Annotated in this window: 39 protein-coding genes; 22 read left to right on the top strand and 17 right to left on the bottom strand. The window is 72.0% G+C overall.

Annotation, left to right across the window (positions count from 1 at the left end):
- Nucleotides 1-401: 401 nt before the first annotated feature.
- Both AB0M62_RS30410 and ptsP read left to right on the top strand, forming a co-directional pair.
- A complete protein-coding gene (locus AB0M62_RS30410) occupies nt 402-851 on the top strand; it encodes a PTS glucose transporter subunit IIA (RefSeq protein ID WP_366077547.1) in 450 nt (149 codons plus the stop codon).
- Nucleotides 852-925: 74 nt separating this feature from the next.
- Entirely contained in the window at nt 926-2596 is a 1671-nt protein-coding gene (gene ptsP / locus AB0M62_RS30405) for a phosphoenolpyruvate--protein phosphotransferase (protein WP_366077546.1), read from the top strand.
- 90 nt (nt 2597-2686) lie between these two features.
- On the opposite strand, the gene AB0M62_RS30400 is transcribed toward ptsP, so the two are convergent.
- Together AB0M62_RS30400 and AB0M62_RS30395 are read right to left on the bottom strand one after the other, a co-directional pair.
- Entirely contained in the window at nt 2687-3571 is an 885-nt protein-coding gene (locus AB0M62_RS30400; protein WP_366077545.1) for a hypothetical protein, read from the bottom strand.
- Between the two features lie 71 nt (nt 3572-3642).
- A complete protein-coding gene (locus tag AB0M62_RS30395) occupies nt 3643-5688 on the bottom strand; it encodes an acetoacetate--CoA ligase (protein WP_366077544.1) in 2046 nt (681 codons plus the stop codon).
- Between the two features lie 222 nt (nt 5689-5910).
- On the opposite strand from AB0M62_RS30395, the gene AB0M62_RS30390 reads away from it, so the two are divergent.
- Complete coding sequence (locus AB0M62_RS30390; RefSeq protein ID WP_366077542.1) at nt 5911-8250, top strand: glycoside hydrolase family 31 protein; 2340 nt, start codon at nt 5911-5913, stop codon at nt 8248-8250.
- A gap of 66 nt (nt 8251-8316) precedes the next feature.
- Here the strand turns inward: AB0M62_RS30390 and AB0M62_RS30385 are convergent, their stop codons facing one another.
- Nucleotides 8317-8850, bottom strand: coding sequence for an NUDIX domain-containing protein (locus AB0M62_RS30385; RefSeq protein WP_366077541.1), 534 nt, complete (start codon nt 8848-8850; stop codon nt 8317-8319).
- 59 nt (nt 8851-8909) lie between these two features.
- Here AB0M62_RS30385 and AB0M62_RS30380 point away from each other — a divergent pair, with 59 nt between their 5' ends.
- The 6 genes from AB0M62_RS30380 to glpK all read left to right on the top strand — a co-directional run bounded on the left by AB0M62_RS30380 (nt 8910) and on the right by glpK (nt 14625).
- Nucleotides 8910-9716 carry a M15 family metallopeptidase gene (locus AB0M62_RS30380; protein WP_366077540.1) on the top strand — a complete coding sequence of 269 codons (807 nt, stop codon included), beginning with the start codon at nt 8910-8912 and terminating at the stop codon, nt 9714-9716.
- Between the two features lie 122 nt (nt 9717-9838).
- Complete coding sequence (locus tag AB0M62_RS30375; RefSeq protein ID WP_366077539.1) at nt 9839-10234, top strand: DUF962 domain-containing protein; 396 nt, start codon at nt 9839-9841, stop codon at nt 10232-10234.
- Between the two features lie 100 nt (nt 10235-10334).
- Nucleotides 10335-10772 (top strand): zinc ribbon domain-containing protein, encoded by a 438-nt coding sequence (locus tag AB0M62_RS30370; RefSeq protein WP_366077551.1) that lies wholly within the window; start codon nt 10335-10337, stop codon nt 10770-10772.
- Complete coding sequence (locus tag AB0M62_RS30365; RefSeq protein ID WP_366077538.1) at nt 10769-11959, top strand: lipid-transfer protein; 1191 nt, start codon at nt 10769-10771, stop codon at nt 11957-11959. The genes AB0M62_RS30370 and AB0M62_RS30365 overlap by 4 nt, the downstream gene beginning before the upstream one ends.
- 415 nt (nt 11960-12374) lie before the next feature.
- Entirely contained in the window at nt 12375-13100 is a 726-nt protein-coding gene (locus AB0M62_RS30360; protein ID WP_366077537.1) for an MIP/aquaporin family protein, read from the top strand.
- A 13-nt stretch (nt 13101-13113) separates the two neighbouring features.
- Nucleotides 13114-14625 (top strand): glycerol kinase GlpK, encoded by a 1512-nt coding sequence (gene glpK / locus AB0M62_RS30355; protein WP_366077536.1) that lies wholly within the window; start codon nt 13114-13116, stop codon nt 14623-14625.
- A 106-nt stretch (nt 14626-14731) separates the two neighbouring features.
- Here the strand turns inward: glpK and AB0M62_RS30350 are convergent, their stop codons facing one another.
- Genes AB0M62_RS30350 through AB0M62_RS30335 form a run of 4 tightly spaced genes read right to left on the bottom strand, consistent with a single transcriptional unit; the run spans nt 14732 to nt 19010 of the window.
- The gene (locus AB0M62_RS30350; RefSeq protein ID WP_366077535.1) at nt 14732-15337 is read right to left on the bottom strand and encodes an ATP/GTP-binding protein; all 606 of its coding nucleotides are present in this window, start codon (nt 15335-15337) and stop codon (nt 14732-14734) included.
- Entirely contained in the window at nt 15318-15713 is a 396-nt protein-coding gene (locus AB0M62_RS30345; protein ID WP_366077534.1) for a DUF742 domain-containing protein, read from the bottom strand. The genes AB0M62_RS30350 and AB0M62_RS30345 overlap by 20 nt, the downstream gene beginning before the upstream one ends.
- Nucleotides 15714-15723: 10 nt before the next feature.
- The gene (locus AB0M62_RS30340) at nt 15724-16164 is read right to left on the bottom strand and encodes a roadblock/LC7 domain-containing protein (protein ID WP_366077533.1); all 441 of its coding nucleotides are present in this window, start codon (nt 16162-16164) and stop codon (nt 15724-15726) included.
- Nucleotides 16161-19010: a nitrate- and nitrite sensing domain-containing protein gene (locus tag AB0M62_RS30335; RefSeq protein WP_366077532.1), complete on the bottom strand. Its 2850-nt coding sequence runs from the start codon at nt 19008-19010 to the stop codon at nt 16161-16163. The genes AB0M62_RS30340 and AB0M62_RS30335 overlap by 4 nt, the downstream gene beginning before the upstream one ends.
- 466 nt (nt 19011-19476) lie before the next feature.
- Between AB0M62_RS30335 and AB0M62_RS30330 the strand changes: the two genes are divergently transcribed.
- The gene (locus AB0M62_RS30330) at nt 19477-19875 is read left to right on the top strand and encodes a hypothetical protein (protein WP_366077531.1); all 399 of its coding nucleotides are present in this window, start codon (nt 19477-19479) and stop codon (nt 19873-19875) included.
- Between the two features lie 111 nt (nt 19876-19986).
- On the opposite strand, the gene AB0M62_RS30325 is transcribed toward AB0M62_RS30330, so the two are convergent.
- A complete protein-coding gene (locus AB0M62_RS30325) occupies nt 19987-20307 on the bottom strand; it encodes a bifunctional 3-phenylpropionate/cinnamic acid dioxygenase ferredoxin subunit (RefSeq protein ID WP_366077550.1) in 321 nt (106 codons plus the stop codon).
- A gap of 235 nt (nt 20308-20542) precedes the next feature.
- Between AB0M62_RS30325 and AB0M62_RS30320 the strand changes: the two genes are divergently transcribed.
- From AB0M62_RS30320 to AB0M62_RS30310, 3 genes are all read left to right on the top strand, one after another.
- A complete protein-coding gene (locus tag AB0M62_RS30320) occupies nt 20543-22981 on the top strand; it encodes an FAD-dependent oxidoreductase (protein WP_366077529.1) in 2439 nt (812 codons plus the stop codon).
- A 92-nt stretch (nt 22982-23073) separates the two neighbouring features.
- A complete protein-coding gene (solA, locus tag AB0M62_RS30315) occupies nt 23074-24234 on the top strand; it encodes an N-methyl-L-tryptophan oxidase (RefSeq protein ID WP_366077528.1) in 1161 nt (386 codons plus the stop codon).
- A gap of 10 nt (nt 24235-24244) precedes the next feature.
- Complete coding sequence (locus tag AB0M62_RS30310) at nt 24245-25399, top strand: aromatic ring-hydroxylating dioxygenase subunit alpha (protein ID WP_366077527.1); 1155 nt, start codon at nt 24245-24247, stop codon at nt 25397-25399.
- Here AB0M62_RS30310 and AB0M62_RS30305 read toward each other — a convergent pair.
- The 3 genes from AB0M62_RS30305 to AB0M62_RS30295 form a co-directional block, all read right to left on the bottom strand.
- Nucleotides 25368-30323, bottom strand: a complete 4956-nt coding sequence (locus AB0M62_RS30305; RefSeq protein ID WP_366077526.1) for a hypothetical protein — start codon at nt 30321-30323, stop codon at nt 25368-25370. The genes AB0M62_RS30310 and AB0M62_RS30305 overlap by 32 nt on opposite strands.
- Nucleotides 30324-30372: 49 nt before the next feature.
- Nucleotides 30373-31272 carry a hypothetical protein gene (locus tag AB0M62_RS30300; protein WP_366077525.1) on the bottom strand — a complete coding sequence of 300 codons (900 nt, stop codon included), beginning with the start codon at nt 31270-31272 and terminating at the stop codon, nt 30373-30375.
- A 133-nt stretch (nt 31273-31405) separates the two neighbouring features.
- Entirely contained in the window at nt 31406-32929 is a 1524-nt protein-coding gene (locus AB0M62_RS30295) for a hypothetical protein (protein WP_366077524.1), read from the bottom strand.
- A gap of 135 nt (nt 32930-33064) precedes the next feature.
- Here AB0M62_RS30295 and AB0M62_RS30290 point away from each other — a divergent pair, with 135 nt between their 5' ends.
- From AB0M62_RS30290 to AB0M62_RS30280, 3 genes are read left to right on the top strand one after another with little or no spacing between them, the layout of a single operon-like run.
- On the top strand, nt 33065-33826 hold the full coding sequence (locus tag AB0M62_RS30290; protein WP_366077523.1) for a 5-oxoprolinase subunit PxpA: 762 nt from the start codon (nt 33065-33067) through the stop codon (nt 33824-33826).
- Nucleotides 33827-33834: 8 nt separating this feature from the next.
- Nucleotides 33835-34467, top strand: a complete 633-nt coding sequence (locus AB0M62_RS30285) for an allophanate hydrolase subunit 1 (protein WP_366077549.1) — start codon at nt 33835-33837, stop codon at nt 34465-34467.
- Nucleotides 34468-34469: 2 nt separating this feature from the next.
- A complete protein-coding gene (locus AB0M62_RS30280; protein ID WP_366077548.1) occupies nt 34470-35339 on the top strand; it encodes a biotin-dependent carboxyltransferase family protein in 870 nt (289 codons plus the stop codon).
- Nucleotides 35340-35433: 94 nt separating this feature from the next.
- Here the strand turns inward: AB0M62_RS30280 and AB0M62_RS30275 are convergent, their stop codons facing one another.
- From AB0M62_RS30275 to AB0M62_RS30255, 5 genes are all read right to left on the bottom strand, one after another.
- Entirely contained in the window at nt 35434-36342 is a 909-nt protein-coding gene (locus AB0M62_RS30275) for an SGNH/GDSL hydrolase family protein (protein WP_366077522.1), read from the bottom strand.
- Nucleotides 36339-37511 carry a glycosyltransferase gene (locus AB0M62_RS30270; protein ID WP_366077521.1) on the bottom strand — a complete coding sequence of 391 codons (1173 nt, stop codon included), beginning with the start codon at nt 37509-37511 and terminating at the stop codon, nt 36339-36341. Before AB0M62_RS30270 ends, AB0M62_RS30275 begins: the two co-directional genes overlap by 4 nt.
- Nucleotides 37508-38632, bottom strand: a complete 1125-nt coding sequence (locus tag AB0M62_RS30265; protein ID WP_366077520.1) for a glycosyltransferase family 1 protein — start codon at nt 38630-38632, stop codon at nt 37508-37510. The genes AB0M62_RS30270 and AB0M62_RS30265 overlap by 4 nt, the downstream gene beginning before the upstream one ends.
- Nucleotides 38633-38752: 120 nt before the next feature.
- Complete coding sequence (locus AB0M62_RS30260; RefSeq protein WP_366077519.1) at nt 38753-40180, bottom strand: HEAT repeat domain-containing protein; 1428 nt, start codon at nt 40178-40180, stop codon at nt 38753-38755.
- Nucleotides 40181-40447: 267 nt separating this feature from the next.
- Nucleotides 40448-40840: an ankyrin repeat domain-containing protein gene (locus tag AB0M62_RS30255; protein ID WP_366077518.1), complete on the bottom strand. Its 393-nt coding sequence runs from the start codon at nt 40838-40840 to the stop codon at nt 40448-40450.
- 273 nt (nt 40841-41113) lie between these two features.
- On the opposite strand from AB0M62_RS30255, the gene AB0M62_RS30250 reads away from it, so the two are divergent.
- Both AB0M62_RS30250 and AB0M62_RS30245 read left to right on the top strand, forming a co-directional pair.
- The gene (locus AB0M62_RS30250; protein ID WP_366077517.1) at nt 41114-41308 is read left to right on the top strand and encodes a hypothetical protein; all 195 of its coding nucleotides are present in this window, start codon (nt 41114-41116) and stop codon (nt 41306-41308) included.
- Between the two features lie 40 nt (nt 41309-41348).
- Complete coding sequence (locus AB0M62_RS30245; RefSeq protein WP_366077516.1) at nt 41349-43037, top strand: hypothetical protein; 1689 nt, start codon at nt 41349-41351, stop codon at nt 43035-43037.
- An 80-nt stretch (nt 43038-43117) separates the two neighbouring features.
- Here AB0M62_RS30245 and AB0M62_RS30240 read toward each other — a convergent pair whose 3' ends face one another.
- Nucleotides 43118-44617, bottom strand: coding sequence for a PLP-dependent aminotransferase family protein (locus AB0M62_RS30240; protein ID WP_366077515.1), 1500 nt, complete (start codon nt 44615-44617; stop codon nt 43118-43120).
- Nucleotides 44618-44646: 29 nt separating this feature from the next.
- Between AB0M62_RS30240 and AB0M62_RS30235 the strand changes: the two genes are divergently transcribed.
- From AB0M62_RS30235 to AB0M62_RS30220, 4 genes are all read left to right on the top strand, one after another.
- Entirely contained in the window at nt 44647-45351 is a 705-nt protein-coding gene (locus AB0M62_RS30235) for a hypothetical protein (protein WP_366077514.1), read from the top strand.
- A complete protein-coding gene (locus tag AB0M62_RS30230; protein WP_366077513.1) occupies nt 45348-46112 on the top strand; it encodes a glycerophosphodiester phosphodiesterase in 765 nt (254 codons plus the stop codon). The genes AB0M62_RS30235 and AB0M62_RS30230 overlap by 4 nt, the downstream gene beginning before the upstream one ends.
- A gap of 51 nt (nt 46113-46163) precedes the next feature.
- Complete coding sequence (locus AB0M62_RS30225) at nt 46164-47522, top strand: MFS transporter (RefSeq protein ID WP_366077512.1); 1359 nt, start codon at nt 46164-46166, stop codon at nt 47520-47522.
- 266 nt (nt 47523-47788) lie between these two features.
- The gene (locus AB0M62_RS30220; RefSeq protein ID WP_003959706.1) at nt 47789-48163 is read left to right on the top strand and encodes an RNA polymerase-binding protein RbpA; all 375 of its coding nucleotides are present in this window, start codon (nt 47789-47791) and stop codon (nt 48161-48163) included.
- Nucleotides 48164-48267 lie beyond the last annotated feature (104 nt).

Raw genomic sequence — 48267 nt, 5'->3', positions numbered from 1 at the left:
TGACTTTTGGCACGCTGTTGAGTTCTCAAGGAACGGACGCTTCCTTCGGTCCCTTTTCACGGGGCCCTCCGGGCGCTTCCCTTCGGTGTTTCCAAACTCTATCAGGGTTTTACGCCCCTCCTGACCACCACCCGGCGGGCATGCAGAGGTGTAGACCAGTTAGAGTCTCGGCCTGACAGGTGCTGCCGACCCCCGACTCAACGTCGCGTTGGGGCCAGGCAGGGGTACGACGGTACTCGGCGTCAACAGCTGAGGCAAATCGTTTCCGGTGCACCCCTAGGTCCGCTAACCAGCAGTTTCGTGCGGAACTGGGACTTCTTATGACTTACCCTTCGAACCAGTACGCCGTCCGGGACAGGCAGTGACGGCGACACTTGAAGCACCACCCCCTGGGAGGCCCCATGACCACCGTGACGTCCCCTCTTGCCGGGCGCGTAATCGGACTCGCGGCTGTGCCCGATCCGGTCTTCTCCGGCGCGATGGTGGGACCGGGCACCGCCATCGATCCCGTGCGTGAGTCCTCCGAAGCGGTGGCCCCCGTCGACGGCGTCATTGTCTCCCTCCACCCGCACGCGTTCGTCGTCGTCGACGAGCAGGGCCACGGTGTCTTGACGCACCTGGGCATTGACACCGTGCAGCTCAACGGCGAAGGCTTCGAGCTCCTCGTCAACAAGGGCGACACCGTGCAGCGCGGCGACGCAGTGGTGCGCTGGGACCCCTCGGCCGTCGAGGCCGCGGGCAAGTCCGCGATCTGCCCCGTCGTCGCGCTCGAGGCCACGGCGGAGTCCCTCGGCGATCTCCGCGAGGACGGCGATGTGAAGGCCGGAGACGTTCTCTTCAGCTGGCAGTGACTTCAGCACCGAAGTAACGGCTGGTCGGAATCCATCGCGGCGGCTGGGCCCGCCGCTCTAACGGAGACGGTGAAATGGAGACAACGCTGCGAGGCGTCGGCGTGAGCCACGGTGTGGCGATCGGCGAAGTCCGGCACATGGGTACGGCGGTCCTCGAGCCGCCGGCCAAGCAGATTCCGGCGGACGAGGCGGGGCGCGAACAGGGGCGCGCCCGCCAAGCCGTCGATGCCGTGGCGGCCGACCTGATTGCCCGCGGCAATCTGGCTGGTGGTGAGGCGCAGCACGTGCTCGAGGCGCAGGCCATGATGGCGCAGGACCCCGAGCTGATGGCGGACGTGGAACGGCGCATCGCCGTGGGCAGCACCGCCGAGCGGGCTGTCTATGACGCGTTGGCCGCCTACCGGGCGCTGCTGGCGGGAGCAGGTGAGTACCTCGCGGGGCGTGTGGCGGACCTGGATGACGTCCGGAACCGCATCGTCGCCCGACTGCTGGGCGTGCCGATGCCGGGCGTTCCGGACAGTGACGAGCCGTATGTCCTGATCGCGCGGGACCTCGCGCCCGCAGACACCGCTCTGCTCGATCCCACGCTGGTGCTCGGCTTCGTCACCGAGGAGGGCGGGCCCACCAGTCACAGCGCGATTCTTGCGCGGGCGCTCGGGGTGCCTGCCGTGGTGGCGCTGCCCGGGGCCTGCGAGCTGGCCGAGGGCACGGTCATCGCCGTGGACGGCAGCACCGGCGACGTCTTCGTCGACCCGAGCCCCGAGAAGAGGGCCGAGCTGGAGTCGGCGGCTGCGGCCCGTAAGGCCGCGCTCGCCGCGTCCTCCGGTCCGGGGGCGACCTCGGACGGCCACAAGGTGCCGCTGCTCGCCAACATCGGTGGGCCCGGTGACGTACCGGCGGCTGTCGAGGCGGGTGCCGAGGGTGTCGGTCTGTTCCGTACGGAGTTCCTCTTCCTGGACAACAGCAAGCAGGCTCCGTCCGAGGAGAAGCAGGTCGAGGCCTACCGCAAGGTCCTCGAGGCGTTCCCCGAGGGACGGGTCGTCGTGCGGGTCCTCGACGCGGGTGCGGACAAGCCGCTGGACTTTCTGACTCCCGCGGACGAGCCGAACCCGGCATTGGGCGTGCGGGGTCTGCGGGCGCTGCTCGACCACCCGGAGGTGCTGCGTACGCAGCTGACCGCGCTGGCCAAGGCGTCCGAGGGCCTGCCCGTCTATCTCGAGGTCATGGCTCCGATGGTGGCCGACCGGACCGACGCCAAGGCGTTCGCGGACGCGTGCCGTGCGGCGGGGTTGCGGGCGAAGTTCGGCGCGATGGTGGAGATTCCGTCCGCCGCACTGCGTGCGCGTTCGATCCTGCAGGAAGTGGAGTTCCTGTCGCTGGGCACCAATGACCTCGCGCAGTACACCTTCGCGGCCGACCGGCAGGTCGGTGCCGTCTCGCGACTGCAGGATCCCTGGCAGCCGGCGCTGCTCGACCTGGTCGCGGCTTCGGCCGAGGCAGCCAAGGCCGAGGGGAAGAGCTGTGGAGTCTGCGGCGAGGCCGCGTCGGACCCGCTGCTGGCATGTGTGCTGACGGGTCTGGGTGTTACCAGCCTTTCCATGGGTGCGGCCTCGATTCCTTACGTGCGTGCGACGCTGGCCAAGCACACGCTGGCCCAGTGCGAGCGTGCCGCCGCCGCGGCTCGCGCGACGGACAGTGCCGAGGAGGCGCGGCTGGCCGCGCAGGCGGTGCTGTCCGGCGAGTGACCGGGTGATTGCTTGTTCGCCGAGGGGCCTTCCACCGGACAGACCGGTGGAGGGCCCTTCGGGCGTTGTGACGGTCAGTCGTGGTGGCGGTCAGTGATGGCGGCCCGGCTCGTCGATGGTGAATCCCGCGCAGTACTCGACGCCCGGCTCGGGTGAGACGGGCTCGCCGGTGTTCGCGTCGGTGCAGTAGGCACTGAACACCTCACCGGCGGTGAGGGGCCGGAGCCGGCCGCGGTCGAGCTTCCAGCCGCGCACGCGATCCGCGGCGTCGGGGCCGCTGGTGCGCAGCACCACTCCCCCAGGGCTCCCGACGGCGATCCCGGCGGCGAGAACCGTCACGAAGTCCTGGCCGTCGGCCTCATCAAGGCGCACCGGACCGTCCCCGGGCCGATCGGCGTGGAGCACGGCGAGGAGTTGGCCGCCTTCGGCGGGGACGCTGCAGACGAGGTGGTGGGTGCCCGGTCCGGCTGCTTCGAGTAGGCGCATGAGGAGCCGGGAGGCCTGTTCGAAAGCGGACTTCCCGATGTCCTCTCCGCAGTCGGCGCAGTTTCCCGGGCGGGCCAGCAGCATCGTCGCGTACTCCCAGGTGGCCAGCCGGACCGCCTCCTTGATGAGGAGGGGGACGAGGCGGTCGATGGGCTGGCCGGCGTAGGGGAGGGCTGCCCCGCCGGCCGCGATCTCGGCGGTGAAGCGGGTGCGGCTGGCGGCGGTGTCGGGGTCGAGACCCGAATCCGCGCAGAACTCCTCGAACTCCTCCGGGTCGAAGAGTGCGACGGTGGTGTGCACTCCTTGGGCTGCGAGTGACCGCAGCAGGCCGTCCACCTGGTCGAGGTAGGCCGCGTGATCGTCGAAGGTGAATGTGTGGTAGCGCGTCATGGCCGCGAAGTCCTGCTCGTCGGCCAGGAGGCCTACGGTGCTGGGCACTTCACGGCGCAGAGTGCGCCGCATGCTGGTGGCTTGCTTGTCGTGCGCCATGACTCCCCCTGAGCACGGTTGATCAATGCTCACTCAGCGTAATCAGGGGGACTGACAGTGCGGGTCCCGGGCTACTTCCGGGTGCGGGCGAGCTCCTCGTAGAAGCGCAGGAGTTCGAGGTTGTCGACCGAGCCGGGATTGACAGCCTTGGTGAGGGCCGTGCCCTGGAGGAGGCGCTTGACGGGGACCTCGATGCGCTTGCCGGTGAGGGTGTGGGGGACGCCCGGAACCTCGATGATCTCGTCGGGCACGTGACGCGGGGAAAGCTGTTCACGGATCGTCTGCTTGATCCGCGAGCGGAGGCCGTCGTCCAGGGTGGCACCTTCGGCGAGGTGGACGAAGAGCGGCATCCAGTAGCCGCCGTCCGGCTCTTCGAGTCCGATGACCAGGGATTCCCTGATCTCTGGGAGGCGCTCGACGGCTTCGTAGATGTCGGCGGAGCCCATACGGACTCCCTGGCGGTTCAGGGTGGAGTCGGAGCGGCCGTGGATGACGACCGAGCCGTGGTCGGTGATCGTGATCCAGTCACCGTGGCGCCAGACGCCGGGGAACATCTCGAAGTAGCTGTCCCGGTAGCGGCTGCCGTCGGGGTCGTTCCAGAAACGGATCGGCATGGAGGGCATCGGGTTCGTGACGACCAGTTCGCCGACCTCACCGACGACGGGCTTGCCTTGCGGGTCCCATGCCTGCAAGTCGGTGCCGAGGCAGGGGGCCTGCAGTTCGCCGATGTGGACCGGGAGGGTGGGGACGGCCCCGGCGAAGCAGCTGCACACATCGGTGCCGCCGCTGACGGACGCGATCCAGAGGTCGTCGGCGACCTCGTCGTGGAGCCAGCGGAATCCGTCGGGCGGGAGCGGCGAGCCGGTGGTCGCGACGCACTTGACCCGGGAGAGGTCGAAGTCGCGGGACGGGTGGACGTCCGCCTTGCGGCAGGCCATGACATACGCGGCCGAGGTGCCGTAAAGGGTGGCGCCGGTGCGTTCGGCGATGCGCCACTGGGCGGCGGTGTCGGGGTGGCCGGGACTGCCGTCGTAGAGGACGACCGTCGTACCGGTGAGCAGGCCGGAGACGAGGAAGTTCCACATCATCCAGCCGGTCGAGGTGTACCAGAAGAAGCGGTCCTCGGGACCGAGGTCGCAGTGCAGGCCGAGCTGTTTGAGGTGCTCGAGGAGGATGCCGCCCTGGGACTGGACGATGGCCTTGGGCAGGCCGGTCGTGCCGGAGGAGTACAGAACCCAGAGGGGGTGGTCGAACGGGACCTGTTCGAAGACCGGCCCGCTGTCGCCCGATGCCGCGGCGGTGCCTGCGCCGGAGGTGACCGCGGACCATTCGAGGGCGCCCTCGGGAGCCGGCGTGCCGAGGAGGGGGATGTGGACCACGGCACGCAGGGTCGGCAGCTCGCTGCGCAGTTCAGCGACGGTCTCGGTGCGGTCGTGTTCCTTGCCGCCGTATCGGTAGCCGTCGACGGTGAACAGGACGACGGGTTCGACCTGCTGGAAGCGGTCGAGCACGCTACGGGCGCCGAAGTCCGGGGCGCAGGAGGTCCACACCGCGCCGACCGCGGCGGTGGCGAGCAGAGCGGTGACGGCCTGCGGGATGTTGGGGAGGTAGCCGCTGACCCGGTCGCCGGGGCGTACGCCGAGGGCACGCAGTTCGGCGGCGAGTGCGCCGACCTGGCGGCGCAGCTCGGACCAGGTGACCGGCTGCGGGTCATGCGTCTCGTCCACGTGCAGGAGAGCCACGTCGTTCGCCCGGGCCGGGTCCTCGGCGGCGCGCAGGGCGTGCTCCGCGTAGTTGAGGGTGGCACCGGGGAACCATCGGGCGCCCGGCATGGAGCGGTCGGCGAGGACGCTCTCGTACGGAGTGGAGAACCGTACGTCGAACCAGTCGGCTACCGCTTTCCAGAACGTGTCCAGTTCGTCGACCGACCAGCGATGGAGTGCCGCGTAGCCGCCCTCGGCCGGTGCTCCGTACTGTTCGGCGGCCCAGCGCTGGAAGTGGGTGATCTTGGCATCGGCGATGCGGTCGGAGCCCGGCCGCCAGAGGGGTTCGGGCAGCGGCGCGCCCTCGTTCCCGCCCCTGGTGTTCGGAGGGGTCGTCGGTGTCACTGAGGTCATGGGTCGGCTCCCGGGCTCTACGGCTCTACGCGTCGTGTGCGTGTGTCCCGCGCACGCGATGGGTGTGCGCGTGACGCGGCTGACACGGACGATGCCATGTGATCGACTCACGCACCAGGGCGGCCCACCCATAGTCGGCGGATCGAAGATGTGCTGCCACCACGGGTGAACGCCAGTTGAACGAACCCCGGGCGGCCGGGGACGGATGGCAGGGTGAGCGGCATGGACGGTCGTGAGCTGGTGCGTTCGGTGCGAGAGGTCGGCTCGGTACGAGGGCTGCGGGCGGTACGGGCGGCCTGGCGGCACCACCGCACGGACGCGGCCGAGCTGCCGCGCCGCGGCGCCGAGCGGGCCCGGGTCCCTGGGCCGTTGACAGGTGCCGAGCCCCGGCCGGGGGGCGGCGTGCTGCGCTTCGCCCGGTCCGAGCTCGAGGTGCTCGTCGCGGCGGGCGGACCGGTGTTCTGGGGCTGGGACGGGGCCGGGCCGACGCCCTCGTACGGGCTCGCGGGCGACCGCCCGGAGCCGGATCCGCGGGCCGTTCTGGAGCCGGACAAGGACGGCGGCTGGCAGGTCGTGTCGGAGCGGCTGACCGTCGCCGTCTCGCGGCACGGGGCCGTCGAGGTACGCACGCCGGGCGGGGTGGTGCTGAGGCGTGAGCTGCCGCCGCGGTGGTGGGAGCCGGTCGCCGGGGGGTCGGCTCGCTGGGTCCAGCGCTCCGAGGTGCCCGCCGACGCCCGTTTCTTCGGGCTGGGCGGACGGGCGGCCGGCCCCCGGCTGCGGGACGGCACGTACCGGCTGTGGAACACCGATCCGCGGGGCGGGTTCGAGCCGGGGGACGACCCGCTCTACATCACCATGCCGGTGGAGCTGGTGGTCGCCGACGCGGGGACGCACCTCATGTTCTACGACAACACGTGGGACGGCCGGGTGTCGCTGCGCGAAGGCGAGGAGGGTGCCGGCTCCGGCCCCGACCGCCCCGGCACCAGCGAGCTGCGGATGGACGGGGGCCCACTGCGCTGCTGGGTGGTGGCCGGAACCCCGGCCCGCGTTCTGCGGGGCTGGGCGGCCCTCACCGGGGCGCCGGCTCTGCCTCCGTCCTGGGCGCTCGGACACCACCATGCCCGGTGGGGTTTCGGGAGCGAGCGGGAGGTGCGCCGGATAGTGGACGGCTACCGGGGCCGGGGGCTGCCGCTGTCGGCCGTGCATCTGGACATCGACCACTACGACGAGCATCAGGTGTTCACCGTCGACCGCGAGCGATTTCCGGATCTGCCCGGGCTGGCCGGCGAACTCCGTGAGCAGGGGGTGCGGCTGGTGTCGATCGTGGACCCGGCGGTGAAGGCGGAGCCGGGCAGCCGGGTGTACGAGAGCGGGGCGGCGGCCGGGGCGTTCGTCCGGGACGCCCGGGGGCGGGAGGTGAGGGGCGTCGTCTGGCCCGGCGAGTGCGTCTATCCGGACTTCACCGATCCGGAGGTGCGGCGGTGGTGGGGCCGGCTCTACGAGGAGCGGTTGGCCCAGGGGTTCTCGGGGATCTGGCACGACATGAACGAGCCGGTGTCGTTCTCGCCGTTCGGCGACATGACGCTGCCGCGCTCGGCGCGCCATGCCCTGGACGGCGCCGCAGGAGATCACCGGGAGGCGCACAACGTTTACGGGCTGGCCATGTCCCGGGCGGGGTACGAGAGTTTGTGCCGGCTGCGTCCGCGAGAACGGCCCTTCCTCTTCTCGCGTTCCGGGTGGGCGGGCATGCAACGGTACGGCGGCACCTGGTCCGGTGATGTCACGACCGGGTGGCCGGGGCTCCGGGCGTCGCTGTCGCTGGTGCTGGGGCTGGGCCTGTGCGGTGTGCCCTATTCGGGACCGGACGTGGGCGGGTTCAACGGGAGTCCGTCGCCCGAGCTGTACCTGCGCTGGTTCCAACTGGGCGCGTATCTGCCGCTGTTCCGTACCCATGCGGCGATCTGGGCGGGGCGTCGGGAGCCGTGGGAGTTCGGTCCGCAGGTGCTGGACCATGCGCGGGCGGCGCTGACCGAGCGGGAGCGGCTGCATCCGTACTTCGTGACGCTGTCCCATCTGGCCCGGCGTACGGGCGCCCCCTATGTGCGCCCGGTGTGGTGGGACGCGCCGGAGGACCGGGCGCTGCGCGACTGCGAGGACGCGTTTCTGCTGGGGGACGCGCTGCTGGTGGCGCCGGTACTTGAGGCCGGTGCCGACCGGCGGGCGGTGCGCCTGCCGCGCGGGCGGTGGTACGACACGGCGACCGGCGAGGCGCACCAGGGCCCCGGGCAGGTGCTGCTCGACGCTCCGCTGTCGCGCATTCCGGTGCTGGCGCGGGCAGGAGCGGTTCTGCCGGTGCGCGGGACGGACGGCGGCATCGAGCTGGAGGTGTGGGCGCCCGCGCCGGGGCGCAGGAGCGGCGGGCTGCTGGTCAGGGACACCGGGGACCGGTGGGAGCAGCCGGAGATCGAGCGGTTCACGACCCGGCGGACGCCGTCCGGGGTCACGGTGGAACGGGAGGGCGGTGGGAAGCCCGGCCTTCCGGTGCGGGTTCGGGGCGTTTAGCGACGGGCGCGGGTGCGGTCGGTGCGGGTGCGGTCGGCGGGGGCCCGCGTGCATGCCTGCCGGTGGTCAGTGCGGGTGCGGTGCCGGGTCGTACTGGCCGCGGAACCACTTGCGTACCGCCTCCGTGTGCAGCGGAAAGGCCAGTTCGGCCGGCTCGTGCAGGAGGTGCCAGCCGGTGGTCTCGTCGGTGGGAGCGGTGGGCGGCAGGCCGGCTGCCGCTCGTTCGGGCAGCAGGCCGAAAACGAGGAGGTGGCCGGCCGGGGAGCTCATGGCGTCGGCGAGCCGGACGGGCTCTCCCCCGAGGTCGATGCCCGTTTCTTCCTTGAGTTCGCGCACGACGGCGTGCCGCCAGTCCTCGCCGTGGTCGATGAAGCCGCCCGGCAGCGCGATTCCACCGCGCTGCGGCTCGATGTCGCGGGTGATGACCACGAGCGCGGCACCTTGATCGTCGCTTACGGGCAGGAGGGCGACCGCGACCGGTAGGGGGTTGCGGTACAGCGTGTCGCCGCAGGCGGAACAGATGCGCGGCCAGCCGCTGTCGGCCGGGTACGGTGCTCCGCAACTGGAGCAGTGGGAATTCTTTTCCGGAATCACTGGCACGCGCGGACTGTATCCGATGCCCCTTCCGCTGCGGGCAGTCCGACTGGTACACGGAGACCATGACACGACTCGCCGCTGTACTGCGCACCCTCGCCATGGGCGCCGCCACCCTGCTTGCCGCGACGGCCCTGACGCCGTCGGCCGAGGCGAAGCCCGAACCCAAGGCGCCGAAGGAGTTCGTGGCGCTGCGCTCCGTGGACCGCACGATCATGCAGGAGATCCGGTACACCACCGCACACAATTTCGTCGGTGAGCGTGTGGACGGCTACCGGCAGCCGGTCTGCATCATCACCCGGCCCGCGGCGCAGGCGTTGCACCGGGCCCAGACGAAGCTGCTGCGCCAGGGCTACTCCCTCAAGGTGTACGACTGTTACCGGCCGCAGCGGGCCGTCGACCACTTCGTGCGCTGGGCGAAGGACCTGGACGACGAGGCCATGAAAGCGGAGTTCTATCCCCATGTCGACAAGTCGCGCCTGTTCGCGGACGGTTACATCGCCGAGCAGTCCGGGCACAGCCGGGGCAGCACGGTCGATCTCACGCTGGTGAAACTGCCGGCGGCGCCGACCCGGCCCTACATTCCGGGCGAACCGCTGGTTCCGTGCTATGCCCCGCAGGCAGAGCGCTTCGCCGACAACTCCGTTGACATGGGGACCGGTTTCGACTGTTTCGACACGCTCTCACATACCGAGGACCCCCGCGTCCAGGGCGAACAGCGCGCCAATCGCGTGCTTCTCAAGACCACCTTGGCGGAGCTGGGCTTCGTGAACCTGGCCGAGGAGTGGTGGCACTTCACATACAAGCCGGAGCCGTTCCCCGGCACTTACTTCGACTTCCCTGTGTCCCACCGCTCGGTCGCCGGCCACTGAGGGCCGGACTGACGCAGGATACGGGCGGCCGGGACCACCCCCGTAGATCCCGGCCGCCCGTTCTTCCTTTCGGACGCGGCCCAGTCGTATCCGGTTCTCGTGTCAGCGATTACGGTGCCCGTATGGCGCAACAGACCTTTGACTCGTACGAGGAATTCTGGCCCTACTACGTGGCGATGCACTCCCGGGCCGCAACCCGCTGGGTCCATCTGACCGGCACGCTGACGGGACTCGCGGTGACGGCGTACGGCCTGGCCCGCGGCCGGAAGCGGTCCGTGGTGGCACTGCCGCTGATCGGCTACGGCACCGCCTGGCCCGCACACTTCTTCATCGAGAAGAACAACCCGGCCACCTTCGGGCATCCCGCCTGGTCGCTGCGGGGTGACATGCAGATGATCCGGATGATGCTGGCGGGCCGGGACGCGGAGCTGGCCGAGACCGCCGCGAAGTGGCTCGCCGAGAACTCGGCGGAATCACTGACAGGACCGATGGCAGGCCCCGCTGACTCGAACCGCTGACACGCGAACCGCTGACTTGGACCGCCGGGCCGTGGCACACTTCTGACGTTTCGTCAGATGTTGCTGCCGGGGAGGGATCTTGACACGCACGCGCACGCCCGTGGTCGCCGGATGGTTCACGCAGGACACGCGTGAGGAGGTTTTCCGGCTGCTCGGCACGCGCTGCTCGTCCTGCGCGTCGGTGTTCTTCCCGCGCGAGGACTCCTTCTGCCGCAACCCGGTCTGTGCCGGCGGTGAGCTGACCGAGGTGCCGCTCTCCAAGCGCGGCCGCGTGTGGTCGTACACCGACGGCCGGTACCGCCCGCCCTCGCCGTACGTCTCGGATCCGGCGGCGGAATGGGAGCCGTACACGCTGGTCGCGGTCGAGCTGGAGGCCGAGCGGATGGTGGTCCTCGGGCAGGCCGCACCCGGTGTCGGCGTCGCGGATCTGACCGTCGGCATGGAGGTCGAGGTGGTGCCGGGCGTGCTCAACGAGGACGCGGAGACCACCTGGACCACCTGGCACTGGCGGCCCGTCCGTGGCGGGGCCCGGTCATGACCGGAGATGTGGCGGTACTCGGGGCCGGGATGCACCCCTGGGGGAAGTGGGGGCGCAGCTTCGTCGAGTACGGCACGGCGGCGGCCCGTGCCGCGCTCACCGACGCCGGGATGCAGTGGCAGGACGTGCAGTCGGTGGTGGGCGCCGACACCGTGCGCTGCGGCTACCCGGGATACGTGGCGGGCGCGACGTTCGCGCAGGCGCTCGGCTGGCAGGGGGCGCGCGTCACGAGCGTGTACGCCGCCTGCGCGTCCGGTGCCCAGGCGGTCGGCGCCGCGCGGGCGCAGATCCTGGCCGGTCTGGTGGACGTGGCGCTGGTGGTGGGCGCGGACTCGGCGCCCAAAGGCTTCTTCGCCCCGGCGGGCGGCGACCGGCCCGACGACCCCGACTGGCTGCGCTATCGAGTTCTGGGGGCGACCAACCCCGCGTACTTCGCGCTCTACGCTCGCCGCCGGATGGCTCTGTACGGGGATACGCTCGAGGACTTCGCCCGGGTCAAGGTGAAGAACGCGGCGGCCGGTGCACTCAACCCCCATGCCCGATACCGCAAGGTCGTGAGCCCGGAGGACGTCGCCTCCTCGCCCGTCGTCGCGGATCCGCTGCGGCTGCTCGACATCTGCGCGACCTCCGACGGGGCCGCCGCCCTCATCCTCACGAGCATGGACTTCGCCCGGCGGCACGGGGTGGCGGACCCGGTCCGTATCCGGGCCGTCTCCACGGTCACGCCGGTCTACCCGAAGGCCGTGCTCGACCTGCCGGACATCGCCACCGACTCGGCCGTCTCCGAAAGCCCCCCGCCCGGGTCGTTCCGCGCCTCGATCGCCCGGGCGGCATACGAAGAGGCCGGGCTCGGTCCCGAGGACCTGTCGCTCGCCGAGGTGTACGACCTGTCCACCGCCCTGGAGCTGCAGTGGTACGAGGACATAGGGCTGTGCGGCGCCGGCGAGGGCGCGAAGCTGGTCCGGGAGGGTGCGACCGCGCTCGGCGGCCGCATCCCGGTCAACGCCAGCGGCGGCCTCGCCTCGTTCGGCGAGGCTGTACCCGCCCAGGCCATCGCCCAGATCTGCGAGCTGATCTGGCAGTTGCGCGGCACGGCCGGTGAGCGGCAGGTGCCCGGCGCGAGGGCGGGTATCACGGCGAACCAGGGGCTTTTCGGTCATGGTTCCGCAGTGGTGGCCGTCCGCTGAGGCCCAGCCCCCCGGCAGTCGGCCGTACGTTCCGCACGCGTGCGTCGAACACGTGCCAGCGTGTGAAGCGTGGGCCTACGGGTGGAGCACGACCCACGCGTGTCGAGCGAGTACTCACGGATGTCGAGCGAGTCCCCGCGCACGCGTCGTCCCGGTGCCTTGAACAGCACCTGCCGTCACTTGACTTGACGGTCTGTCACAACCGGAGAACACTGCCTAGCCTGGCCTCGTCCGCGTCACCGGGAGACCGGCGAGGCGGCCGGCACGCTCGTCACGGACACCGGGCACGGCACCGGACTCACGGGACTCCGCTGCCTGCCTCCGGTCTCCGTAGCCATGGGAAAGCACCCCGCACGGAACGCACCCTGCACGGAGGACCGGGGCCAGGGCCCCGGGCCAGGGCCTAGGAGCCGCCATGAGCAGTGGAGACATATTCGTCGGTGAGGTCATCGGCACCGCGATACTCATCCTCTTCGGCGCCGGTGTGTGCGCCGCCGTCACGCTCAACCACTCCAAGGCGAAAGGCGCCGGCTGGGTCGTCATCGCGTTCGGATGGGGATTCGGCGTACTGGCCGGAGCGTACACGGCGGCCCCACTGTCCGGAGGACAGCTCAACCCCGCCGTGACCGTCGGTATCGCGGTCGACACCGGTGCATGGGACAAGGTCCCGCTGTACATCCTGGGACAGATGGTCGGCGCGTTCCTCGGCGCGGTGCTGGCGTGGCTTCTGTACTACGCGCAGTTCCGGGCCAACGCGGACCAGGAGACGGCACAGCCCACGCTCGGCATCTTCTCCACCGCCCCCGAGATCCGGAATCCGGTGGCCAACCTGATGACGGAGATCATCGCGACGATGGCCCTCGTCCTGCCGGTGCTGGCCTTCGGTCTCACCAAGGGCCTGGGTGAATCCGGAACCGCTGTACTGATCGTGGCGTTCTTGGTTGCCGGCATCGGCCTCTCACTGGGAGGCCCCACCGGATACGCCATCAACCCGGCCCGTGACCTCGGCCCCCGCATCGCCCACGCCGTGCTGCCGATACCCAACAAGGGCGGCTCGGACTGGGGGTACTCCTGGATCCCGGTGGCCGGGCCGCTGATCGGAGCGGTGCTGGCCGGACTCATCTTCAACGCAGCCTTCTGACGAAGGGGACCCCATGACGGACAAGTTCGTCGCCGCAATCGATCAGGGCACCACGTCCAGCCGCTGCATCATCTTCAGCCAGGACGGCGCGACAGTCGCCGTCGACCAGCGCGAGCACCGGCAGATCTTCCCCAAGCCCGGCTGGGTGGAGCACGACGCCACCGAGATCTGGTCCAAGGTGCAGGCCGTGGTCGCCGGCGCGCTCGCCAAGGCGGGGCTGCGGGCGGATGAGCTCAGCGCGCTCGGCATCACCAACCAGCGCGAGACGACGGTGTTGTGGGACCGGGCGACCGGCAAGCCCGTCCACAACGCGATCGTCTGGCAGGACACACGTACCGCCGCGCTGTGCAACGAACTCGGCGGCACGGACGGGCAGGACCGGTTCCGCGACGCGACCGGTCTGCCGCTCGCCAGCTACTTCTCCGGGCCCAAGGCCGCCTGGCTGCTCGACAACGTCCCCGGCCTGCGCAGCCGTGCCGAGCGCGGCGAGATCGCGTTCGGCACCATCGACTCGTGGCTGATCTGGAACCTCACCGGCGGCACTCAAGGTGGTGTTCATGTCACGGACGTGACGAACGCCGGCCGCACCATGCTGATGAACCTCGAGACCTTGCAGTGGGACCCCTCCATCCTCTCGGCGATGAACCTCCCAGAGGCGATCCTTCCGGAGATCAGGTCTTCCGCCGAGGTGTACGGCACAGCGGTCGGGCAGCTCGGTGGGGTGCCGGTCGCGTCCGCCCTCGGCGACCAGCAGGCGGCGATCTTCGGCCAGGCCTGCTACGAGACGGGAACGGCCAAGAACACCTACGGCACCGGCAGCTTCCTGCTCCTCAACACCGGCAGCCGGCCGGTTCCGTCGAAGAGCGGCCTGCTGACGACCATGGGCTACCAGCTCGGCGGCGAGGCACCCGTCTACTGCCTGGAAGGGTCGATCGCGATCACCGGAGCACTGGTCCAGTGGTTCCGGGACCAGCTCGGCATCATCCGCAGCGCCGACGAGATCGAGACGCTCGCCGCGAGCGTCGACGACAACGGGGGCGCGTACATCGTGCCCGCGTTCTCGGGGCTGTTCGCCCCGTACTGGCGCTCCGACGCCCGCGGGGTGATCACCGGCCTCACCCGGTACGTGACCAAGGCCCACCTCGCGCGTGCGGTGCTGGAGGCGACGAGCTGGCAGACGCGGGAGGTCGTGGACGCGATGTACCAGGACTCCGGCGTCCCGATCACCGTCCTCAAGGTGGACGGCGGCATGACCGGCAACAATCTGCTGATGCAGCATCAGGCGGATGTGCTCGGTGTGCCGGTGGTCCGGCCCAGGGTGTCGGAGACCACCTGCCTGGGCGCCGCTTATGCCGCCGGCCTGGCCACCGGCGTCTGGTCGGACCTCGACGAGCTGAAGGCGCACTGGCAGAAGGACGCCGAGTGGTCTCCGCGCATGGAGGCGCAGGAACGCGACCGCGAATACCACAACTGGCGCAAGGCGGTGGAGCGGAGCTTCGGCTGGCAGGAGGACGGCGTCGGGTAGCCCGGCCGCGCGGAAGCCGCGCACCTCGGAGCCGCGGCCCGTACCCCTGTCGGTGGGGGTACGGGCCGTGTGTACCTGTACTGGCCCGGGCCGCGGCCGGCCGGGCTCAGGTGGCGGCGGGCTGGCGGCGCGCGGTCGCAAGGGCCATGGCGTGCTGCACGACCGCCACCAGGACCTCCTTGACGGACTCGCGGTCGCGGGCGTCGCACATCAGCACCGGGACCTCGGGGTCCAGGTCGAGCGCCGATCGTACGGTGTCACCGGGGTAACGGTTCGCCCCGTCGAAGCAGTTGACGGCGACAGTGAAGGGGATGGATCGCCGCTCGAAGTAGTCGACGGCGGCGAAGCAGTCCTCCAGTCGACGGGTGTCGGCCAGTACGACCGCGCCCAGCGCACCCTGCGCCAGCTCGTCCCAGAGGAACCAGAATCGGTCCTGCCCGGGGGTGCCGAAGAGGTAGAGCACCAGGTCCTCGCGGAGCGTGATGCGGCCGAAGTCCATGGCGACGGTGGTGGTCGTCTTGCTCTCGACTCCGTCGATGTCGTCCACGGGACGCCCGACCTCGGTGAGCAACTCCTCCGTACGCAGCGGCTTGATCTCGCTGACCGCGCCCACCAGGGTCGTCTTGCCCACGCCGAAGCCACCCGCGACCAGGATCTTCAGGGTCACCGGCTCCACAGGCGGCTTGCTGCGGCTAAAGCGCCCGAAGCCCATTGATCACCTCACGCAGGATCGATTCGTCCGGCAGCTCGGCCGGCGGTACAGGACGGGTTACATGGACCAACTGGTCCTCGACCAGGTCACCGATGAGGACCCGGACCACTCCGACGGGGACGTCGAGTTCCGCGGCAAGCTCCGCCACCGACTGCGGCGACTGTCTGCAGAGGCCGACGATGTCGACGTGTTCCGGGGACAGGGTCTGGTCCCGGCCGGGATCGTCGGCCGCCGGTTCGGCGACAACGACCGCGATCAGGTCGAGGCGGTGCTGGCCAGCGCTGCTGGTACGGCCCCGCGTCATGGCGTACGGACGGACGACGGGGCCGGCATCGTCGTCGAACCAGTGGGACGGCTGCTGAACCGATTCGCTCATACGCTCCCACTCACCCTCCGGCGGACAGCCCGGTGCGTGGAACGGTTGCCAGGTGGGCGCCCACCCGCTTGACCATCAGCGTCATCTCGTACGCGACCTGGCCGACGTCGGAGTCCGCGTCCGACAGCACGGCGAGGCAACTGCCGTCTCCGGCCGCGGTGACGAACAGGAACGCGTCGTCCAGCTCCACGACGGTCTGGCGGACCTTCCCAGCCTCGAAATGCCGGCCGACGCCCTTGGCGAGGCTGTGGAACCCGGAGGCCACGGCGGCCAGATGCTCGCCGTCTTCGCGCGTCAGCTCCTTGGAGGTGCCGATGGGGAGCCCGTCGCCGGAAAGCACCACCGCCTTACGGATGCTGCCGACGCGGTCGACCAACTCGTCGAGCAGCCAGTTGAGGTCGCCGGAACCCCTGGTCGTGGAGTCCTGCGCTGCGGTCTGCGGTGCGGTCATCGACCGTCCCCCTCCGATGTGATTCGTTGTGCGGTCTCGCCCCGGCTGTTCTCGCCTTCGGCGTTCTGCTGCCTGCCGCGCTGCCAGCCTCGCTGGAGCGAGGCCATCCGGCTGCGTACTTCGTCGGCGTCCCGGTCGGCGTCGGATGCGGCATCGTCGCCGTCCGGCTCGGTCCGGGGTGGCGGTCCTGCCTTGAGCTGGGGTGCCAGGCTGGCCTGGCGGACGCGGCGGGGCAGTCCGCCGGCTGCGCGCAACGGGGCGGCGGACCGGCCGGAGTCGCGTTCCGGTGTGCCGGCTGCTGGTTCGGGCGCGGCCGGTTCCGGGATGCTGTGGACCGGGACACCATGGTGCTCGGCCCCATGGTGCTCGGCCTCATGAGCCTCGGTCCCCTGGTCCTGGGCCCCATGAGCCTCGGCCCCATGAGCCTGGGGGTCGTGTTCCTGAGCCACACGAGGGCGTTCCATACGTTCCTGAGTGCTGCGGTCCGGGGCGGCTGCGGCGACCGGGCGACGCGCCACACGGCGGCCGTGCTCGGCGACCAGCGTGGGCGGCCTGCGCCGGGGCAGCGGGATGGCCGCGCCGGCCCGCCCGGACTCCACGCCGCCGCGGCCGCCGCTCGTACCGGAGTCGGAGGCCTGCTGGTGCTGCTCACCGGCCGGGCCTGGGCCGCGCCCGCGGGCGCGGAAGATCCCGCCGCGCTCGCTCTCGGTGTCCTCGACGTCGCCCAGGTCCGCGGCGTCGCCGAGGGCGGTTGCGTCCTCCGGGCCCAGCGCGCCGAGAGGGGCTTCGAGTTCGACCGGCCCGTCCAGCACAGCGGCGGGGCCGGTGATCCCACCTGCCGGCACCTCGGCGAGACCGGAGAGCCGGGGGGCGAAACCGTTCCGGCGTCCGCCGGCCGCGGCCGGGCCGGACGAGGTGCGGTCCAGCCGGAAACCGAACCCTTCGGTGTCGGGGGCGTCGGTCAGCAGGGCCGCCGGGATGAACACCACCGCGGTGGTGCCTCCGTACGGCGAGGGCTGCAGGGAGACGCGGACGTTCTGACGCTGGGCCAGCCGGCTGACCACGAACAGACCGAGCCGGTCTGTGTCGGACAGCTCGAACTCGGGGGTCTCGGCGAGCCGGAGGTTCGCGTCGAGGAGAGCGTCGGCGGCCATACCGAGGCCTCGGTCGTGGATCTCCAGCGTGAAACCGTTGGCCACCCGCTCGCCGTGCACCTGCACCGCGGTGTGCGGGGGCGAGAACACCGTCGCGTTCTCCAGCAGTTCGGCGATCAGGTGGGTGAGGTCGGCGACGGCGGGACCGCCGACGCCCAGCCGCGGCAGCCTCCGTACCTCGATGCGCTCGTAGTCCTCGACCTCGGCGACCGCGGCCCGGACGACGTCCATCAGCTGGACCGGCTTGCGCCACTGCCGGGACGGGGCGGCGCCGGAGAGGATGACCAGGCCCTCGGCGTGCCGGCGCATGCGGGTGGTGAGGTGGTCGAGGCGGAACAGATCGGCGAGTTCGTCCGTGTCCTCGGTACGGCGTTCCATCGTGTCGAGGAGTGTGAGCTGGCGGTGCAGCAGCACCTGGTTGCGCCGGGCGAGGTTGACGAAAACCTCGGAGACTCCGCGCCGCATGTCGGCCTGCTTGACGGCGGCTTCGACGGCGGCGCGCTGCAGTGTGTTGAGGGCCTGGCCGACCTGGCCGACCTCGTCCTTCTCGAACTCCAGGCGGGGTGCCTCCGTCTCGACGTCGACCTGCTCACCCGCCGCGAGCCGGCGCATCACGCTGGGCAGCCGGACGCCGGACACCTCGTGCGCGTCCTTGCGGAGCCGTGACAGGTCGCGGATCAGGTCACGGCCGATGCGGACGGAGAGGATCAAGGACCCGACGAGGGCGACGAAACCGAGAACGCCTGCGATGCCCGCCTTGACAAGGACATTGACGGCGATGGGCTCAACGCGCTGCTGGTATCGGTCTGCCGCCGCGGTGCCCATCTCGGCCAGGTCGTCGAGTACGGGATCGGCGGCCGCCTCCCAGCGCTCGATGCCCACGGCACGGGGCTTCTTGGTGGCCCCGGCGGCGATCACGCTCTCCTCGGCCTCGCGCAGCGGCCTGGTCTCCGGGCTGCGCCAGTACTGCTCGAAGACGTCGCGTTCGTCGGCCGGGAGGACGGCCAGGTTGAACTCGTAGAGCAGGTTGCGGTTGGCGACGAGGTCCGAGATCAGCCGCACGTCCTGTTCGGTGAATCGTTTCGCGGCGAGCGCCGAGGCGAGTACGGCGTCCTCGCGTGACAGCACCTCGCGGGCGCGGGCGATGCCGACGAGCGCGCGGCCCTGCTTGTCCATCTCCACGTTCTCCAGAGCGTGGAGATTCATGAGGAACGCGTAGCAGGGGTCGACCAGGCGGTTGTAGAGCTCGAGGGCCTGCTCCCGGTCGACCACACTCTTGTCCACGGACTCGCGAAGAGACGTGACTCCGTCCAGGGCGTCGAGGATGGAGGCGAGGCGGCGCCCGGCCTCGGGACGCATCTCCTCAAGGACGTCCGAGTCCTGTGCGTTTTCCTTCATGTCGGCCACGGCATCGTCGGTCGCGGCCCTCCGGCTGTTCAGCGCGGACAGGGCGTCGGCGGTCCTGGGGTCGCCGAGGTAGACGAGTGTCTGGCGGCGCTCCTTCTGGATGACCTGTACCACGTCCTCGACGGGGTACCCGACTTTCTCGACGACGTAGGCCACGTCGAGCAGTTGGCCGGCTTCCCGACCGGTGAGGACCGTGGCGAAACCCCACAACGCGGTCAGGGAGACGAGCGGCACCAGCAGCAACGCCACGATCTTCCGGCGGATGGACTTCCCGCGAAAGCGCATGGCCTCCCCCAGCTCAACCCCGCCGCGCGGGGTGGGTGTTCCGTCAATAAACGGCGTGAGCCTACTACTGCCTCACGGACAACTCGAAGGCACGTCCGGACGTTTTCGGCCGTCACACGGAACGATGATCACGAGTTGTCCGATAGTTCCGGGACGGCGGCGTCCTGAATGTGTCGTATGGCACCTGCTGTGATGTCGGATCTCCCACGTGAACGGATGGCTGGAACTATGCGTTCCACGGGAATCTTCCGGGCATCCCGCTCGTCTACCTGTACGGGGCACGGGGGAGCGAATGCGCCAGAAGAGTCGCTTGCGACGAGGAGTACGGCGTAATCATGCGCAATCCGGGCAGCCACCTAGGGCGGGTCCAGGGGATTTCCCCGGATCAACGGGCCCGGTCCGAAGGAGTGCACAGGAGCTGAGCACAGGACGCGGCGAGCAGCGGACACACGGTGGGGAGAGTTCGATGAGCACGGGAGCCGGTACGGAATTCGCGGACGTCACGCGATCGCTCTGGGTGGACGAGCCTGTAGCACGCAGGCGCCTGCCGGATCCCGTGCGTACGGCCGCCGTGCGCGCGGTGCTCATAGTGGCGCTGACGCTGATGCAGGCGGTGACCGCCTTTCTGTGCACGGTCGCCGGGTCGTGGCTGGCGTTCCCCATGGTGCTCAGCAGTGTGGCCAGTACGGTCGTGGCCACATGGGGCGTTCTCGACGTCTGGGTGACCCGCCAGGTGTGGAACCAGCGCAACGGCGTGGTGTCCGTACCGAGCAGCACGGCCAGGCGGATGCGCCGGGAGCGGCGGCAGGCCCGCCGCACCGCCCGCATACGGGCGCGCAGCCCGCGCCCGCTGTCGCGGGCCTGACCTCCGGGACGACGACGGTCGGACGTCGGCAGGGGTCCACGCGGCATTCCGCGCAGGCCCGCAGGCGTCTGCCGCGGTGCACCCCGGCCGGTCAGAACGGCCTATTGCCCCTCAGGCAACCGCGTCCGCTGACGGCGACGGCTCCACGTGGATCACCCCTTCGATGACCTGCACCCGGTGGGTCCGCACCGCCCGGCGCGCCGGCAGACACACCGCCTCGCCGGTACGCAGGTCGAACTGGGCGGCGTGCAGTGGGCATTCCACGAAGCAGCCCTCCAGCCAGCCGTCCGCGAGTGAGGCGTCCTGATGGGTGCAGGTGTCGTCCACGGCGAACAGCTCGCCGTCGGCGTTGAAGACGGCGATGGGCGGGGTGGTGAGGAGACGTACGGCCTCGCCCGGGGGGAGATCGTCGACGTGGCAGACCGGAATCATTTCGTCCCCCTCGGGTCGGTCGGTGCGCATCAGAATCGGCACCGCGGGCGTGGCCGTCAAGGTGGTCCAGCGGTGGTTCCGCAAGCGGCCCCGGAGAAGGCCGAGTTCGCCCCAGGCGCCCTTTACCGCCCGCTAACCCACTGGTATTGAAAGTGACTTGAGAACCCCCGAGGATGTCCCGACCGCCTGACCCTGCTCGTCTCGCCGCACCAGCGCACCGGATACGAGGAGGGACATGCCCACGACGTCCGCACAGAGCGCCCGGCTGGTCGTCATAGGCGCCGGCATCGTCGGCTGCTCGCTGGCCGACGAGCTCACCGCCCGTGGTTGGTCGCAGGTCACGGTGCTGGAGCAGGGGCCGCTGCCCGCCCCCGGCGGTTCCACGTCGCACGCGCCCGGCCTGGTCTTCATGACCAACCCCTCGCGGACCATGACAGAGTTCGCCGCGTACACCGTGCGCAAGTTCTCCTCGCTCGAGGCCGACGGCCGGCGGGGCTTCCTGCAGGTCGGCGGGCTGGAGGTCGCGACCACCCCCGAGCGCTGGTCGGATCTCCACCGCAAGGCCGGGCTCGCCGCCTCGTGGGGCGTACGGTCGGAGCTGCTCACCCCGGGCCGGTGCGCCGAGATATGGCCGCTGCTGGATTCCGGCAGGATCCTCGGCGGGTTCTACACGCCGGACGACGGTCTGGCCCGGGCCACAGTCGCCTCGCAGGCGCAGCGCAGGAGCGCCGAGGCACGTGGCGCCCGCTTCCTGGACCGGCACACCGTCACCGGAATCGACCGGACGGCAGGGCGGGTCAGCGGCGTCGTGACCGACCGCGGCACGTTCCCTGCAGACATCGTGGTCTGTGCCGCCGGGTTCTGGGGGCCGGTGATCGGCCGTATGGCCGGAGTGTCCGTGCCGCTGCTGCCGCTCGCCCATCAGTACGTGCGGACCGCGCCCATCCGCGGCCTGCGCATCTCGGCCGCCGAGGCCAGGCGGCCGGTCCTGCGCCATCAGGACCGTGATCTGTATGTCCGCGAGCACGGCGACCGGCTGGGCATCGGCTCGTACGCGCACCGGCCGATGCCCGTGGACCCCGCCGGACTCCCCCGGTTCGACGACGCGCCGGTCATGCCGTCGTCGCTGCCCTTCACCGAGGAGGATTTCAGGCCCAGTTGGCGCGATACCCGGGAGCTGATGCCCCCGCTCGCCGACAGCGCAGTGGCCGAAGGGTTCAACGGCATCTTCTCGTTCACACCGGACGGCATGCCGCTGCTCGGTGAGGCGCGGGAACTGCCCGGATTCTGGCTGGCCGAAGCGGTCTGGGTGACCCACTCCGCAGGGGTGGCCAGGGCGGTCGCCGAGTGGCTGACGGACGGCCGGCCCTCCGTGGACGTGCACGACTGCGACGTCCGCCGCTTCGAGGACGTACAGCTGGCTCCCCATTACGTCGAGGAGCGCGCGGCCCAGCAGTTCGTCGAGGTGTACGACGTCATCCACCCGCTGGATCCACCGGCGCGCTGCCGCCCGCTGCGCGTCAGCCCGTTCCACGCGAGGCAGCGGGAACTCGGCGCGTATTTCCTGGAGGGCGGCGGCTGGGAGCGCCCGCACTGGTTCGAGGCCAATGAGCCGCTCACCCGGGGGTTGTCGCTGCCGGACCGCGACGCGTGGGCCGCCCGGCACTGGTCGCCCGTGGCCGCGGCGGAGGCGCTGGCCACCCGGGAGCGGGTGGCGCTCTACGACATGACACCGCTGAGGCGGCTGGAGGTCACCGGCGCCGGCGCGCTCGCCTTCCTCCAGCGGATGACCACCAACCAGCTGGACAAGCGGCCCGGGTCGGTGACGTACACACTCCTGCTGGACGACTCCGGCGGGGTGCTGAGCGATCTGACGGTGGCCCGGCTCGGTGAGGACCGCTTCAGGATCGGCGCCAACGGCCGTACGGACGCCGACCTGCTGGCCGCGTCCGCGCCGCAGGGGGTGCGGGTCGACGACATCACCGCCGGGACCTGCTGCATCGGCGTGTGGGGTCCACTGGCCAGGGCGCTGGTGCAGCCGCTGACGCGTGACGACTTCTCGCATCGCGCCTTCGGCTACTTCCGCGCGAAGCAGACCTGCATCGGGGACGTCCCGGTCACCGCGCTCCGGCTCAGCTATGTGGGCGAACTCGGCTGGGAGCTGTACACCTCGGCGGACCTGGGAGCGCGGCTGTGGGACACGCTGTGGGAAGCCGGCCGAGAGCTCGGCGCCATCGCCGCGGGCCGCAGTGCCTTCAACAGTCTGCGCCTGGAGAAGGGGTACCGGGCATGGGGCCAGGACATGACCGCCGAGGACTCTCCGTACGAAGCCGGTTTGGGTTTCGCCGTGCGGACGGACAAGGGCGAGTTCACCGGCAGGGCCGCGCTGGAGCGCCGTCCGGTGGCGCGCCGGCTGGTCTCCCTCACGCTCGACGACCCGGCGGCGGTGGTGCTGGGCAAGGAACCGGTGTACGCGGGCGGCGAGCCCGTCGGTCACGTCACCAGCGCCGGCTACGGCTACTCGGTCGGCCGCTGTGTGGCCTACGCCTGGCTGCCCGTCCCGGCCGCCGCACCCGGTACGGCCGTCCACGTGGAGTACTTCGGCGAGAAGGTGCCCGCGACGGTCGCCGCAGAGCCTCTCTTCGACCCGGAGATGTCCCGTATCCGCAGCTGAAGCTCCGAACGGCCGAAGCTCCGGACAGCTGAACAGTCGCACACCCGGCATCGAACGACTGAAGACGTAACGCTCCCCCTCCGGAGGTATGCATGGCAGCAGGCTTCGACGTGATCGTGCTCGGGCTGGGAGGAATGGGCAGCGCGGCCGCCCGCCATCTGGCGGCCCGGGGGGCACGGGTGCTGGGCCTGGAGCAGTACTCGCCGGTGCACAACCGGGGCTCCAGCCATGGCGGTTCGCGGATCACCCGGCAGTCGTACTTCGAGGATCCGGCGTACGTACCGCTGCTGCTTCGCAGCTACGAGCTGTACGAGCAGCTGGAGCGGGACACCGGCCTTGACGTCGCCATGCTCTGCGGTGGGGTGATGGTCGGTCCGCCCGACAGCCGGACGGTCGCCGGGTCCCTGCGTTCCGCCGAGAAGTGGGGGCTGCCGCACGAACTGCTGGACGCCCGGGAGATCCGACGCCGCTTCCCGACGATGACCCCGACCGACGACGAGGTCGCGCTGTACGAGGACCTGGCCGGGCTGGTGCGGCCGGAGAACACCGTCGCGGCCCATCTGCGACTGGCTGCCCGGGACGGGGCGGAGCTGCGGTTCGAAGAGCCGGTGACGCGCTGGGAGACGCTGCCCGGCGGCCGGGGGGTACGCGTACGGACCGCGCAGGGCACGTACACGGCCGGGCATCTGGTCATCTGCCCCGGTGCCTGGGCGCCGGGGCTGCTCGACGACCTGGGCGTGACGGTCACCGTCGAGCGGCAGGTCATGTACTGGTTCCAGCCGGCGGGCGGCACGCGGCCGTACGAGCCGCAGCGCCACCCGATCTACATCTGGGAGGACGTCCAGGGGGTCCAGGTCTACGGCTTCCCCGCGATCGACGGGCCGGGTGGCGGTGCGAAGGTCGCCTTCTTCCGGCAGGGCGGCACGGTGTGCACCCCGGACACGATCGACCGGACCGTGCATCCGGAGGAGATCGCGGCCATGGCGGGCCAGGTCGCGCCCCATCTCCCGTCCCTGCCGGGAAGCTTCCTCACCGCTTCGACCTGTATGTACAGCAACACCCCCGACGAGCACTTCGTCATCACCCCGCACCCGGCCCACGAGAACACCACAGTGGCCTGCGGATTCTCCGGGCACGGCTTCAAGTTCACACCGGTGGTCGGGGAGATCCTCGCCGACCTCGCGCTCACCGGCTCCACCCACCACCCCATCGAGCTGTTCGATCCCCGCCGGTTCTCCGACGCGTCCGCCTGAGGAGGCTGTCATGACGATGACACCCCCGCCCGTCGCCACACCCGGTCCCAGCCTGGTCAGTACGCTGCCAGGCCGGTCGTACACCGATCCCGAAATCTTCCGGCGCGAGCAGGAGCGGATCTTCGAGACCCGGTGGATCTGCGCGGTGCGCTGCGCCGATCTGCCGAAGCCGGGCGCGTACCGGACGGTACTGGTCGGCCGGGAAAGCGTCCTGATCACCCGCTCCCGGTCGGGCGGGCTGCGGGCTTTCCTCAACGTATGCCGGCACCGGGGCGCCCGGCTGTGCACGGAGGATTCGGGCGAGGTGCGGCGCACGCTGCAATGCCCGTACCACGCCTGGACCTACGACCTGGACGGGCTGCTGATCGCCGCGCCCAATCTGGCGAACATGCCCGACGTCGACCGCGCCGAGCGGGGTCTGCTGACGGTGGCCGTACGGGAGTGGCTCGGCTATGCGTGGGTGTGCCTGGCGGACGAACCGCCGTCGTTCGTGGAGTCGGTCGTCGGGGCGGTCACGGAGCGCCTGGGGGACCCGGCCGCGATCGAGCGGTACGGGGCCGGCGAACTGGCCCTCGGCAGACGGATCTCGTACGACGTGAAGGCGAACTGGAAGCTCATCGTCGAGAACTTCATGGAGTGCTACCACTGCGCGACGATCCACCCCGAACTCACCGATGTGCTGCCGGAGTTCGCGGAGGGTTTTGCCGCCCAGTACTACGTGGGGCACGGGGCCTCGTTCGCCGACGGGGCAGAGGGCTTCACCGTCGACGGGAGCCCCGGCTTCGGCCGGATTCCCAGCCTCGGCGAGGAGCAGGACCGCCGCTACTTCGCGGTGACAGTCCAGCCCCAGGTCTTCGTCAATCTGGTGCCCGACCATGTGATCCTGCACCGCATGTTCCCGCTCGCCCCGGATCGCACCCTGGTGGAGTGCGACTGGCTGTACATGACGGAGGTCGTCGCGTCCGGCGCCGACCTGGAGCGTTCGGTGGAGTTGTTCCACCGGGTCAATCTGCAGGATTTCGCCGCCTGTGAGCGGACCCAGCCCGGCATGGGCTCACGGGCGTACCGCGCCGGCGGGGTGCTCGTGCCCAGCGAGCACCACATCGGCGCGTTCCACCGGTGGGTGGCGGAGGCTATTGCTCCGCCGGTACCGGACGGCGCTTGAACATCCGGGTCGCGGTGATCTCGCCGTGCACCGTCTCGCCGTCCGGGTCGTGCTGTGGCAGGCCGGGCCGCAGGTGCTCCTCGACGCTGATGTACTTCAGACCGGCCCTCAGGTCGGCGTCGTTGCGCAGCCGGATCACGAGCGGGAACTCGGCGAGCGCCGTGGTGTCGAAGAGTCCGGTGGTGTAGAGCAGTTGCACTCCGAGCGCGTCCGAGACGGCCCGTTGCAGCTCCAGCAGGTACGTCGCGTTGGCGCGGCCGATGGGGTTGTCGAGGAACAGCGTGCCGGCGTGCCGGTGTTTGTCGCGCCCCCGGTCGTTGCTGCGGAGGGCGGCCATCGTGCAGTACAGCGCGATGGCCGCGGTGAGCAGCTGGCCTCCGGAGAACACGTCACCCATCTGCCCGACCGGGACGCGCTCGGCACGCAGGACGGCGTCCGGCTTGAGGATCTCGACCGCGATGCCCCGGGGCTCCATTGCTGCCTGGACGCCGCGGAGCAGAAGGGACATCCCGTCCCGGCGGCCCTCTCCGAAGGACGCGGTGCTGTTCTTCTTGACGGCTGCGCGGGTCGCCTCGTCGATGACCTCCCCGAGCCGCTCGGTCAGCGTGGACTGGTCCGGCTCCTCGAACCGGATGCGCAGGAACTCCTGCCCCGACCACTCGCCGAGCCCTTCCGGCAGCTGGGAGAGCCGCTGGGCGGAGCGCAGGGTCGCCAGCGCGGACTCCACCAGTCCGCGCAGCCGGTCGACGATGCTGTCCCGGTTGCGCTCCAGCTGCTCCAGCTCGTCGGTGAGCACGCGCAGCCGGGGGGCGAAGGCCTGTGCCCACTTCGCGGCATGCTCCGGCAGGGACGCCACCGGGAGTTCCCGGATCTGCTGGCGGGCGGGGGTGCGCACCTGCTCGTAGCGGGTGGCGTTGGCATGCCGTACGAGGGTGTCGCTCGCCTCCCGTACGGCCGACTCGGCGGCGGACAGGTCGGCAGCGCAGCCGCGCAGCGACCGGCGCGCCTCGGCGGCCGACTGCCGGGCCTCTTCGAGGGTTCCCGGGTACGGGTCGGGGCCGGCCTCGTCGGCGTCCTGCTGGACTTCCCGAAGCAGGTCGCGCAACAGCGCGGCGGTGTCGTCGAAGCCGCCGGCCGCGTCCTCGGCGGCGCGGTGGGCGTGCAGCAGCTCGGCATGGGCGGCCCTTGCCGCTTCCAGCGCGTCGGTACGGGCCGCCAGTTCCCCGGTGGCCGTCTTCAGCATCGACTGCGCCTGCTCCACATCGGCCGGAACCAGTTCCTCCGGCAGCTCGGTGTGCGTCTCGCCGGCCGGCGGGGCGTGCCGCTCGGCCTCGCCGCGCAGCCGGCCCAACTGCTCGCTGGCAGCGGAGGCACGGGACTCCAGCAGTTGTACGAGGGACTCGGCGCGGGCCGCCGCGGCCTGGCGGGACGGGCCGTCCGCCCCGTCCGTTCCCTCCAGCAACTGGGCGGCGCGGGTACGGACCTTGTTGCTGAGCCGGTCCAGCTCGGCCAGGGCGGCGCTCTCGTCACTCTCGGCGCGGGCCTGTTCGGCGCGCAGGTCGGCGCCGACGCCGACCTTTTCGTACAGCTGAGACGCGGCACGGTAGGCCTCGCGCAGCGCGGGCAGAGCGCTCCGGGGCGCGGAGGCGTCCGCCTTCGGGAGTTGGTCGGGAGCGCCGGCGATCTCGGCGCGCTCGGCCCGCAGCGCACGGGCGGTCCTGCGGGCGTCGTCGGCGGCGCGCTGCGCGCCGCGGCGGTCCTCGTCCGCGGCTCTGGCCCGGTCCAGGCAGACGGCGGCCCGGGCTTCCGACTCGGCTGCCTCGTCGGCCAGTTCCCGTAGCCTGGTCTGCCATCCGGAGCGCTCGCGCAGCCGGAAGGCGAGGCCTGCGAGGGCGTCGGCGGCGCGGCGGGCACGCTGGGCGGTGTCCTGCCGCTCGTCGCGGACCCGGGCGCTGTCGGCGGCTGCCTCGTCGGCCTCGGCTCGGGCGGTGCGGGCCTCGGCCAGCTCGGCCGCGGCGGCGTCCGCGGCCGTCCGCGCGGCGCGCGCGGCCTCGGCGAGTTCGGCGAGCCGGCCCGGCGGGCAGCCGGTGCGCCAGGAGCCGAGCCGGGCGGACAGCGCGCGGTCACCGGCCAGCCGGGCGGCCAGCTCCCGGATCTCCGTGTCGCGGGCGGTCGCCCGTGACCGGAGCGCCCGCCGCTCCTCGTCGGCAGCGTGCTCGTCATGCATGGCCGGGTTCGGCGGTACGAGGAAGACGTCTCCCTCCGCGGCTGCTCCCGGCGCCGGTACGGGGGCCAGCAGCGCGGCGGCCGTGCCGACCGCGACGGCAGAGCGCGGCAGCAGTGCGGCTCCGCCGAGGACTTCGCGGGCGCGGGTGTGCGTGGCGGGGTCGGTGATGACGACACCGTCCACGAGCTCGGGCCGGGCCGCGAGGACGGCGGCGTGGTCGACGGGGTCGACGGACTGGGCGAGGTAGCGCCAGCCGGGGAGCGCGGGGATGCCGTGCTCGCCGAGGTACTCCACCGTGGCGAGTACGTCAGGCCCTGGCGGCAGCAGCCCGCCGTCGCCGAGCGCACCGAGGATGCGGGCATCGTCGGCGGCAGCGGTACGCAGCTCGAACAACTGCCGCTCGGCGGAGGCCACTCGCTCGTCGAGCATCTGCTGGAGGTCGTCGGCAGTCCGGTCCAACGCAACGGCGTCCAGCGGCCCGTCGGCGGCCAGCCGGCCTCCGGTCGAGCGCGCGTCCCGGTGCGCACCGTGCCCGTCCGCCCCACGCCGGCCGGCGTGGGGGGCGGGGCCCTCGCCTCCCCCGGCCTCGCTGCCGGGCGCGTCCGCGTGGGGGTTTTGGCCGCCGGTCGCGGGGCCGTCCGCCGGGTGCCGGCCCGCCGGCCCGCCCGAGGAGCCGGATCCCGTGCCCGAGTCGGGGCCCGTGCCCGAGTCGAGGCCCGTGCCGGAGCCGGAGCCCGTGCCGGAGTCGTCGCCTCGCTGGGCCGCGACGCCGGGCGCCGCCCCTCGGGCGCCTTCGCCCGCCGCGTCGTCGCCACCCCGGCGCGGCTGTGGGACACCGGCGGTCGCCGCAGCGCTCGGCAGGCTCAGCAATTCGGCCAGGCGGTCGTCCGCGGCGATCGATTCGGCCGCACGGAGCTCGGCTTCGTACGCCGCGTCCGCGGACTCCGCCGCGTCCGCCGCGCGCGCCGCCGCGAGTTCGCCGCGGCCCTCGGCGGCGGCCGCCTCCCTGGCCCGGTCGGCCGTCTCCCGCGCCGCCTCGCGGGCCGTGTCCCAGGCCGCGACCGCCGTCTTCTCCGCGTCGCTCGCGGCGAGCGCCGCGCGCGCGGGGTCCGCGTCCGGCGCCGAGTCGTCCAGCCACCCGGCCCGGACCGCTTCGGCTGTCTCCTGGGCGACCTCGTTCAGCCGCTGGCGCAGATGGTCCGCCTCGCTTCGGGCTCGCTGGGCCGCGGTCGCCGCCGCCGTGGCGTCGCGATGGGCGGCTTCCCCCGCCTCCTGCAGCCCGGCGGAACGCGCCTCCTCCTCGTTGGCGACGCGCTCGCCGTCCTCCGCCGCGGTGTGCAGCGCCCGTACGAGCTCGCCGGCGGCCGTGGCCCGGGCGGCCAGCGCCGGTGCCGCGTCCCGTTCGGCCTCACGGATCGCCACCGCGACACGCGCGGACCGGTCGGCCGCGGCCCGGTGGCGCAGCACCGCTTCGGCAGCCTGCCAGGCCGAGTACAGCGTGCGGGCCTCGACAAGTTCGCGGCGTTGCGCGGCGGCGGCCTTCTCGGCGACTGTGAGCGCCAGGGAGGCGTGCCGGTAGGCGAGTTCGGCGGCGATCAGCGAGCTGCGCCGACGGCCGTTCTCCGCCTCGGTCACGGTGTGCGCGGCGGCTGTGACCTGCTGGGCGAGATGGGCTGCCCGGCCGCGCTCCTCCGCGCCTCGTGCGGAGAGCCGCCGGGCGAGTGTCCGGGTCCGCCGCTCCGCTCCCGCGTGTACGTCACGGGCGCGCCCCCTAGCGTCCGCGGCTTCGACGATCCGGCCCAGCAGGTCGACCGAACCGGCGGTGAAGTCCCGCTCCGCGGTCAGCTCGGAGCGGCGTCCCAGTTTGTTGCCGAAGCCGTGCACCAGGTCGGCGAGACCGTCCGTGTCGCGGGTGTCGGTGACCGCGCGCAGCAGGAGGTCGGTGAAGTCGGAGTCCTTCTTCACGGCGAACAGTCCCGCCGCTTCGCCCTCGTCGGCGTTCATCTCCCGCTGGTAGCGGAACAGTTCGGGGTCCAGGCCCAAGTCGCCGAGGTGCTCGTTCCAGCGGTCGTGGATCTCCTCCCAGTACACGTCGAGGTGCGGGTACGCCTTGCCCGCCTCGGTGACGACGTCCCGGAAGCCCTTCATGGTGCGGCGCCGGCCCTGCGCGCCCGACACGCCCTCGGCGGCCGGTCGCATCGCCGAGGATTCGGCGACCGGCAGCGAGTCCAGGCTGAGGCCGGGCCCGGGCCGGAACGAGTACCAGGCCTCGGCGAACTTGCGCGGGTCGTTGGAGACTTGCCGGCCCCGCCACTCGCTGACCTTGCCCACGACGACGCATTCGCCGGTCAGGGTGTGCTGCCATTCCAGCGCGACATGCCCGCAGTCGTCCGCGAGGAGGAACTTGCGCAGCACGCCGGAGCTGGCGCCTCCCAGCGTGTTGCGGTGTCCGGGCAGCATCACCGAGAAGATCAGCTTCAGCAGTACGGATTTCCCGCCGCCGTTCTCCAGGAAGAGCACGCCCGCGGGGGCGGGCCGGCGCGGCGGACCGGTCGGCTCCTCCTCGAAGAACTCCGCCTGCGTGGGGGCCGGGTGGGGCACCGGCTCGCCGACTCCGCGCAGGTCGAGCACGGTGTCGGCGTAGCGCGCACCGGCGGGCCCGATGGAGTAGAGGCGGATCCGGGACAGCTCGTACATGGCGGCGGACTCTCGTGGTTGGCAGGAGGCGTACGGGATCAGTGAGTGATCAGGTGTGGAAGGGCAGGCCGGCGTCGGCGGCCAGTTCGAGGTCGTCGGCATCGGGCGGCGGCAGCAGAGTCGCGGTGCCGTCGGTCACGGGCACCACGCCCAGTTCCAGCAGCTCGGCCATCGCGGCGCTGCCCGCCATGTCACGGACCTGCAACTGATAGCGGGCGGTGGTGCGGTACGCGCCTCCGGCGTCGTCGCCGGTGCGCTGCAGGAAGCCGGAGTCGGTGAGGAAGGCGACGGCCTTTCCGACGATGCCCGTCGTGGATCCGGCCAGCCTCCGGGCGTCCTTGGTCGCGCCGGTGGCGCTGCGCCGGGAGTAGACCCGCCAGGCGGCTTCGAGTCCGGGCGCGTCCGACGTGGGGTCGGTGTTCTCGCCCTGCTCTTCGGCGCGTTCCTCGAGACGGCGGCAGGCCTGCCGTACGAACGCGTCGACGCCGTTGACGGTGATCCGGCCGATGTAGCCGTCGTCGGCGAGGTCCTCCGGGCGTGGGAAGGCCAGGGCGGCGACGGCCAGGTGGGCCAGGCCGTGCAGGAAGCGGTCGGCCGAGTCGGCGGTGGTACGGCGGGCGTAGTCGCCCATGCGTACGGCGAAGACGGAGTCCTCGTCGGCGGCGACGGCCATACCCGCGCGCGGCGAGACCTCCAGGACGACGAGTCCGAGGCCGGCGGCGACGGCGTCGGCGATCCGCGCGAACGGGGAGTCCTCGCGGTAGCGGCGGAGCAGCTCGGCGTACTCGGCGTCGCGGGCGGGCAGGAGCTTCGGCTGCAGACCGAAGGCGACGAGCCGCGCCGCGTCGGCGGCGTCGGCGGGTGTGAGAGGGACGGCGCCGGCCGGTGCGGCCGCACCACCGGGGTCGCGCTCGCTCCACGCGCCGTGGCCTGCGTGGTCGTCGTTCACTGCTGCTGCTCCTTGTTGCGAATGCGGGAGGGTACGGAAGGACGCGTAGCAACCGGGTGTCCCGCGCGCCCGCCGGGCACAGCGGACGGCCGTCGAGGTTCGAACGTCCGCCGGCGGCGGGAGCGCGCGGCGCTCACGCCGCCTCCGTCCGGTCCGCGGCCATGCCGGCGGAGTCCAGCAGTGCCGTACCGACGATGAGATCGGCTCCGCCGAATTCCGGGTCGTCCAGTTCCGTGCCGTCGTCGACGGCGAACACGAGCCGCTCCTCCCCCTGCCGGTACGCGGTACCGACCGGCGGGCTCGCGGCGTGGACCGCCAACAGCGCGACCAGATAGGGCAGATCGGGGTCGCGGCGGCGGGCCTCGGCGAGCAGTCCGGAGAGCCGGCGCGGCGCGTCGTACGGCAGGTCGAGCAGCACCATGGCGCTCGCCAGCTGCTCCTCGGTGAACCGGCTGTCGTCGGGTGTGGCGATCAGATCGGGCTCCGGCATCTCGGCGCCGAGATGCTCCCGCTCCATGGGCGGCGTGAGCAGTATGTCGACGAGATCGCCGACCCGGACGGCGACGGGCGTGCGCAGCCCCGTGCCGCGGGCGAAGAACGCGTCGGTGACCCGGATCGCCCGCTCCACGGGCAGCGGAAGCACCGGCGCGACGAGCTGCCCGTACAGGTCGAGTCCGGAGCGGCCGGCGGGTGCCGCGAAGGCCTGCCGGTCCTGTTCGGCGCGGAACAGGGGGCCGGCATCCAGCAGCCGCGACTGAAGCTGCGTATGGCGGCGGATGCAGTCCTTGACTATGTCGACGAGCTCGGCGGCACGCCGCTTGTGCTCCGCGGTCTTCGGGTCGGAACCGGTCTCGGCCTCGTCCCGCGCCTTGCGGATGTTGGTGAGGATCGCGTTCTCGTGGCGGTAGCGGTCCGCCACGTGGTCGAGCGCCTCGGCGATCATGTCGGGAACGGTGTTGAGCCAGTCGACGGCGCGGACGTTGCGCCGGGTCGCGTCGAGTGTCCTGCGGAGCGTCTCGGCGTACTGCACGGTCCGGTAGCGGGCCTGCTCGGCGGCGAGCTGGGCGTCGGCCAGCCTGCCGCGGCTGATCAGTACTTCGAGCTTGACCTCGGCGGCGATCTGCGCGCTGGTGACATCGGTGTCCAGAGCGCCGACGAGGACGTTGACCGCCTCGTCGGTGGTGCGCAGGTACACACTGCCGCCGTACCCGGGCACCTCCTCGATCAGCTTGAAGTCGTAGTCCCGCCGCACGTACGCGCCGTCGGGGCCGAAAGTGCCGTAGACCGCCCGGAAGCCCCGGTCGACACTGCCGACGTTGATCAGGTTCTCCAGGACCCACCGGGCGACCCGCTCGTGCTCGGCGGCCGGGCGGCGCGGCGCCTGGGCGGCGACGCGCGGGAGCAGCCGGGCCACTATCTGCTCGTGGTCGGCGCCGGTGTCGAAGTCCATGTTCAGCGTGACCAGGTCGATGGCGGCGAGCGCGATCTCCGCCATGGCGTAGACCGAGTACTCGCCCGCGAGGTTCGCTTTGCGCACGTCCAGGTCGTGCAGCGGCGCGGTGCACGCGAGCGCGCGGAGCCGCCGGGCCAGGCCTTCGTCGGCAGCCGGGCCCGGCGCCGGTGAGGGAACGGTCTTCGCCGGGGCAGGAAAGGTCACGACGGCAAGATTAGGCGGTCGCACTGACAACGACCCAAACGGCACGGATGAGCCGGTACGGCCGGTACGGCCGCTACGGGCGGTTGAGGGCCGGGCCGCCTCTCCCGCCGCCCGCCGCTGTCATACGCTCACCGCATGGCACCGACGATCGATCTCAACGCCGACCTCGGGGAAGGCTTCGGCCGCTGGGCGCTCACCGACGACGAGGCCCTGCTGTCCGTGGTGACCAGCGCCAACGTCGCCTGCGGCTTCCACGCCGGAGACCCGTCCATCATGCGCCGCGTGTGCGAGACCGCCGCCCGCAACGGAGTGCGGATCGGCGCCCAGGTGTCCTACCGGGATCTGGCGGGCTTCGGACGGCGCGCAATGGATGTTCCGCCGGACGAGCTGGCCGACGAAGTGGCTTACCAGATCGGCGCGTTGGAGGTCTTCGCCCGGGCCGCCGGTTCCCGCGTCGCGTATGTGAAGCCGCACGGCGCGCTGTACAACCGTACGGTGCACGACGAGGGCCAGGCCTGCGCGGTCGTGGAGGGCGTGCGGCTGGCCGGCTCGGATCTGCCGGTGCTGGGTCTGCCCGGTTCCCACCTGCTGACCGCGGCGGAGAAGGCGGGGCTGACGCCGGTCACCGAGGCGTTCGCCGACCGGGCGTACACCGCGCAGGGCACGCTGGTGCCCCGCCGTGAGCCCGGCGCGGTGCTGCGCGACCCGGAGGCGGTGGTGGCCCGGGCCCTGTCCATGGCACGCGACCGGGCGGTGACCGCGATCACCGGTGAGCCGCTGATCGTCCTGGCCCGGTCGTTGTGCCTGCACGGTGACACCCCGGGCGCGGCCGGCCTGGCGCAGCGGGTGCGCCGTGAACTCCTCGGTGCCGGTGTGACGTTGGCCCCCTTCGCATGAGCGGCGGAATGCGGGCCCTGCCCGTGGGCGCGCACGCGCTGCTCATCGAGGTGGGCTCGGCCGGGGAGGCCGAGGCCCTGCACGCCGAGCTGCTGCGCCGCCGGGCCGCCGAAGAGCTGCCCGCCGTACAAGAGATCGTGCCGGCCGCCCGGACCGTGCTGCTGGACGGGCTGGCCGATCCGCGCTCCCTGGCCGCACAGGTCACGAGCTGGTCGGTCCCCCCGCTCGCGCCCTCGGCGGGCCCCGAGATCACGGTTCCGGTGCGGTACGACGGCCCGGATCTGGCGGAGGTCGCCGCGCTGTGGGGCGTACCGGTGGCCGAGGTCCCGCGCGTAGTGGGCGGAGTCTCCTTCCGGGTGGCCTTCTGCGGCTTCGCGCCCGGCTTCGGCTACTTGACCGGGCTGCCCGAGCGCTTCCACGTACCCCGCCGGTCCACTCCGCGCACGGCCGTCCCGGCAGGTGCACTGGGCCTGGCCGGCGAGTACGCGGGCGTCTATCCGCGCTCCTCGCCCGGGGGATGGCAGCTGATCGGCTCGACAGACGTGGTGCTGTGGGATCCGGCCCGGGAGCCGGCCGCGCTGCTCTCGCCGGGCGGCCGGGTGCGCTTCACCGAGGCGGCGGCGGAGGGCGGCGGCCGATGAGCCTGGAGGTCGTGAGCCTGGAGGTAGTACGGCCCGGTGCCCTGACCACGGTTCAGGACCTGGGCCGCCCCGGGTACGCGCATCTGGGCGTGCCCCGGTCCGGGGCCCTCGATCCGTACGCCCACCGTCTGGCGAACCGGCTGGCCGGGAACCCGCCCGACGCCGCTGCTCTGGAGACCACGGTCGACGGCACAGCCGTGCGGGCCAGCACCGATGTCACGGCGGCCGTGACAGGGGCTCCGTGTCCGGTACGCGTGGACGGTCGCCCGGCTCCCTGGGGCGCGGCCGTACGTGTGCCCGCCGGGGCCGTGCTGGAGGTGGGCCGGGCCGTCAGCGGCGTACGCAGTTATGTCGCCTTCCGCGGCGGCATCGACGTACCCCCCGTGCTCGGCAGCCGGTCGACGGACCTGCTGTCCGGGCTCGGCCCGGGGCCTCTCGCCGCCGGTGGCACGCTGCCCCTGGGCACCCCTCGAGGTCCTTCCACCGGCGCCGACGCGATCCCTGTGCCCGCGCCTCCGGCAGAGCTCGTACTGCCCCTGCTTCTGGGCCCGCGCCACGACTGGTTCACCGCGGCGGCGCTGGCCGGTCTGGCCCGTGCCGTGTACCGGGTCTCCTCCTTGAGCAACCGCGTCGGCCTGCGTACCGAGGGCCCCGCCCTGGCCCGTGCGAAGAGCGGCGAACTGCCCAGCGAGGGCATGGTGCTGGGCGCGGTTCAGGTGCCGCCGGACGGCCTGCCCGTGGTCTTCCTAGCCGATCACCCGGTCACCGGCGGCTACCCGGTGATCGGTGTGGTGGCGGAGGCCCACCTGCCCGCCGCCGCCCAGGCCGTACCGGGCACGCGGGTGGTCTTCGTACCGGTACGGCGCGGCTGACCGGACGCTCCGGCCCGGCGGACCGGCCCACCCGCGCTCGGCCCGTACCCGACCGTCCCGCTCGGCCCGCCGCAATCCCGCGTCGGCATGGCCATCAGGCCGCACCCGCCTCGGCCGAAGCCGGCGCCGGCAGCGCCGCCAGGGCCGCCGCCACCGCGTGCGAGGCGCCCAGGTCCAGCCGGGCGCTGGTGCCGCGGGCCCGGTGCTGCACCTCCTCGGCCGCGAGCCGCAGGAGCTGCGGCAGCAGATCGGTGCAGCGGCGCGCCACCCATCCGGTGCCGGCGGTGGCCAGCCACAGCACGCTCGCGGACCGGGTGGGGGCGGGCTGCTCCGGTTCGCGGCCGGGCGCGGGCCCCGACGTGCGCCCCGCCGCCGCGAGCAGGGCGTGGAAACGGGCCGCGAGCACCCGGTGTCCGCGCTCTCCGGGATGCAGCCGGTCGGCACTCCACATCGCCCGGTCGGTGACCCAGTCGCCCTCGGCGGCGTGCAGGTGGATCGCTCCGTACCGCTCGGAGAGCACGTGGACGACGGCGTTGACGGCGCGCTGCCGCCTGGCCAGCGGGCGGGCGAGCGCGCCGGGCACCCCCAGCATGGTGCCCGGGTCGGGCAGACACGCGGTCAGCAGGAGGGCACCGCCCTCCGTGAGCGCCGCGCACACCGCGTCGAGGCGCCCTGCCACCTCATGGATGTCGAAGGTGCAGCGCAGGGTGTCGTTCACCCCGACCACCACGGAGGCGAGTCCGGGACGGAAGGCGAGAGCGGCGGGCAGCTGCTTCTCCAGGACGTCACGGGTCTGGGCCCCGCTGACCGCGAAGTTGCGGAACTCGACCGCGTTTCCGGCACCTTCCCCCTCCTCCCCCTCTCCCCCGTCTCCTCTCGGCACGAGCCCGTCCGCGAGCAGCGACGCCCAGCCGCGCAGGCCGCTGCCGACCGGATCACCCACACCCTCGGTGAGCGAGTCCCCGAGCGCGGCGAACCGCACAGCCCCGTAGCGGCCCGTCATGCCGCCACCTCCGGTGCCTGCACGGCGCGGAACCGTACCGGCGCGTCGTGGGCGGCGAGGAACGCCTCGACGGCGGCGTCCCACCCGTACCGCTCGGCCCGGGCCCGTGCTGCCCGGCGACGCGTCCCCTCGGGCCGCGCGAGGAGGACCTGCACGGCGTCGGCGAACGGTTCACCGCCGTCCGCGGCGGCCAGTCCCGCCGCGCCGAGGATCTCGGGCAGCGCGGAGGACGCGCTGGCCACCACGGGTGTACCGCAGGCCATCGCCTCGAGTGCCGCCAGCCCGAAGGTCTCGACGGGGCCGGGGGCCAGGCACACGTCGGCGGAGGCCTGGAGGGCGGCCAGCCCGTCCCGCCCGGCCACATGCCCGAGGAAGCGGACGGGCAGCCTTTGCGCCCGTGCCCGCTGTTCGAGGCGGCCGCGCAGCGGGCCGTCCCCGGCGACCACGAGCACGGCGCGCACGCCCCGCCCGCGCAGAGCCGCCACGGCGTCCAGTGCCGTACCGGGCCGCTTCTCCACGGAAAGCCGGGAGGCCAGCAGCAGCAGCACCTCGTCGGGACGGGCGTGCCGGGCGCGCAGCAGGGGACTGTGCCGTTCGGGATGGCAGCGTTCCAGGTCGACGCCGAGTGGGGCGCGTACGACATTGCGCGCGCCGATCCGGACGAACTCGCGCTCCGCCCACTCGGTGGTGCACACCACCGTGGAGAACGCCTTCGCGGTACGGGAGTTCAGCCCGTCGGCTGCCCGGCGCGCGGCCCGCTCCGGCAGTCCCCAGGACCGCAGGACGCCGTCCGCGGTCTCGTGGGAGACCATCGCGGCCGGGACCCTGGCCCGGCGGGCCCACTCGCCCGTCCAGCGCAGCGTCGTCCGGTCGGACACCTCCAGCCTGTCGGGTGACAGCCCGCCGAGCAGCCGTGCCACCCGCCGGCGGTCGGCCAGCACGCGGTAGCCGCCCGTCCCGGGCAGCAGCGGGCCGGGCAGGGTGATGACCCGGCCCTGTGCGGTCTGCCGGTCGTCCTCCCGGTCGCCCGGGACGATCAGTACGGGCTCGTGTCCTGCCGCCCGGTACCCGGCACCCAGTTGCCGGAGCGCCGTACGCAGTCCGCCCGAGGCCGGGGTGACGAAGTTCGCCAGCCGCACGATCCGCAGCGGCGCGGACGAGGCGCTCATGCCGCCACCGCCGCACGCTCGCCCAGTACCTCGGCGTAGTGGTCGAGCAGCTGGTCGCCGACGGCATCCCAGGTGCGGCCCTCGACCGCGGCCCGGCCGGCCCGCCCGTACGCGGCGCGCAGGGCGGGGTCGGCCGCCAGGGTCCGTACCGCCGCGCTCACGGCGTCCGCGTCGCGCGGCGGGACCAGCAGGCCGGTGCGCCCGTGGTCGACCAGGTCGAGCGGCCCGCCGGCGGCCGGGGCGACCACCGGCACCCCGCTCGCCATGGCCTCCTGCACGGTCTGGCAGAAGGTCTCGTACGGGCCGGTGTGCGCGAACACGTCCAGGGAGGCGAAGATCCGGGCGAGTTCGCTTCCGGTCCGCCGCCCGAGGAAGTGTGCGCCGGGCAGCGCGGCGCGCAGTCCGGGGGCACTGGGCCCGTCGCCGACCACCACCACCTTCACGCCGTCCAGCGCGCAGACGCCCGAGAGCAGTTCCACCTGCTTCTCGGGTGCCAGCCGCCCGACGTACCCGACGAGCAGCTCGCCGCCGGGCGCGAGTTCCCGGCGCAGCCCTTCGTCGCGCAGCTCGGGCCGGAAGCGGACGGTGTCGACACCACGCCGCCACAGCCGGACCCGCGGAACGCCGTGCTGCTCCAGGTCGCGCAGGGCGGCCGTGGACGGCGCCAGGGTGCGGTCGGCGGCGGTGTGCACGGCGCGCAGGCGCCGCCAGGCGGTGGCTTCGCCGGCTCCCATGTACGTACGTGCGTAGCCGGCCAGGTCGGTCTGGTACACGGCGACGGCCGGGACGCCGAGTCGTGCTGCGGCCGCCATGCCGCGCACGCCGAGCACGAACGGCCCGGCGAGGTGGACGATCTCGGCCCGGTGGGCGGTGAGCGCGGCGGCCACCCGCCGGCTCGGCAGGGCGACGCGCACTTGCGGATAGCCGGGCAGCGGCAGGGACGGCACCCGAACCACCGGGCACGGCTCCGTGCCTTGGGCGGGGGCCCCGGCCGCGGCGGCCGGGGCTATGACGAGCGGATCATGACCGCGCCGGGCGAGGTGCCGGGCGGTCTGCAGGGCGCAGTGGGCCACGCCGTTGACATCGGGCGGGAAGGACTCAGTGACGATGACGACACGCATACCCGTGTTGTCGTCGTGCGGGGAGTTGCTGTGCCAACGAGGATCTTTCCTCGCGTGGAACGTCCCATGAGCGTTTCCGTCTCACCCGCCTGCCAGGGGGTGCCGTCCGGCCGCGGTGCGTCACTTGGCGGCGGCGTCCGGCCCTATCCGCATCCGTACCGCGGTCTGCACCTCGGCCTCCTCGGCCGGGTCCGAGGCGAGCCGCCTGAGCTGCTCGACCACCCGGGCGTCGCCCGTCTCCGCGTGCCGGGCGGCCACCTCTCTGGTGGTCTCCTCGCAGTCCCACAGGCATTCCACGGCGAAGCCCGCGGCGAAGGTGGGGTCGGTGGCGGCCAGTGCGCGGGCCGCACGGCCGCGCAGATGCGAGGAGGCGGTCTCCCGGTACACGTGGCGCAGTACGGGAGCGGCGCAGCCGATGGAGAGCCGGCCCGCCCCGTCGACGAGGCTCCACAGGCAGGGGGCGTCCGGGCCCTCGGCGCGTACGGTCCTGCGCAGTGCGCCGAGGACGAGTCCGGCGTCCTTGCTCCCGCCGCGCGCGGCGAGCAGCGCGGCCGCCTCGGCGCCGAGCGTATCGGGGCGGTTGGCCCAGGCGCGGGCCCTTTCCACGGCGGCGGGGCTGTGCATCCGGCCGAACGCCGTGACGGCGGCCTGGACGACGTGGTCCGAGGCGGCGACGGCGGCCGCCCCGATCAGGTCGAGCACCTCGGGGTCCTGCTGTTCCGCGAGGTAGCGCAGCGCGGTGGCACGGGCGCCGTCGGGCCCGCTGCGGGCGGCCTCGACGATCCGCGCGCGGTCCTCGGGGCCCGCGACGGCGGTGAGGCAGCGCGCTCCCGGTACGTGCAGGTGGTGCGCGGGCCGGCGTTCGAGGCCCTCCTGCGCCCAGTCCAGTACGGCCTGGACGCTCCAGCCGGGCCGGGGCCCGGCCGAGTTCAGCTGTCGCTGCCAGCGGTCGAAGGAGCCCTGTTCCTGCGCAGCCCGGATCCGGGCTGCGAGCACCGTCTCCCGCGTGTCCTCGGCCCACAGCCGCCATGGCCTGGGCTCGAAGGCGTCCCGGACGGCGGCGGCCAGCTCGGCCTCGCCCTGCGGGGTCGCGGGGAACCTGGAGAGGACCGGCCCGGCCAGGGAGCGCAGCCCGGCGTCGTCGTCGCGCAGCGCCAGCTCGTCCAGGGCCCATGCCCAGTTCGCACCGGTCGCGGCGTAACGGCGGAGCAGCGCCATGGCGTCGTCGCGACCGTACGACGCGAGGTGGCCCAGCACCGCGAGCGCGAGGCCGGTGCGGTTTTCGTCGGCGTCGATGAGGTCGTCGACGTGGAAGAGGTGCTGCTCGATCTCGCCGAGTCCGCCGTCGAGATCGAGGTAGAGCCGGGCGTAGTAGAGGGAGCGGTTCTCGACCTGCCAGTCGTGGCGGGGGTCGCTGAGCACGCAGTGGTTCAGAGCCGCGAGAGCATCGGTCCGCGGCGCGGCGAGCGCGTGAAGTGTTCCGTCGCCGCGGCCCCTCTGCAGGAGGCCGAGCAGGGTGCCGCTCGGCGCTATGACTGGTTCGAACATGGAAAATGCCTCACATCAAGCTGTCGACGCAACCGGGGATTCCGCATTACCTGGCCGCGTAACAACATGTCGGGCCGCCCGCCGTCTTCTGCCTGGTGTAGGCCATCTTCCTCTGCCTCTCGTCGGTGGCCCGGAACGGGCCCTGTTCGCGATCACTTCGGTTCGGCGTCTTCTGCCCGTACCGCGTGTTCGTGAATCCGACGTCATGATGACCCAGTCATTTCGCCACCGCGACCACATTTACGGCAGGCCGCCCGGGACGGACCCTCACCGCTCCCCGAAAAGCTCCAGCAGTTCGGTCTTGGCGAACATGCGTGCCGTGTCCACGGCGGACGGCGTGCCCGACCTCGGGTCCGCACCACCCTCGAGAAGGGCCCGGACGACCTCTTCCCCGCCCTTGAACACCGCTCCGGCCAGTGGGGTCTGCCCGCGGTCGTTGGCCCGGTCCGCGTCGGCGCCGCGCGCCAGCAGGGCTGCCACGGCGGGCGCGTGGCCGTGGTAGGCGGCGAGCATCACCAGGGAGTCACCCCGGTCGTTGGTGAGGTTCACCGGAACGCCCGCGTCCACGTAGGCCGCGAGCGCTTCGGCGTCGCCCTGGCGAGCAAGATCGAAGATCTTGGTCGCCAGCTCGACCACCTCGGGGTCCGGGGCTTCGCTCATCGGGACGTACCACCTTCCACTGCTGCGACCTGGGGAGAGCCGGGGTGCGTACGACACTGAAGCCGTACGGGTGAATCGTCAGCGTACTGCCCTCCTCCCGAAATGGCCCCGGCCGGCCGAGTCAAAGATCACGTCGGACGCGTTTGGCCAGCCGGATACCCCCGGTCAAGTGAAATGGCCGGAAATTCACCCGATTGCACCTTTTGTCGCATAGATACTTCCTGTGAGCCTGGAACACCTCATGGTGACTGTCCCCTCAACCAGGAGAACCTCATGATCCTGTCTATCTCAGGTGTGGTGCTGCTCGGAATCATCGCCTTCCTGTTCTGCCGCAAGTGCGGACTCAAGGCCTCACACGCCCTGGTCTGCGCACTCTTCGGCTTCTATCTGGCCGGTACCGCCATCGCACCGAGCATTTCGGCCGGCGGCGCCAGCCTCGCCAGTCTGCTGGGCGGGATCAAGCTCTGACCGCCCGCTCCGCCGCCCACCACAACTCCAGGAGACATACGTGGCCAGGCGACCACTCCCCCGCATTCTCAGCAGCGGCAGCGCCTCCATCGCTCGCAGCCGCGAGTTCGCGCGCACGGCCGCCGACAGCGCCACGGACGTCCTCCATCCGCTCATCACCATCAGTCGCGGTCTGCGCCGGCTGGCATCCGCCGGGCGGCGCAGATGGGCCGCGACACCCAAGGACCGGCGTGGTCCCGCGCTGCTCCTGGGCGCGGGCTGCGCCCTGGTCGTCGCACTCATTCCGTACGGACCGCTGCTCGCCCTCATCTCGGTGATGGCGGCGGCCGCCTGGAAAGGACGCAACCGCGCGGCCGTGAAGACCGGGCCCGACGAAGCGGAGAAGGAACGGCTCCAGGCCTTGTACGAGGCGCTGGTTCCTTACTTCTCCGTGCCGGAGGACCCAGCTCCCCTGTTCACCCACGGCGGGGAGTGGAGCAGGGCTTTCAGCGAGCCCGCGTTCGACGAGGCCGGCCGGCTCACCCGGCTGCGGATCCGGTATCCGGCGTACTTCACCGACGGCGAGGCCGCCTGCCGGGCCCGGATCGAGCAGGTGCTGCACTCCAAATCCGGCCGTGGCCGCGAGTACCTCTTCGAATGGGACGAGGAGTGCAACCAGCTCGACCTGAGCGTGCTGGCGGCGCTGCCGACGGGCATCGCCGCTCAGCGCTTCGTAACCACTGCCGGCGAGATCGTTCTCGGCTTCACCGACCCGGGCGCCGTGCCAAGGACCGTCCCCGTGGCCAAGGGCGAGGGCGACGGAACCCATGACGTACCTCCCGTCGTCTGGCGCACGGGAGCCCGCTCCACCGAGCCGCACCTGCTGGCCGTCGGCCGGCCGGGCAGCGGCACCACCACCCTCATCCGCTCGATCGCGCTGCAGGCCCTCGAACACGGCGACGTCCTCGTCGTCGACGGCAGCGGCACGGGCGAGTACGCGTGCCTGACCGGGCGCCGGGGCGTGCTGGCCGTCGAATGCGGGCTGGCCGGCGCGCTGGCCACTCTCGAATGGGCCGCCCATGAGACCGAGCGGCGTCTGATCGCAGCGAACCGGGCCCGCCAGGCGGGCCTGCCCGCACCCGAGGACACCCGGCGGCCGCTGTGGATCCTGCTCGACCGCCCCAGCGTGCTCGGACACCTGGCGGCGGCTGACGGGCGGGCCGAACCGCAGGATCTGCTCCGCGTACCGCTGCGGCACGGCCGGACGGTCAATGTCACGGTCGCCGTGGCCGACCAGTTCGAGAGCATGGAAATGATCGGCGACACCGTGCTCTCCCACACCCGCGCCCGGGTCGTGCTCGGTCCGGTGACCGTGAAAGAGGTCGCCTCGGTGCTCGGCGCGCCGCCGCACACCACGCCGACGCAGGACGTCCCGCCCGGTCGCGGATACGCGAGGCTCGGTACGGGCCCCGTACACCGCCTCCAGGTGCCGGCCACGCCGGATCCCTACGACGACGCGACGAGCGAGCCGCACCGCCGGGCGGTGCTCGACCTGCTCCCGGAGCACCAGGTTCCGCCGGACGCCGAGACCGACGTCGAGACCGGGGAGGAAGCCGAAGCCGACGGCAGTCCGGAGCCCGTCGCCGAGACGGACGCCGAAGCCGATGGCAGTCCGGAACCTGTCGCCGAGACGGACGCCGAAGCCGGCGTCACCGCCCGGAAGCCGGCCCCGGTACCGGCGGAGGGCTGAGGAACGGCGGCCCGTGCGGCGTCCACGCCGGAATGGGGGCCGCCCAGGGCCGCCCGTTCAGGCCACCGTCCGCGCGTCGTCTAGGCCACGAAGGTCCGGGGGGCTTCGGTGCCCGTCGTGGCTCCCGTTTCCACCAGCCCCGCGGCCGCCGCCAGTCGGGCGGCCGCCTCCTCCGCCAGGGGTCCGCCGACGGTGAACGGGAGCCGGACGTAACCCTCGAACGCACCGTCGACACCGAAGCGCGGACCGGACGGCACCCGTACCCCGACGCGTTCACCGGCCTCGGCGATGCGTGAGCCGGAGAGCCCACCGGTGCGCACCCAGAGGGTCAGCCCTCCGCGCGGTACGTCGAACTCCCAGTCCGGCAGTTCCTTGCGGACCGCCGCGACCAGGGCTTCACAGTTCTCCCGCGCCTGTGTCCGGCGGATCTCGAGGGCCGACTCCCAGCCGCCGGTGTGCATCAGCCAGTTGACGGCGAGCTGTTCGAGGACCGGCGTACCCAGGTCCGCGTACGCGCGTGCCGCCACCAGGCTGCGGATCACGTCGGGCGCCGCGCGCACCCAGCCGATCCGCATGCCGGCCCAGAAGGCCTTGCTCGCGGAGCCGACTGTGAGCACCGTGCTGCCCGCCGGGTCGAACGCGCAGACCGGGCGCGGCATGACCATGGCCGGATCGAGGTGCAGTTCGGACATGGTCTCGTCGACGACCAGCACGGTGCCCGCCGAGCGCGCGGCCTGGACGAGCTGCCTGCGCTGGTCCTCGTCGGCCAGGGCGCCGGTCGGATTGTGGAAGTCGGCCACGACATAGGCGAGCCGGGGCGCGGCATCGCGCAGCACCTCGCGCCAGACAGGCAGGTCCCAGCCGGCCAGCCCGTCCGCCATGGCGACAGGCACGAGCCGGGCCCCCGCCGCCCGCATGAGCTGCAGGATGTTCGCGTAAGAGGGGGACTCCACGGCGATGCGCTCACCGCGGCCCGCGAAGAGGTGACAGATGGCATCGATGGCGCCCATCGCACCGGTGGTGACCATGATCTGTTCGGGCATGGTGGGGATGCCGCGTGCCGTGTACCGGTCGGCGATCGTCCGGCGCAGCGCCGGCAGCCCCGCCGGGTAGTCGCCATGGGTGTGGGCGTACGGCGGCAGCTCCTCCAGCGCGCCCTGCACGGCCCGGGTCAGCCACGGCTCCGGCGCGGGCAGTGCGGCGCAGCCGAGGTCGATCATCGAGCCGAGCGACTCGGGCGGCAGTGGCTCCAGCCCCCGCGCGGGCAGCGGGTTGCCGGCCGGGACCGCGGTCCAGCTGCCGGCTCCCCTGCGGGACTCGAGGAAGCCCTCGGTACGCAGGGCCTCATAAGCGGCGGCCACGGTGGTGCGGCTTACGGCGAGCGCCACGGCCAGTTCCCGTTCGGCGGGGAGCCGGGCGGCGACCGGGACACGGCCCTCGAGGACGAGCAGCCGGATGCCGTCGGCGAGGGAGCGGTAGGCGGGCGGGCGGCGGGCGCCCGGTCCGGCCGGGCGGGCTTGCTGCGAGGTGAGCAGCCGGCCGAGTTGCGCCGCGCCGACGGCCGAAGTCCACTGAGCCATGATTCCAGTCCACCTTCCCCGAATTGGCCATGGATGGCATCTCTTTCCAAGCCACAGAGTGTCACGGACCGGGCCACTACCACCACAGGGGGCGCACCTTGACCCGTCGGCTGCTGTATCTCTACCTCGGACTGGCGCTGTACGGCGTGAGCTCCGCGCTCCTCGTACGCGCCGGGCTCGGCCTGGAACCGTGGGGTGTGCTGCACCAGGGCCTGGCCGAGCGGACCGGCCTGACCATCGGCGTGGTCTCGATCATCGTGGGCGCCGTGGTGCTGCTGCTGTGGATACCGATCCGCCAGCGGCCGGGCCTCGGGACGGTCTCCAACGTGTTCGTGATCGGGATCGCCATGGACGGGACCCTCGCCGTGGTCCCGGCCGCCGGGTCCCTCTCGGTGGGCATTCCGCTGATGGCCGCCGCCATCGTCCTCAACGGCGTGGCCACCGGCCTCTACATCTCCGCCCGCTTCGGCCCCGGCCCGCGCGACGGCCTGATGACGGGCCTGCACCGGACGACCGGCCGGTCGATCCGCCTGGTGCGCACCGGCATCGAGGTGGCCGTGGTGGCGACCGGTTTCGTCCTCGGCGGGTCGGTCGGCGTTGGCACGGTCCTCTACGCGGTGGCGATCGGTCCCCTCGCGCAGATCTTCCTGCGCGTGTTCGCCATTCAGGAGGCGGACACCGTCAGCCCCGTGGTCGCCGGGCGGAAACCCGGACGCGCGATACTGCCCAGGTGACACACGTACGCCATCCCTATCTGCACCACCCGGGCCCCATCCCCTTCGCGCACCGGGGAGGGGCGGCGGACGGCCTGGAGAACACCGCGGCCGCGTTCCTGCGTGCCGACCGAGCGGGCTACCGCTACTTCGAGACCGATGTCCATGCCACCGCCGACGGGAAGCTCGTGGCCTTCCACGACCCGACGCTTGACCGGGTGACCGACGCCCGGGGCCGGATTTCGGCGCTGCCCTGGAGCGAGGTGCGGCGGGCGAGGGTGGCCGGGCAGGAGCCGCTTCCCCTTTTCGAGGAACTCCTCGAAGCCTTCCCCGAGGCCCGCTGGAACGTCGACATCAAGGCCGAGCCGGCCCTCGTACCCCTGGTGGAACTGATCCGCAGGACCGGAGCGTGGGACCGGGTGTGCGTCGGTTCGTTCTCCGAGAGCCGGGCGGCCAGGGCTTACCGCATCGCCGGCCCGCGGCTCGCCACGTCGTACGGCGTCCGGGGCGTCCTGGGCCTGCGGCTGAGGTCGTACGCGATCCCGGCAGCTCTGCGCGCCGGCGCCGTGGCCGCGCAGGTTCCGGAGTTCCAGTCCGGCATCCGCGTGGTCGACCGCCGGTTCGTCGAGACCGCGCATGCCCGCGGGCTGCAGGTCCACGTGTGGACGGTCAACGAGGCGGATCGGATGGCAGCGCTCCTGGACCTGGGCGTGGATGGCATCATGACCGACCAGATCGAACTCCTGCGCACGGTACTGACCGAGCGGGGGGCCTGGAGCTGAACGCCGCGCCGCCGTCACCGGTGCCGGACGGGGACGAGCAAGGGGGCGCGGGTGAGCGCGGAGACCGCGGACGGGACCGACGCGACGGCGGAAGCCGCCGGGCGCAGACGTGAGCAGCACGGCTGGTACTTCTACGACTTCGCGTGCTCCGTCTACTCCACGAGCGTCCTCACGGTGTTCCTGGGGCCGTACCTGACGGAAGTGGCCAAGGCCGCGGCCGACTCGGACGGCTTCGTCCACCCGCTGGGGATCCCGCTGCGGGCCGGGTCGTTCTTCGCGTACTCGGTGTCCGCATCGGTGATCCTCGCTGTGCTGATCATGCCCCTGGTGGGCGCGATGGCCGACCGCACGGGCCGCAAGAAGCCGCTGCTCGCGGCGGCCGCGTATGTGGGCGCGGCCGCGACGGCGGGCATGTTCTTCCTGGACGGTCACCGCTATCTGCTGGGCGGCTTCCTGCTGGTCGTCGCCAACGCGTCGCTGGCGGTCTCGATGGTGTTGTACAACGCCTATCTGCCGCAGATCGCCGAGCCGGACGAGCGCGACTCGGTCTCCTCGCGCGGCTGGGCGTTCGGCTACACGTCGGGCGCCCTGGTGCTCGTGCTCAATCTGGTCCTGTTCCAGGGCCATGACTGGTTCGGCATCTCGGAGGGCACGGCCGTACGGATCTGCCTGGCCTCGGCAGGCGTCTGGTGGGGTGCCTTCACGGTGATCCCACTGCGGCGGCTGCGAGACCGGGCGGTGGCCCGCGACGGCGGTCCGGTCCCGGTCGGCCAGGGCTGGCGGCAGCTGATCGCCACGCTGAAGGACATGCGGCGCCACCCGCTGACGCTGTCGTTCCTGCTCGCCTATCTCGTCTACAACGACGGGGTGCAGACGGTGATCTCCCAGGCCTCGGTGTACGGGTCCGAGGAGCTGGGCCTGGAGCAGTCCACACTCATCGTGGCCGTGCTGCTGGTGCAGGTGCTGGCGGTGGCGGGCGCGCTGGGGATGGGCCGGCTGGCCCGCACGTACGGCGCGAAGCGCACGATTCTCGGTTCGCTCGCCGCCTGGACGCTGACCCTGGCGGCCGGATACTTCCTGCCCGCCGGGGCACCTGTGTGGTTCTTCGTCCTGGCCGCGGCGATCGGGCTGGTGCTGGGCGGCAGCCAGGCGCTGTCCCGTTCGCTGTTCTCGCACCTGGTCCCGCGCGGCAAGGAGGCCGAGTACTTCTCCGCGTACGAGATGAGCGATCGCGGCATGAGCTGGCTCGGGCCCCTGGTCTTCGGTCTGACGTACCAGGTCACGGGCAGCTACCGGGACGCGATCATCTCGCTCGTGATCTTCTTCGCGCTGGGATTCGTCCTGCTCGCCCGGGTCCCGGTCAGGCGTGCGGTGGAGGCCGCGGGCAACCCCGTACCGGACCGGATTTAGACCTCGAAGTGAAAGGCCGGTAGTGTACGCCTTTGACCTGCCAGGCGGACCGTTACTGCACGCCAAAGAAGTGGAAACGCCGGGTGACATCTGCTGCCAGATGTGACAAACCAGGCACTGGTGGGTACTCCAACCCTTGCAAATGCAGCGGCACGACGGGCGACGCATGACCCGGAACGGGAATCTTTACCGCCGACCGGACGTTGACCGGATGACGACGACAGCGACACCTGTCCTGTGGGCGACAAGCCCGGGAGGCACGATTCATGAGTGAGCGAGCTCTCCGCGGTACGCGCCTCGTGGTTACCAGCTACGAGACGGACCGCGGCATCGATCTGGCCCCGCGCCAGGCGGTGGAGTACGCATGCCAGAACGGACATCGATTCGAGATGCCGTTCTCGGTAGAGGCGGAGATTCCGCCGGAGTGGGAGTGCAAGGCGTGCGGCGCCCAGGCACTCCTTGTGGACGGCGACGGGCCTGAGGAGAAGAAGGGCAAGCCCGCGCGTACGCACTGGGACATGCTCATGGAGCGGCGTACCCGCGAGGAGCTCGAGGAGGTGCTGGCCGAGAGGCTGGCCGTTCTCCGCTCCGGTGCCATGAACATTGCCGTGCATCCGCGGGACAGCCGCAAGTCCGCGTAACGCCACGGCGTTCGCGTACGCACCGCATCAACTGAACAGAAGCAAGAGCCGCGGGGGGGGGGCCCCCCCCCCGGCGCCCCCCCGCCGGGCGCGGGGGGGGGCAG

It is taken from the genome of Streptomyces sp. NPDC051219 (genome assembly GCF_040682335.1).
Classification (GTDB): domain Bacteria; phylum Actinomycetota; class Actinomycetes; order Streptomycetales; family Streptomycetaceae; genus Streptomyces.
This window is presented reverse-complemented; position numbering and strand designations above follow the sequence as displayed.

Coding starts and splice junctions, on each gene's coding strand:
- glpK (WP_366077536.1), top strand. CDS start 13,114: ATGACGGACAAGTTCGTCGCCGCAATCGATCAGGGCACCACGTCCAGC.
- AB0M62_RS30390 (WP_366077542.1), top strand. CDS start 5,911: ATGGACGGTCGTGAGCTGGTGCGTTCGGTGCGAGAGGTCGGCTCGGTA.
- AB0M62_RS30270 (WP_366077521.1), bottom strand. CDS start 37,511: ATGAGCGCCTCGTCCGCGCCGCTGCGGATCGTGCGGCTGGCGAACTTC.
- AB0M62_RS30325 (WP_366077550.1), bottom strand. CDS start 20,307: ATGATTCCGGTCTGCCACGTCGACGATCTCCCCCCGGGCGAGGCCGTA.
- AB0M62_RS30340 (WP_366077533.1), bottom strand. CDS start 16,164: ATGACCGCACCGCAGACCGCAGCGCAGGACTCCACGACCAGGGGTTCC.
- AB0M62_RS30350 (WP_366077535.1), bottom strand. CDS start 15,337: ATGGGCTTCGGGCGCTTTAGCCGCAGCAAGCCGCCTGTGGAGCCGGTG.
- AB0M62_RS30290 (WP_366077523.1), top strand. CDS start 33,065: ATGGCACCGACGATCGATCTCAACGCCGACCTCGGGGAAGGCTTCGGC.
- AB0M62_RS30240 (WP_366077515.1), bottom strand. CDS start 44,617: ATGGCTCAGTGGACTTCGGCCGTCGGCGCGGCGCAACTCGGCCGGCTG.
- AB0M62_RS30400 (WP_366077545.1), bottom strand. CDS start 3,571: ATGGCGCACGACAAGCAAGCCACCAGCATGCGGCGCACTCTGCGCCGT.
- AB0M62_RS30275 (WP_366077522.1), bottom strand. CDS start 36,342: ATGACGGGCCGCTACGGGGCTGTGCGGTTCGCCGCGCTCGGGGACTCG.
- AB0M62_RS30285 (WP_366077549.1), top strand. CDS start 33,835: ATGCGGGCCCTGCCCGTGGGCGCGCACGCGCTGCTCATCGAGGTGGGC.
- AB0M62_RS30305 (WP_366077526.1), bottom strand. CDS start 30,323: ATGTACGAGCTGTCCCGGATCCGCCTCTACTCCATCGGGCCCGCCGGT.
- AB0M62_RS30220 (WP_003959706.1), top strand. CDS start 47,789: ATGAGTGAGCGAGCTCTCCGCGGTACGCGCCTCGTGGTTACCAGCTAC.
- AB0M62_RS30395 (WP_366077544.1), bottom strand. CDS start 5,688: ATGACCTCAGTGACACCGACGACCCCTCCGAACACCAGGGGCGGGAAC.
- AB0M62_RS30250 (WP_366077517.1), top strand. CDS start 41,114: ATGATCCTGTCTATCTCAGGTGTGGTGCTGCTCGGAATCATCGCCTTC.
- AB0M62_RS30265 (WP_366077520.1), bottom strand. CDS start 38,632: ATGCGTGTCGTCATCGTCACTGAGTCCTTCCCGCCCGATGTCAACGGC.
- AB0M62_RS30330 (WP_366077531.1), top strand. CDS start 19,477: ATGAGCACGGGAGCCGGTACGGAATTCGCGGACGTCACGCGATCGCTC.
- AB0M62_RS30375 (WP_366077539.1), top strand. CDS start 9,839: ATGGCGCAACAGACCTTTGACTCGTACGAGGAATTCTGGCCCTACTAC.
- AB0M62_RS30380 (WP_366077540.1), top strand. CDS start 8,910: ATGACACGACTCGCCGCTGTACTGCGCACCCTCGCCATGGGCGCCGCC.
- AB0M62_RS30260 (WP_366077519.1), bottom strand. CDS start 40,180: ATGTTCGAACCAGTCATAGCGCCGAGCGGCACCCTGCTCGGCCTCCTG.
- AB0M62_RS30235 (WP_366077514.1), top strand. CDS start 44,647: ATGGATGGCATCTCTTTCCAAGCCACAGAGTGTCACGGACCGGGCCAC.
- AB0M62_RS30320 (WP_366077529.1), top strand. CDS start 20,543: ATGCCCACGACGTCCGCACAGAGCGCCCGGCTGGTCGTCATAGGCGCC.
- AB0M62_RS30345 (WP_366077534.1), bottom strand. CDS start 15,713: ATGAGCGAATCGGTTCAGCAGCCGTCCCACTGGTTCGACGACGATGCC.
- AB0M62_RS30335 (WP_366077532.1), bottom strand. CDS start 19,010: ATGCGCTTTCGCGGGAAGTCCATCCGCCGGAAGATCGTGGCGTTGCTG.
- AB0M62_RS30255 (WP_366077518.1), bottom strand. CDS start 40,840: ATGAGCGAAGCCCCGGACCCCGAGGTGGTCGAGCTGGCGACCAAGATC.
- AB0M62_RS30410 (WP_366077547.1), top strand. CDS start 402: ATGACCACCGTGACGTCCCCTCTTGCCGGGCGCGTAATCGGACTCGCG.
- solA (WP_366077528.1), top strand. CDS start 23,074: ATGGCAGCAGGCTTCGACGTGATCGTGCTCGGGCTGGGAGGAATGGGC.
- AB0M62_RS30310 (WP_366077527.1), top strand. CDS start 24,245: ATGACGATGACACCCCCGCCCGTCGCCACACCCGGTCCCAGCCTGGTC.
- AB0M62_RS30365 (WP_366077538.1), top strand. CDS start 10,769: ATGACCGGAGATGTGGCGGTACTCGGGGCCGGGATGCACCCCTGGGGG.
- AB0M62_RS30360 (WP_366077537.1), top strand. CDS start 12,375: ATGAGCAGTGGAGACATATTCGTCGGTGAGGTCATCGGCACCGCGATA.
- ptsP (WP_366077546.1), top strand. CDS start 926: ATGGAGACAACGCTGCGAGGCGTCGGCGTGAGCCACGGTGTGGCGATC.